The organism is uncultured Acetobacterium sp. (assembly GCF_927416815.1).
In the GTDB taxonomy this organism is placed as follows: Bacteria; Bacillota; Clostridia; order Eubacteriales; family Eubacteriaceae; genus Acetobacterium.
Genome location: NZ_CAKMJU010000043.1, coordinates 1 through 57671, shown reverse-complemented (window position 1 = coordinate 57671; position 57671 = coordinate 1). Strand labels below are relative to the sequence as shown.

Below are 57671 nucleotides of genomic sequence, written 5' to 3'. Positions count from 1 at the left end.
TCTGATTGACCACCGACATTGATTTTAACCACGGCTGAAGAACTTAGGGCATCCCTGGTATGGGGTTGTTCGCCAATGGTTTTAAAATCTTCTAGCGTAAAGAAGGGCTTGTGCAAGCCTAACTCCTTACGAATCAGCAGTTTGACACTGCTTTCGGCACCTTCAAACTGATAGCCCTGGTATTCCAACTCTTTAATCCGATCCATCACCCGGGTGGTTTCTTCGGATTTCTTGGTCAGGCTTGGGTCGACCTCATTCATCAGCTGAATAATGGTACTACGGCCGGAAACCTCGGACATTAAAATTCGTCGTTCATTTCCGACTGCCTCCGGTGAAACGTGTTCAAAGGAGGCCGGGTTTTTCATCACGGCATCAATGTGCATGCCCCCCTTATGGGCAAAGGCTGATTTTCCGACAAAGGGTTCCCGTCCAGTGAGGGCATAGTTGGAAATCTCGGCAATTCGAATTGCTGAGGATGTCAACTTGGCAAGCTCCTTATCAGCCAGACAGCGGAAGCCCATTTTTAACTGTAGATTGGGAATAATGGTCGCCAAATTGGCATTTCCACAGCGTTCGCCATAACCCAGGAAGGTGCCCTGAACCTGACGAGCCCCGGCGTGAACAGCCATCAGTGAATTGGCCACCGCCAGACCGCTGTCGTTATGGCAATGAATCCCCAGCGGAATTCGCAATTTCTTTTTCACATCGGTGACGATTTGGTCAATCTCATGGGTCAAAGTACCGCCGTTGGTATCGCAGAGAGCCAGACAATCAGCTCCCCCCTGCTGGGCTGCCAGCAGCGCCTCAATGGCATAGGCCGGATCATTCTTATAACCATCAAAGAAGTGCTCGGCATCAAAGGTCACATCTTTGCCCTGGGCTTTAAGGTAAGCCATCGTTTCTTCGATCATTTTCAGGTTTTCGGCCAGGGTTGTTTTGATAATATCGGTGATGTGGAAGGTCCAACTTTTACCAAAGATGGCTACTCCCGGGGTTTCTGTTTCCAAAATTGCTTTTAAGTTGGCATCATCCTCAACGGCAATCCCACCCCGCCGGGTGCTACCAAAGGCGACCAGCTTGGCATGTTTTAACTGAATGCCCTTAATCCGATTAAAAAACTCAATATCTTTGGGATTGGAGCCGGGGTTACCAGCTTCAATATAATCAATCCCGATTTTATCGAGGGTTTCGACCACCCGGATTTTGTCTTCAACTGAGAAGGAAATTCCCTCGGCCTGGGCGCCATCTCTCAGGGTTGAATCAAAGACTAATATTTTTTCTGACATTTTTCTTCCCCCTTATCACGAATTTTTATTGACTTGTTCCTGGATTTCTATGCTTTGACCATCCTTTATATAAAGCATCTGGTTCACAGCGTCCACGTAGGCTTTCAAACTGGCATCGATGATGTCGGTGCTCAGTCCTCGGCCATGGTAGACATTGGTGCCGTCAGATATTTTTACCTGGGCTTCACCTTGGGCATCCGTTCCGTCAGTAACCGCGGTAACCCCGTAATCGATCAGGGTCAGCTGGCAGTCGACCAATGCGCTAATCGCTTTAAAGCCGGCACTGATTGGTCCGTCAGCCAGTGATACCCCTTCAATCAGATCGCCATTTTTCTTAAGTCTGATGGTTGCAGCGGTGGAAATGGTATTCCCGGTACTGATCACAAAACGATCCAGGGTGTAAACCTCCGGAATTGCCAATTGTTTTTGTTCAACCAGCGCCAGAATATCTTTATCGGAAATGATTTTTTTCTTATCAGCCAAAAGCTTGAACTGATTAAATAAATCCAGTACCTCATCCTCGCTTAAGCTATAACCCAGCGATATCAGTTTATCGACAAAGGCATGCTTGCCAGAGTGTTTTCCCAGCACCATCTTGGTTTCTTTTAAACCGATCGATTCCGGAGTCATAATTTCGTAGGTTTCGCGGTTGGCCATCATCCCATGCTGGTGGATGCCCGATTCATGGGCGAAGGCATTTTCGCCAACAATGGCCTTATTGGGCTGTACCCGAACTCCAGTTAACTTGGATAATAAGCGGCTGGACCGATAAATTTGGGTGGTGTCAATATTAGTTTCCACCTGGTAAACATCGTATCGAGTTTTAAGTGCCATGACAATTTCTTCCAGCGCTGCATTTCCCGCCCGTTCACCGATCCCGTTAACGGTACATTCAACCTGACCAGCACCAGCCTGGATCGCAGCCAGTGAATTGGCCACACCCAAACCCAAATCATCGTGAACATGAACCGAAATGGTGGCCTTGTCAATATTGGGGACATTGTTGCGGATACCCTCAATAAACTTAAAATATTCGCCGGGAGTGGTATAACCGACCGTGTCCGGAACGTTAACAATGGTAACCCCTTGATTAATAACCCCTTCCAACACCCGGTATAAAAATTCTGGCCGGGTTCGAGAGGCGTCTTCCGCTGAAAATTCGACCTCGCCGCAAAGATTCCTGGCAAATTTTCCCATTGCAATGGCTTTTTCCAGCACCGCTTCTGGTGACATCCGCAGCTTGTACTCCATGTGAATATCCGAGGTTGCTAAAAAGTAATGAATGCGCGGGTTAACCGCGCCTTTTAAGGCTTCATAGGCGGTACTGATGTCCTTTTCGGTACTGCGGGCAAGGCTGGCGACGGTGGCATTTTTGATCTCATTGGCAACCAGTTGAACCGACTCAAAATCACCAGGAGATGCAATGGCAAATCCGGCTTCAATGACGTCAATTCTCAGGCGTTCGAGTTGTTTGGCCATCTCTAATTTTTCTTTCAGGTTCATACTACAACCCGGTGACTGTTCCCCATCTCGTAAGGTGGTATCAAATATTTTTACTATTCTGCTCATTGCATCTCCTCCTAATTATTTTGTTTTTTTTGTTTTAAAAAAAGGCAGAAGGTCTTCTGCCTTTTTTAGTGACCTACAGATAACCCAGTACCGACAATTGTTCGGTACGGTAGTTCATCAATCTCTAAATTATTTTTTAATCCAGGCCATCATGGTTCGTAATTCAGCGCCAACTTTTTCAACCTGAGTTTCAGTTTCAATCCGTCTGACCGCATTGAAGTATGGTCGGTTCGCCTGGTTTTCAAGGATCCAGTTGCGGGCAAAGGTACCATCTTGGATATCATTAAGAACACCCTTCATCGCTTTTTTGGTGTCTTCAGTGATGATTTTGCTACCCGTGATGTAGTCGCCATATTCAGCAGTGTCACTGATTGAATAACGCATGTAGCCCAGTCCACCCTGAACGACTAAATCGATGATCAGTTTCATTTCGTGGACACATTCAAAGTATGCGCTTTCTGGTTGGTATCCGGCTTCAACCAGGGTATCAAAACCAGCTTTCATCAGCGCTGTTACCCCGCCGCAAAGAACCGCTTGTTCTCCAAAAAGGTCAGTCTCGGTTTCTTCTTTGAAGGTCGTTTCAAGGATACCGGCACGGCCGCCGCCGATTCCGGAAGCATAGGCTAGACCCAGATCATGGGTATTGCCTGATGGATCCTGGTATACAGCAATCAGACAAGGAACCCCTCGGCCTTCCTGATATTGGCTTCTGACGGTGTGTCCTGGTCCCTTTGGTGCAATCATAAAGACATTGACATCAGCTGGGGGAATGATCTGACCGTAGTGAATGTTAAAACCATGAGCAAAAACAAGGCTGTTACCTGCTTCAAGGTTTGGTAAAATGCTTTCTTTGTAGATCGCTGCCTGTTTTTCATCGGGAAGCAGAATCATCACGATATCGGCTGCTTTTGTGGCATCGGCGGCGGTCATAACTTTGAGTCCCGCTGCTTCTGCGATAGGCCATGATTTGCTGCCTTCATAAAGACCAACAATAACATTGACACCTGATTCTTTCAGATTCAGGGCATGGGCATGCCCCTGACTACCATATCCAATAATTGCAACTGTTTTTCCATCGAGTAACCCCAGATTACAATCTGCGTCATAAAATAATTTTGCCATTTTTTAATTTCCTCCTTGAAATGTTTTAATAATTTAATTTTCTAATTATATAAATTCACTTGATGTGACCATTATATACGCTCTTTACCTTATATATACCTAAAAAAATCCGCCTCTGTATAAAAACAGAGGCGGATATCAGTATCCACGGTACCACTCTAAAATTTGAAATAATCTCACGATTATTTCCTCTTCTGGTCTGAACGCGAGGCGAACCTAACCATAGTCATTTAACGTTGACATCCCGGATGGGATCACGGCCTTCCCTACTAATTGGGTAAATTTTCAGGTTGGCAGCTCGCAAGTGAGTATTACATACCATCGTATTATTGGAATCACACCATCCTCCAACTCTCTTAAATACAATCTTTGGTATCTTTCTCTTGGTCATAGCAGTTGTTTTATTTGATTGTTCTTAATTATTATTCTTAATTATTTTTTTATTACTTGCTTTAGTATTTGAGTCATTATATCTATTTATTTCACCTTTGTCAATCACAAAATAGCAAAGAAATGATGATATCGGTTTCTAGTTTGAAGCCTTATAAAAACAGCCCTTAAACCTCGATAATGTCGTATTCCTTATTGCCCAAACCGAGCCTTACGGCGTGATCCACGCAGACCTTCCAGTTTGTATCGGGGTGAACCAGGGTGAACACATCGAGCTTTGACAAATCCTGAACTTCATTTTCGATGATCCGTTCCTCGGCACAGCTGCCCCGCAGAATCCGGGCATTGTTGCAGGCATCCGCGCAGGCCATATCCAGCGCCACCGGATCGATCGAGGCAAAAATTCCGACATCCTGAATAATCGGCAGATCGTTTTCGACGTGACAGTCACAGTTAGGTGACACATCGATCACAAAGCTGATATGGAAATGGGGACGGCCGTCGACCACAGCCTTGGTGTACTCGGCGATTTTTTTATTGAGGATATCATTGCTTTCATCATATTTAGGGGAGATGGCATCAAAGGGACAGACCCCAATACAGCGACCACAGCCCACGCAGATATCGGGGTTGATGCTGGCCTTACCATCCTCTTGCCGATATGCAATAGCCGTAACAGCACAAATCTTACCACACATTTCACAACTGCGGCACTTCTTTTCTTTAACAAAGGGTTTGCTATTGGAATGCATTTCCATTTTCCCGCGCCGCGAACCGCAGCCCATCCCGATGTTTTTCAGGACACCACCAAAGCCGGTATTTTCATGCCCTTTAAAATGGGTCATCGAAATAAAAACATCGGCATCCATAACAGCCCGGCCAATTTTTGCAGAAGTGATACATTCGCCGCCGGTAAGTGGCACTTCAATGTCATCGGTTCCTTTTAAGCCATCGCCAATAATCACATGACAACCGGTGACAAAGGGGTTGTAACCATTTTCGTAGGCTGCATCGAGGTGCTCCAGGGCATCTTTTCGTCGGCCCACATAAAGGGTATTGCAATCGGTGAGAAAGGGCTTGCCGCCTTTTTCCTTAACCATATCGACAATCACTTTGGAATAATTTGGTCTGAGATAGGCCAGATTCCCCGGTTCGCCGAGATGAATCTTAATGGCCGCAAATTTGTTTTCAAAATCGATGTCGGTCATGCCTGCGGCAGTGACCAGTTTTTCCAGCTTTTTTAGAATATTATTGGAACCGGTTGTCCGTAAGGTTGTAAAATACACCTTTGATTTGTTACTCATCTTCGTTTCTCCTTTTCTTAAAAAAATCTATTAGTAATTCTTCGCATGCTTGTTCGCAAATTCCAGCGTAAATTTCCATCTGTTTGGGGAGCATTGGATGTTGCCCCAGCCGGGCTGTCGATTCGACGCCGCCGAACTTTTTTTCGGTGGCACCGTAAACCAGCACCGGAATCCGCGCCTGGATTATCGCTCCCATACACATGACACAGGGTTCGGCGGTGACATACAATTGACAATCATTCAGCCGCCAGCGTCCTAGTTTTTTTGCGGCCGCTCGGATTACCAGGATTTCGGCATGAGCCGTGGGGTCTGCCAGGCTTTCTTTCTGATTATGGGCCCGGGCAATGATGTTACCATCGCAAACGATGATGGCACCAATTGGTACTTCTCCCTTTGATTCGCCCAGCCTGGCCATTTCGATGGCCAAAGCCATCATCTTCTGGCGGTTGTTATTTCTTTTGATAAGGTCATACCTCCTGTTGCTCCGTAATGGTGGTTGCTTGTAACCACTATCAATTGTTAAACAGCGATCTTTGCGGGCGGTTGATAACCGCCCGGACTAACTGTCGCAGGCATTGGTGTTTAACTTGTACAAAAACGTCATCCATGATCCTGTAGGGGCGGCTAGTAGCTGCCCGCAAGCGTTAATCTTATGCTAATAGTAGCTCATAAACCATAATTCACAAAATCAGAAGCAAAAGACTGGTCTAAAGATCAATTCCCAGCCCCATTGTCGATAACCAGTTCGAGGATTATTGGGCGACTGCTTTTGTCCCGGTTGAGGATTTGGCAGCGGTTGTGGTGCGGTTCCTGATCTCACATTAGGGGTATTGATGGCCGCCATAAAACGGTCATGGCCGGCATTCTCCAGATAAGAGATAAAGGCTTCATCACAGGCTGAATACTCATTGATGATCGCGGCGTCTTGTAAACTCGGGTAGTCGCTACTGGTGGCCAGATAGTTATTGCAGGCAATCGTGTAACTTCGCGTGGGATCCAGATCAACGCCAGCAACCTGAGCTAAAAAGACCCGCTCGCCTATCGGTTTGGCTAAATCATAGTGGGCGGTGATGCCGCTCCATTGCAGATAGCTACCACTATTATTGGGCCAGGAGTTGTCATTTTTTTCGTTAGCAATCTGGTTATTAACGCCGATTTCAATACTGGTTTCCAGCATTTTTTTAAGATCAGCACCAGAAACTGACTTGGTCACCAGATAATTACCAAAGGGCAGCACGTCAATAACCTGACCCTTGTTAATCTCCCCAGCGGGAATCAGCGCCCGGATGCCCCCGGCATTTTCAGCAGCAATATCAGCCCCGGTAACAAAGCGATAACTGTCAGACAGAGCTCTGCCCAGGTTCAGTTCACCAAGCCGGACATCCTGCCAGATATTATCAGTGCTGCCGCCCAGTTTTACTGGGGTGTTACCGACCACCTGTTTTTTAATCGGGTCTTGCCGGGCTTCGATTTCGGCCGTTAGAGCCGCCACGCTCGGATCGGCCGGAACGATCTCATCGGTCGCCTGAGCCACACTTGTCAGGCTGGCGTTTTTATCAAAAATGGTATAGCTGGCCTCTTCGGGATCAGGCTGTTCAGCTGCCTTATTTAGGGTGATTTCAACCTCACCGACCGCACTAAAATAAGCGCCGGTTTGAACAATCAGGGTGCCATTGACTTCCCGGTTTTCGACATCATGGGTGTGGCCATCGACGATCACATCAATTCCCGGTGCCCCCTCGGCAATGGCATCACTGCGCATTAAGATTCCGTTATCGGAATCCCCGATGTGGGTCAGGGCAACAATTATATCACAACCTTGGGCATTAAGTGTCGCCACCTTCTGCTTAGCACTGTTAATCACCGATTCATGGGTACCAAAGCTCAGGCCGGCCACATTGGCCGGGGCTGTATCCGAATAAATATCCGGGCTGATCAGTCCAAAGACACCAATTTTAATCACTTGACCAGCGACCGCTATTTCTTTGATTAAATAGTCGTCGCTAAAGAAGGGCTTCCCCGAGTCGCTGTAGGTCACGTTATTACCGAGAATTTTGGTATTAGCCATGCTAGCCAGTTCCAGCAGTCGGGCGCTGCCATAATTAAAATCGTGATTTCCCGGCGCCATCGCATCATAGCCCACTGCCGCCATCAACTGCGCAATCGAGCCACCGCTTTCAATGGTAGCAAAGGACTGTCCATGAAAAATATCGCCAGCATCGACAACAAGATCGGGACTTTTCTGATTGATGATGGTTTTTAGTTTGGCAAAGCCAAGGGTATTGTTTTGGCTACTATAGCTGTAACGGGAATGAATATCATTGGTGTGGATGATCCTCAGGGTAATGGTCTGATCATCATTGACGGTTGCTGCCAAGGCTGTTGTTACCCAACATCCAGATACCATCACTAATAGCAACACCAATGCCAGGACCTTATTAATTTTTTTCATCACAACTCCTTTTTTAAGCTTGTTGGGATTTTTGTCTTAATTATATATTCTTTTACCGGGATGTCAAAGTAATAAATTCAATTTGCAACAGTAATAATTTTAAAAAAAACTGCTTCAGGACTTACCCGAAGCAGTTAGATATTTGTTTGATTTGATCTTTGTTTTAATTTGATCTTTGTTTTGATTTGATATTTGTACTTATCAGTCTAAAAACGTGGTTTATTGCAGCGCCGGCTTACCGGCATATCGGAGTAGCGCCTTGCAGACAGCGGTGGTCAGAATCCCCGCGACAATCGCTTCTGGAATACCATTAATGGCAATCACGGAAAGAATCACTCCGTAGAGGGTCGAAACAGCCACATCTTTAACTTCAGCATAACTTTGTCCAAAAAACAGATAGATAAAATTCATGACCAACAGGGTGTTGGTCAATGATCCCGCAACGCCAGCAAAGCCCAGCGCCAAGACGTCATTATTTTTTACTTTTTTGATTCCCCGATAGACATAATGAGGTACCACACCGACTAGAATTCTAGGGACAAAACAGATCACCAGACTCCAGAAATTACCGGAATAGGTTCCCAGCGAATAAAACGGGGTGAAAACAAAGGATGTCACGGTGGGATTAAAGGTATTGTTGATTAAACTGGTCAGCCCAAAAACAAATCCCAAAAAGGCACCATAAAGTGGTCCTAAGATAATACTGCCAATAATGACGGGGATGTGAATAATCGTGGCTCGGGTGAATCCCAAGGGGATATAGCCGAGAAAGGGTGTAACTGCCAATAAGACGATAATCGCCACAAAAAAGGATAGTTTGACCAAATCGTTGGTCTTTGGATTTTTCATTTTTACCTCCCGCTATCGTTCCAGTCATGCCGGATACAATGCATCTATATTTTAACGCCTTTTTTATTTAATTTCAATAAAAATTTATTTTTTATGCTGCGTTTATAAAAAGATAAACTGAGTACCGACAATTGTTACATCATGTTGTTCGCATCGGGGCGAACATGGCGATAGCCTGTCCGAACCCGCAGCGAACAACAGATTAACAATTGATCGGTACGGTAGCAACCAACTATCTAAATACAATAAAAACTTATATTTACTCCTGGCCACCAGATTTGGTATAATGATTATGAAAATAAATGAAAACAGTTGGAAAAGGATAGCCGATGAAAAATCTACTTAAAAATAAAACCGTTGTTCTGGGGATTACCGGAAGCATCGCCGCTTATAAAATGGCCAATGTAGCCAGTAGTCTAACTAAAATGGGTTGTGATGTTCAGGTTATTATGACCAAAAACGCCCAGGAATTTATCGCCCCCCTGGTCTTTGAGAGTTTAACTGGCAACAAGTGTATTGTTGACACCTTTGACCGCAATATTTCTTACGATGTGGCCCATATCAGCCTGGCCAAACGAGCCGACCTTTTTTTTGTGGCACCGGCTTCAGCCAACGTGATCGGGAAAATCAATGCCGGGATTGCCGATGATATGCTCACCACCACGATTATGGCCTGTCATTGTCCCAAACTGATTGCCCCGGCCATGAATACCGCCATGTACGAAAACCCGATTGTCCAAAATAATTTAAAAAGCTTGAAAAAGCTGGGTTATAAGGTCATCGATCCGGCGGTCGGCGTGTTGGCCTGCAAGGACATCGGCGCCGGAAAGCTTCCGGATGAAGAACTGCTAATCAATCATATCCTTCGGGAAATTGCCTTTTTTCATGATCTCAAGGGAAAAAAGATCTTGATTACTGCCGGCCCCACCTGTGAGGCAATCGATCCAGTACGCTACATTACCAATCATTCCAGCGGCAAAATGGGTTATGCGCTAGCTCAAGCCGCAATGCTCCGGGGTGCTGATGTCACCCTGATCAGCGGCAAAACGGCGCTCACCCCACCGGCCTTTGTCAATTTTGTTCCGGTTGTGACTGCCAGTGAGATGTGCTCTCAGGTGATGGATCATTTTGAACCAACCGACATTGTCATTAAGGCCGCCGCCGTTGCCGATTTCAAGCCAGCAACGGTGGCTACCGAAAAAATTAAAAAACGCGATGGACGGCCTGTGATTAACCTGACACCGACAATTGATATTTTAAAAACAATTGGCGAAAAGAAGCGTTCTGATCAATTTGTTTGCGGCTTTTCGATGGAAACTGAAAATATGATCGACAATACCCGGGAAAAGCTTTATATTAAGAATGCAAATATGATGGTGGCCAATAATTTAAAGGAAAAAGGTGCCGGTTTTAACACCCCTACCAATCGGGTGACCATTATTACCCTTGAAAAAACCGAAGCGCTTCCCCTATTATCCAAGGATGCGGTGGCACACCGGGTTCTTGATGCCATCCTGGATGAACTGTAATGACTGTTACCCAACTCAGTCATGTGGCCATGGAAATGGGGGTGATCCTCCTTTCCAACGGCGCTGAAACCTACCGGGTGGAAGAATCGATGCACCGAATCTGTATTGCCCTTGGTGCCAAAGAGGCAGAAATTTTCGTTGTTCCAACCACCATCATCATCTCAGTCACCTTAGAAGGCGAGGTTCCGCTAACTCGAACCCGGCGGATTCACACGCGTCAAATCGATTTGACCAAGGTATCTGAAATTAATCATCTATCCCGGCATATCTGTTATGAACCGACTAACTATAAAGACCTGCTGTCAGAAATTAGCCGCATCGATACCATCCCCTCTTATCCTTACTATCTGCATGTATTGGCTTTCGCCTTTATTTCCCAGATGTTCACGCTTTTTTTTGGGGGTAGTTTTATCGACAGCTGTGTCGGATTTATCATTGGGGTGGGTATAAAATTACAAATGGATACCATGCGTCGATTTCAGGCTAATGTATTTTTCACTCATATTGTCGGCGGTCTGATTGCCTCGACCGTTTCTGTAATTGCCTTGAGACTGGGGCTGACCACCAATATGGATACCATTATTATCGGCTCCATTATGACCCTGGTGCCCGGCCTGGCGATCACCAATTCAATCCGCGACATCATCGCCGGAGACTATCTTTCCGGCTTGGCCAAGGGCGTTGAGGCACTGCTAATTGGTGCTGCCATTGCTGCTGGGGTAGCGGTGCCCTTAAGTCTATTGCGACCATTCTGGGGAGGTTGAAGCGATGAATTATATTACTCCCTGTATCTATGCCTTTGGTGCCTCGCTGGCCTTTGCGATTGTCTTTAACATTCCCCGTAACAAGCTGCTCCTTGCTGCCCTCGGCGGGATGCTGGGACAGCTGATTTACGTGATTTTTCAACTGCTGATTAGCAATGATGTCCTCCCGTATCTGATGGCCACCATCGCAATCTCCCTTTATGCCGAGGTGTTAGCACGCTTAACCAAGTCACCGACCACTATTTATCTGGCGGTAGCCCTGATTCCGCTGGTTCCGGGCGGCGGCATCTACTATACGATGCTTTATTTTATCAACGGCGAGATTGATCTTGGTATCTCTACCGGCATTCATACCCTGCTGATTTCTGGAGCACTGGCAGTGGGCATTATCATGGTCTCCTCGACCGTTAATCTGGTTCGTAAGGTGATGCTAAAAGGTCGATCAAAGATAGGAAAGAAATTAAAATATGGAAAGAAAACTTAAACTGTTTTTTATTTTTATTTTGCTGGCTGGTTTGATTGTCACGAGTTGGGGTTGTTCCCCAAAAAAAAACGAGGATAATTCCGAAATGGCTGCTTATCAAACACTGGCATCAGCCCCGCTGACACCGGTTGCCCCACTCTCCCGGCAAACCCTGGATTGTCAGGCCTTTATCGACAACCAGCTGACCTCTGCCTATGGTGGTATTTATACCAATTATCAGAACACTGCCCAAACCGGAGAGCTATCCACCGGACATGAAATACTTTCTGAATCGATGGGGCTGTTATTGGAGTATGCCCGCTTGACCGGAGATCAACACCTTTTTGATCAAACTGCTGACTATATTCATGATTATCTGCTCATTGATAATATTTTATTGTGGCGAATCCTAGAAAAAAGCGACCCGATTACCGATGTTTCGGCCACCATAGACGATCTGCGGATCTACCAGACCCTGACTCTGGCAAAAAAGCAATGGCCGCTAAATGATTCTGGCAACGAAATCTTTGAAATTCTAGAAAACCAATTGCCGACCAAGGGGTTTCACAATTCTTACCTGGTCAATTACTACAGCTCTGCCCGTCCCACCGAGGATAAAACCGTCGAGATAGCCTATATTAACCTAGCGGCAATTAAAAGCCTGGCGGCGGCCAAAACTGATCTCAGCGCGGCAGTCGAAACAAATAGACAGCTCCTGTTGGGCAGCTTTATTAGCGAAACATTGCCCCTCTACCATAAAAGCTATGATCCCCAAAAGGGTAGCTATAATAACGCTGACGGAAAGATCAACATCCTCGATAGCTTAATGGTCATGCAGAATCTCGCTGAAGCGGGAGTTTATTCGCCACAATCGATCGCTTGGCTGGAAGAGCAAACCCTCAGCGGCACCCTTTATTCCTATTATGATCCCGATACCGGAATTGCTCTGGATAATCAGGAATCTTCAGCCGCCTACGGTATTGCGGCTCAGATTGGTGCGGCGCTGGGAAACGAATTTTTAACCAGTAACGCCCTGACCCAGCTTAAAAAACACCAGGTCACGGATCAACACGATCCTTTCTATGGTGGTTTCGGCTACAACAATAACGCCTATTCCTACGATAATCTGCAGGCGCTGCTTGGTCTGGTTTATAACCAGTGATCATTGGTTTTATCTGACTAAACAGCAAGAAAGTGAGTACCGATGCGAAAAATCAAAGTCATGCTTCTTTTTGGAACCCGGCCGGAGGCCATCAAAATGGCACCACTGGTGATTGCGTTAAAAAAAGATCCCCGTTTCCAGACGATAGTAACCCTGACCGCCCAACACCGCGAAATGCTGGACCAGGTGCTGGAGCTTTTTTCCATCACTGCCGATTATGATTTAAACCTGATGCAGCCCGGTCAAACCCTCTCCTACCTGACCGCCAGTATTCTCAACGCGCTAAAACCAATCCTTACCGCCGAAAGCCCCGATATGATACTGGTTCATGGCGACACTACTACCGCTTTTTCGGCAGCCCTATCGGCTTTTTATGAACAGATTCCGATTGGTCATGTCGAAGCTGGCCTGCGCACCAAAAATAAGTACTCGCCCTACCCGGAGGAAATGAACCGGACTCTGATCGGCCAACTGGGTGACCTGCATTTTTCACCCACCCTCGGTAATCGTGATAATCTGATCCGCGAAGACATCCCTAAAAGCCGAATTGTCATCACCGGCAATACCGTCATTGATGCCTTACTGATGACCGTAACCGATGACTATCATTTTGAAAACCCGATCCTCAACACGATTGACTTTAAACGCAAGCGGGTGATTTTGTTAACCTGCCATCGCCGCGAAAACATCGGCAAACCGATGGAACATATCTTTTTTGCTATGCGTGAACTAGTTTTGGCTAATCCCGATATTGAGGTGATTTTCCCGATGCATCCCAATCCGCAAATAGCCGAAATAGCCATGCCGCTTCTTTTTGATCTTGATCGGGTTCACATTCTTGCTCCCCTGGATTATGGCGAAATGTCCAACCTGATCGGCCGTGCCTATCTGGTTCTTACCGATTCCGGTGGTCTCCAGGAGGAAGCCCCGGCACTGGGTAAACCGGTGGTGGTGCTGCGCCAGGAAACTGAACGACCCGAAGCCGTCGATGCCGGCACCGTCGTCATGGGCGGTGTTGATAGTGACAACATCATTAACATCACCCAGCAGCTATTGGACGACCCCAAAGCCTACCAGGCCATGGCGCATGCCATTAACCCCTACGGTGACGGCCAAGCATCTGCGCGGATCTGCTCGGCTATCGCTGATTATTTTAAACCCTAAACCGCCAAAAAACCGGGCAAGTTGTGACTTAACAACAGCTACCCGGTTTTTTTAATGTGTTAATTTCAGATTTTAACCAACATCGTATTCCATTTCTTTTCGCGCTCTTTCAATAAATTCCATCGGCGAAACCATTTCTCCTTTTTTACATTCATCACAATGGAAAACACCAATTTTTAAATCTATTTCGACCTCATATGGCGCCGTGATGGTATAAAACTCTTCGGTTTTCATATGATCCCTGATCCGGTTTTCAACAATTTTTGTTCCGACCGTATCAGTGATCAAAAACAGGCCAAAGGTGATGTCGTCTTTTTCAATCAGATAAAGGGTATCCTCCACCCTCAGGCTGCGATGCATCACCTCGGTCATCTGGCGGATAAATAGCGGCAGTCGCTCTTCTCCCAGAATGCGTTTGATTTCTTTATAATGCCGAAACTTGATCATCATCAGTGACAACTCAATTTGCCCCCGTCTTGACATGCCGATGAAAATTTTGGCATCGCTGATCAGGGTTCTAAAATTCCGCAGCCCGGTATCGGGATCGACTGTCGATAAACTGACATTTTCATCTTCTAACTCTTTGACCCGATCCTGCAGCGCTCGGTTTCTTCCAGTCATCAAGCTGACCACGTAGGTGTATAGCGGCAGCAGCACAATCCAGAAATAGGAGGAAGCCGTCAGCGGTTCACCATTCACTAGAACCAGAAAAATGGTATAGGAGATATAGAAAAAAATTACGATGCCATTGGTAACCAGACCCAGGGTTATGTTACTGAAGTAAGTGATCAAGATAACCAGAAAGCTGACATTGAGCATTACTAAATTCTGGACATAATGAGCCGAATCCTGGGCTGTAAAGGTTATCGTAACGAAGGTTAATACCAGAAAGAAAACAATTCCCAGATCGGATAAAACCTGATCTCTGTTTTTCATTTTCGCCAGCCTCCCTTCTTGAGTTCAATGCCATGCTTACGAACAACCATAATCAGCCCCACCGCCAGCAGAATCAGCACCATGATACTGACAACCAGAAAAATCTGCGCGTCCTGACTTACGGCAATTTGCTGAACCACTGCAATGGTAGGATTTTTGGGGGCTTTAAAGCGATAGGTCAGAACATTGCCATTGGTGTCAGTCAGAACTGCATCGCCTGACAGCCTGCCCAGGTTTTTTATTTCTCCGAGGTTATTGCCAATCGCCACTAGTCCCTTCTGGTTGGGTGCCACCACCATCAGGCTGGCTCGACCGGCTTTATTATATAATGAACTAAGCAACTGCGCTGAACCAAGGGTTTTTCCATAAGCTGGATCGATCACCAGCTTTTCATTGGATAATAAGCTATTGCCGTCTTCGCTAAAGGAGAAAAACAGCTTGTCATTATTACTCCTGATAAAGCTGTTATTGTCAGCGGTTCCGACCGCAATAATATTTGAAAATAGTGCTGCCTCATTCATTTCGCCAGGATAAAGCACGCTTAGTTGACCGGTATTCCCTTTGGTAAAGCGTCCCATCACCCGAAACATTTTCGCCAGCAACTTGGCCGTTTCCTGATCAAGCTGATTTGGCACCACCAGGCTGAGCGCATTGTAACTGTAATCTGTCACGAAGGGGGAGGGATAGTTTTCAAAAATCAGATCCTGACTGGCGACGGAGTTGATTTTTAACATCGTGTTGGGAGTAAGGTAAGCCCAGGGCATATCGCCTTGCCGCAAACTACACCAGAGATCTTTTATCTCCAGATCAAAGCTCACCTTTACCTGAAACGAGCCGCCAATATCAATATCAGTGGGAATCGCGATAGTTGCCTCATCCCCTCCGGCCTTATGCTGGGCAAGCTTTCTGCTGCCGACGGGAATGTCATTAATATAAACCGTCATCAATGACCGGTCAAAATCGAGGTTTTCTGAATAACGATAACTTAAATAGAATTCACTGGCATTGGTCAGCCTTCGATTTGACGGATAGTTGATGGCAAATTCTTTGACCTGACGAAAGGCGCCATTGTAATAGGTTCCTTCCGAACCGGCAAAACTGATATAGGTTTCGGCCGCATATACTTGGGTTTTAATATCTTCGGTTTTTCCCAGCTGCTTGACTGTCGACTGCAATTGCTTCATCAAGTCCGGATTCCCCAGCATCCGGCCAGCATTGATCAGGGCGATATCGTTTTTTGCAGTGATGATCAGCGTATTGATTCCTGAGCCTTCATTAACCAGTACCAGCAAAGCATCTTCGTCATTGATCCCGTTTTGGTCGGCCTGACTGCGGTATTTTTCTGGCAGCTGATCATAACTGGCAATGATGATTCTGTTCTTTTGCAAATTTTCGCTCAAATCACCTAAGGTCAGAATCGGAAAATAGTCGTCAGGGTAAATGGTCTGATTGGATATGCCGGAGATTCCTAACAAGGCAGCATTTAGTTCTGCCTGATTATTTGCATCTGGAATGATCAATGCCGATTCCCAATATCTCAGGGCATCCACTTCTAAAAAGCGATTGTAGAAGGATTCAATGCTGGTGGTAAAGGCATTTTTGTTAAACTTTACGGTAATGCTTGATTCTTTTAAAATGTCAAGCCAATTGGCCTCGCTGACATCATCGACACAGGGCTGAGCCTCCTGAGTCCGCATATAGCCATCGATTCTGATGTTATTGTAACCCTGTTGCAAAAACTCTAAGGGCACCGTAATATCTATGCCATGACGATTGCCAGTATTGTCAGCCGGCCGTAATGAATGAAAATAAGTCCCGTTAATGGCCACCGTCAGGCTCGACAATTGTGTATCGGCCAATTGAGTAGCCCGGTATTCCAGCTGCAGCTGCACCGTTTCGACGTCCCAGTCTTTGGCTATCCAGAAGGTTTGCTCGGTTGTTGAGAACAACCCCTTCATCGAATGATCCGAAAAATTGGTCACAAAGGTCTGGGTTTCGCTTCGCGCCTCCGACTGTGCTACGCCGCCATAATTGACAGCACTGACTGGCTGAATCAAGATCCCCAGCAGCGTACCCAACAGCATTATCGTGATCGTTATTTTTTTCATGTTCTCCTCCTTTTTTGTCTTAGCCCTGGAAGCGCTCGGTTTTATACCATTTGCTGTCCTGCTTTTTAATGCGGTCTTTGAAATACGAAAAAACGCCATAAACCGTTACGATAATCCACATCTGACAATAGCTGACATACATTAGGGCGATGATAAAAAAATTTGATACACTCATTTCCCCTTTTTCGGTGGTCAGCGCAATAAAGACGCCCAGAACAAACATCACGAAGGCGGTAAACCAGAGCAAATTGCTAAATCCCTGGATCGATGTTGACACCACCAAGGCCGTTAGCAGCAAAAAATAGGTGGATAAAAAGTAAAAAATATCAAAGCGGATTTTTTTGGCATCCTTATCGACCAGATAACCGATGTTTTTAATTAGTACATAAACATTGCCCTTGACCCAGCGGGTTCGCTGTCTGAACCAGACACTCCAGGTTTGCGGTTCCTGCTCCCAGGTCACGGCTTTGGGTTGAAATTTAATTTTATAACCCATTAAATAAATTCGAAAGCTAATTTCGGTATCTTCAGCTACCGCCTTTTCATCCCATCCGCCAATCGCCTCGATGATCGTTCGTCGCAGAATAAAATTGGTTCCGGGAATGGTGCACAGCTTCATCAGCTGCCACCGGCCGGCCTGAGCCATCCACTGAAACGACAGCGTTTCAATATTGATAAAGCGGGTCAGCAGATTGACTTCCTTATTGCGGGTTCTAAATTTACCGATCACCGCTCCCAGCGAATCATCGGCCTTTAGTTCGGCAGCCAGATAGATAAGTGCCTTATGTTCCGGGGTATTGTCGGCATCGTAAATGGCTATAAACTCGCCTTTAGCCTGTTGATAGCCAATATTCAGAGCATTTGATTTTCCCTTTCCACCAGTAATCTTATCGGTATTAATGACAATCAGATTACGATTGGGGTTACTATCCTGGATTTCCTTTAGCAGTTCGGCGCTGTTGTCTGAGGAGTTATCATTGATCACAATAATTTCGTAGCGGTCGCCGGGATAGTCTAAGGCCAGTAGGGCGGCGACGGTTTTGACAATAACCACTCCTTCATTATGGGCTGGCACCATAATCGAAACAAAGGGATATTCGCCAATAATTTCTGGTGGCTGCTCTTTTTCGACCTTCAGATAATAGACATATCCCGCCACAATCAGGACGATATTTACAAATAGGAGACTCCAGATTAAAAAGATGTTAATCAGCATTAAATAATCAAACACATTCATGTGATGTTTTCCTCCTGATCATGGGGGTTTTTTTCTGGTTCATTCTTTTTCTCATTACTGACCACTTTTCTAAATTTGTTTAGATATACCCGGCGGCTGAATATCACGATCATGCTAAAAACAACAATAATCAACCCTACTACCGACAGCAAGAAAGCATTACCGGCAGTGAAGATTTTTCCCAGACTGTATTCCGGCGGTTTTTGATAAAGATAATCATCTTCAATCGGTTCCTCATCAAAAATCAGCGAAATCGGAAGACCATTGACCCGAATTCCCGAAGCGCTACTTGTGACGGTATTTTGCCCGATTGTCCAATAATTATTCAGCGCCTTATAATCGGTCAATGAAAGCCACTTATTATTGATCATCTCCAGCTGCGCGGCCAGTGTCGCTTGATTTTCCGGTAATGGTATGACAAGCGTGGTATTAATCGGATAGTTGCCAAAATTTCGAGTCGAACTGCTGGTATTTCCAATCGTTTCAAGGCTGATTCCCAGGCTACCTGAATGAAGCACCCAAGTTTCTTTGCTACCCCCCTCGGTGATCCCATCATCCGGTAGAATAATCCCTGAAGAAAAAAGATTTAAGGGATTAAGCCTGCTGACATCATCAAAAAACAAGCTTTTACCAGTCGCCAAACCTAAGGGATAAACGCCATTTTCAACCATTTTGGTGATCACCGCGTACATTTTTTTAGATAAAACTGTGCCGCTGTCAGAGATCGTGTCGGGACTGGGACGGTGGACAATAATGGTGCCATTTCTTGACTGCACATAGCGCAGCACCTGATAAAACCGCGCCATGGCCGGAAAGTCGATATTATCATCGATCGGAACCACTCCCAGCGCAAAGGGAATACCGCTAGCGTAAAAAGCATCGCTGGTTTCGATGACCATATTCAAATCAGAAAAGGGATAAATATTAGGGATTAACAAGGTCATGTCGACCGATTTTTCCAGAACGAACCAGTCTTTAAGGATCCCCCCCAAAGCCAGAACAAACCCCGGGCTGTCAATAAAGGTCGGTACATAGGTCAGTTTTTCGAGGCTTTTTGCAAAAGGATAGGCTGCTGTCCCGACAAGGATAGTCGTTTTCGTTGATCCAGGCAGTTCATCAATTACTCGCAATTCATCAATCCAGATGCTATTGATTACCAACTGATTCATATTTACGGAGACTGTCCGACCCAACTGACGGCTGATCGGAAAGTTATCCAGAGCAGGGATCAACCCCGCCGTTGCAAACCCGATATAAACCATCGCACCAGCATAATTCTGGCAGTCATTAATAAAAGCCAGGTTGCTAACGCGGTTATCTGTGTTTTTTAAGAGGATTACTTTTTGATAGTCTGACATCCGTCCGCTACTGTATTCATCAATCGACGTTATTTCCGCCGTTCGGGACAAGGCGGTCAGCAAGTTTTCCACCGCATTTAGATTATTACGGTAAACCGTGTCAAGTGCCAACTGGTCATAGATCAGCAGTACATCTTTAACGCTTGAGGAACTATTTTGCTGGGTGGCAGCTTCCATACCATAAACCACTGGCATTGGTCTAACCATTAAAAACAGGGCGACAAAAATGATCATGTAGCGTTTCATAACCGGTATCCTCCCTGGGCTTTATTCTTATCTTTATCCTTATTCTGATTAAAAAACGCCTGTTTGCGAGCTTCCCAATCTACCTTTCGTAACTGTTTTTCGATCCAGTGGATAAATTTTCCCAATATAATAAATGAAATCAGATCAAAGGTTAGTGAAAAAATAAACAAGTGTCCCAGGGTATCGGTATCTCCTGAGGTAATAATGGCAACATACAATTCCCAGAACCCGATCAACATCCAGGTCATCAGACCGATAAAGCGGAGCGTGTTGCGTTCGTTTTTTTCAATGATGCCTTTTCTAAAAAACCGGATATAAACGCCAATAATCATCCCCATCCAGACGACCACGAAACCAAAATTTCCGGGCAGGTGATTGGCTTTTAGATAACTCCATCCGGTAAAAAAATAGCTTTTTGTTCCCGGTGGATATCCCTGGCTTATTTCGTAATTGCCTAACCAGGATGGCCGAATATTAAAACTGCTGTCCACCGAGCGATTGAGCATTTCATACAATTGACCGGGATTGGCCAAGTAATAAATCGCCACTCCGGTGGGGTTCACCCGCTTGAAAAAATCACGCTTCATCGCCTCGCTGTTCATCGTTTCCGGGGAAATTGCCTGATAATAAGAAGTTCCGGTTAAAACAGCATACTGCGGATTGATCGAAAATTCTTTTAAGGCTTGCTCTGGATTATCAGCTGTCATCAATACCCCGCGAGTCATACTATGATAGGCACTAAGATTTGTCAGTTGACTGGGCATGATAAAAAATGCCGCTAGCGATGATAAGATCAGCAAGCTTCCACATATTGTGCAAATTCGTTGATAATCTTTTCTTTTGTCCACATATTTAAGATTAATGCCGAGAATCCCTAAAAATATTCCTAGCAAGGCATACTGCTGGTTCAAGAGGCAGAGTAGTAATGCACTCAAAAAATAGCAGCTGATCAGGAGATAGTCATTCAACTTTTCCTGCCCCATCAATATCAGCGAAGTTCCCAGAATAATTACCAGGACATAACTGAGCGCCTGGGTGTAAAAGGAATTAATCCAGGCTGTATAAGCCGTGTCACCAAAGATGAATACCCCTAGACCAACAATAACATAGGACCATTTCGCCCGCTTACCATAGGTGACGGTTTCAAATAGAAAGTACATCGCAAGCAGATAAAACACCGAAATCACGGCGCCATAAAACCGCAGATCAAACAGCCAATCCCAGCTAAAAGCCTGATCGAGCCGCTTAGCCGCATTGATAAAAGGTGTCTGGGAGGTGATCAAACTGGTCTCGCTATCATTGTAATATTCCATAATGCCCCAGTTTTTTGAAAAAAAAGCGATCGCTTCTTTGGCATTGAGGGCGTCGAGAGAATAGAGATTACTGCCTGAAATAATGGCGGTAGTGCTTCCATCATCACCCATGCCGATGACTGGCGGTAAAAACAAGACAACCAACAGCAGCCCAAATAAAACAAGCACCCCCAGGCTTGAGGGTTTTAATAAGTAATTAAAAGTCCATGCCCAAATTTTCGGAATGCTTTGGCTTGTTTCTTTTTCAGCTTGTCGGCTGTTATTATTACTGTTTCTTTTGATCATGCGTTAACCTCTTAAATTCAAAGTCAATTGAGCTCGGGTAGTACTTTTGAATGCTTTAATTTATTTTCTCGATGTCACTTACGCTTTTCAAATGCCTCCGACAAAGCAGCGAAACCGGTCTAACCGCTTGATTTTAAGTTATTTTATAACTTACTACCCGTTTCTCTGGGATATATCCAAATTATTTGATTAACAACTGAGCTTAGACTAACTTGAATAATTGCATTCCAGATTAATTCCAGATACAGGCTTGCCGATATCATAAACGATCAGGTTTTACCCTTACAAAGGCTTTTCTTACTGCTATCGATACCAGGATTAGACAAAACTTCATTGCTTTTAAATTTTCGATTGATTATAATAGAGTTAACGGTATTTATAAATACCCGATTTTTCACTTGATTTTTATAATCTGATTCAAACAAAGGAGAATACCATGAAAATTATTGTCATAGGAGCAGTTGCCGGTGGTACGTCAGCAGCAGCCAAAGCTCGGCGAAATAATGATTCGGCAGAAATTACGATCTATGAAAAAGATCAGGACATTTCTTATTCCGGCTGTGGGTTACCTTATTTTATTGGTGGGAAGGTCAAATCGATTCAGGAATTGACTCCACGAAACCCTGATTTTTTCAAATCCAAATATAATATCGATATTCATATCCGCCATGAGGTCTTAAAAATTGACATTCCCACTAAAACCCTGGTAGTTAAAAATCTCGAAAACGGAAGCGTTTTTAATGACACCTATGATAAATTGATCATCAGCACCGGAGCCCAGGCTTTTATTCCGCCAATTAAGGGAATTGACCTGGATAATGTCTTTTTTCTCAGAAATGTTCAAAATGCCATAAGTATAAAAGCCTTTATGGACAATCATCAGCCTAAAACTGCCGTTGTTGTTGGCACCGGTTTTATTGGCTTTGAAGTGATGGAAAATCTAATTGCATCCGGAATCAAGGTCACCCTGGTTGAACGAGCCGGTAAGCTGACACCTAACCTTGATGAGGATATGTCTTTATATCTGGAAAAACTGCTCAGTAAAAAAGAAATACCGATTCTCAAAAATGCCAATGTGGTAGAAGCCACCAATCAGGGGGTAATCCTTGCAGACGGCACCCTGATTCCCGGTGAAATGATTATCGTGGCCACTGGCGTCAAACCAAATGTCGCCCTTGCCAAGGAGGCTGGTTTACTGCTGGGGGTGACCGGGGCGCTCCGGGTTGATGAGCGGATGATGACCATCGATACCGATATTTATGCCTGCGGCGACTGTATCGAAACCTGGTCAACGGTGACTAAAAAGCCGCACTACCGGCCCTTAGGTTCAACCGCCAATAAAACCGGCCGTATCTGCGGCGATAACATTACTGGCGGCAATGTGATCTACCCTGGTAACCTGAGCACTGGTATTTTTAAGGTCTTTGATATCAGCATTGGCAGTACCGGTTTGTCGGAAGCGGAAGCCCGCAATGCCGGATATGATATCGAAGTTTCTCATGATACCAAAACCAATCAACCAGATTATTATGGTGGCCGGGATATGCTGATCAAAGCCATTGCCGACCGGGCTACCCAAAAACTCCTGGGGGTTCAGATCATCGGCTATGAGGGCGTCGATAAGCGCCTCGATATCTTTGTCACCCTGATTACCTATGGCGCCACGGTGGACGAAATCTTTAATCTCGATTTGGGTTATGCGCCACCCTTTTCAATCACTAAGGATCCGGTTCACTATACTGGTATGATCCTCGATAATGCTCTCAATAAGGGGCGCAAGCTGATGACTGCCGAAGAGTTAAAAAAAAACTAAACCATCAGGAAAGGTATCAGCTAATTGATAGCCGGGTAAATGAGCAGTATGCTGCCGGCCATTTACCGGCAGCGCAAAACATCCCCCACGCTGACCTGCGCGACAAACTTGACCGGCTCGATCCGAGCCTTCCGGTTATTACCTATTGTAATAAGGGAGTCACCGGCAATGCAACCCAGAACATCTTACTTAATCACAACTTTAAAAACGTTTATAACCTTTCTGGGGGCTTTCAGTTTTATGATGCTACCACAGAAGATTAACAGAAAAGAGGCCCTCTATGAATGCTGATGATGTTTCAGTAAAAATTTTCAAGGCGTTGGGACATCCAGTTCGCTTACAAATCGTAAAATTTCTTTTAATTGAACCCCAGTGTGTATGCGTCCTTAATCAGTTATTTGACTACAGCCAGGCCAATCTCTCCCAACATCTAAAAATACTCAGGGAGGCAGGAATTCTGAATAATCAGAAAATCGGAGTCGAAATGCACTATTCTGTAAAATTAAAGGGCATTGAAACACTGCTGGCGGCGATGGATTTAACAGCCGCAGAGTTTTTTTCCACCCTGGAATTCTAACTAAATCTTATTCACGATAGCCCTGGGGATGGTTTAGATGCCATTTCCAGGCTGTTTTTATGATATTATCCAAATCTGAATGCTGTGGAATCCAACCCAATTCCATTTGGGCTTTTTGGGATGAGGCAATTAGTTCGGCCGGGTCTCCGGGTCTTCTATTGACTACTTCGACTGCGAACGCTTTTTCAGTCAGTGCTTTTGTTTTTGCAATCACCGCTTTGACCGAAAAACCTTTTCCATCACCCAAATTATAAACACTGCTTAGACCGCCGGTCAGCAGTTTTTCCATCCCTAAGATATGGGCCGAGGCAATATCCATTACGTGGATATAATCCCTGATACAAGAACCATCTGGAGTCGGATAGTCTTCACCGAAAATACTGATCTGTTCGCGCTGTCCCAGGGCGGTTTTTAAGATCAGTGGCACCAGATGAGTTTCGGGGTTGTGGTCTTCACCGATTTCTCCGCTGGAATGGGCGCCAGCCGCATTAAAATAGCGGAAAACCATCGATTTAAGTCCATAGGCTACATCCATCCATTTGAGCATTTTTTCGACTGCCAACTTTGTCTCTCCATAGGTATTGGTGGGGTTTTTGTTGCTGTCTTCCGTAATCGGACTTTCCTCCGGTTCGCCATAAACCGCTGCCGTCGATGAAAAGACAAAATTCTTGACCTCATGGGCTACCATTGTTTCGAGCAGACAAAGCGTACCATAGACATTATTATGATAGTATTTAAGCGGCTCATTCATCGACTCACCAACCAGTGAATTGGCACAAAAATGCATCACACAATCAATCGGATAGGTCGTAAACAACTGCTCAAGAAAGGCCTTATCGCGAATATCACCGCTCTCAATGAGAGCCGCTTTCGAGACGGCCTCCCGATGTCCGGTTGAGAAGTTATCCAGCACCACCACCTCATAGTCTTTTTCGACTAAGGCTCTGACCACATGAGATCCAATATATCCTGCCCCGCCACATACTAAAATTTTCATCATCGCCCTCTATTTCTTTTATTTTAATTTTCTAATTACGCTACCTTTATTATAAAACTTTTTATTAAAAAAAGAAACCCCGAAGGGTTTCTCTAAAACTAAATATACCGAGTAGCGACAATTGTTACTTGTCTGTAAATGTGGTTTTATTGTTGCTCAGCGCTGCCTGAGCTGCTGCCATTCGGGCGATTGGTACCCGGAATGGTGAACAGGAAACATAATTTAATCCAACACTGTGGAAGAAGTAAATCGATTTAGGATCGCCACCGTGTTCGCCACAAACCCCGACTTTAAGATCAGGCTTTGTTTTCCGGCCAAGGGTTACACCGATTTCAACCAATTTACCAACACCTTCGACGTCAATGCTCTGGAATGGATCATTTGGCAAGATCCCCTTATCCTTATAGTCGGTAATAAACTTACCGGCATCATCCCGCGAGAAGCCATAGGTCATTTGGGTCAAGTCATTGGTACCAAAGGAGAAGAATTCAGCGGTTTCGGCAATCTGATCAGCAATCAGGGTGGCTCTTGGAATCTCAATCATCGTTCCGACCTGATATTCAATGTCTGATTTCCGCTCTGCCTTGACCAGTTCGGCGGTTTTTCGAACAACCTTATCCAGATAGGTCAGCTCTTCATAAATACCAATTAATGGAATCATAATTTCTGGGATAACATTATAACCATCTTTTTCTTTAACTTCAATGGCTGCTTCGATAATCGCACGGGTTTGCATTTCAGCGATTTCAGGATAGGTAATTGCCAAACGGCAACCACGATGACCCAGCATCGGGTTAAACTCTTCCAATCCCTGAATAATTGTCAGCATATCTTCCACAGCAAAGCCCATGTCAGCAGCTAGTGCTTCAATGTCTTTGCTTTCTTTAGGTAAGAATTCATGGAGTGGCGGATCAAGTAGCCGGACGGTAACTGGACGTTCGCCCATCGCTTTATAGATACCGATAAAGTCCTCTTTTTGCATCGGCAGAATTTCAGCCAAGGCTTTTTCTCGCTGTTCCTTAGATTCCGATAAAATCATCCGGCGGACACTGGGCAGCCGTTGTTCATCAAAAAACATATGCTCTGTTCGACAAAGCCCGATCCCTTCCGCACCAAAGCGAACGGCAACTGCCGCATCATTTGGGGTATCGGCGTTAGTCCGTACTTTAAGGGTTCTGAATTCATCTGCCCATGCCATGATCTCACCGAAATGGCCTGATAGTTCTGGGGTTACCGTTTTAATACTGCCCTTATAAACACTGCCAGTACTACCGTTTAAAGAGATAAAGTCGCCTTCTTTAAAGACCTGATTTCCTACTGTAAACTGTTTCGCAGCTTCATCGACTTTGATTGCTTCGCATCCGGCTACACAACATTTGCCCATCCCTCTGGCAACAACTGCCGCATGAGAGGTCATCCCACCACGCGCTGTTAAAATGCCATTTGCGGCGTACATCCCTTCAATATCTTCAGGTGAAGTTTCTTTTCTGACCAGCAGGGTTTCTTCACCATTGGCGACGGCGGCACAAACTGCTTCAGCCGTAAAATAAATTTTCCCGGTAGCGGCTCCTGGGGAGGCTGGCAGCCCCGTTGCCAGAAGCTCTGCTGCTTTTAAGGCTTTTTCTTCAAAGGTTGGATGGAGCAACTGATCAAGTGAGATAGGATCGAGTCTCAGAATTGCTTCTTCCTTGGTAATTAAACCTTCCTGAACCATTTCTACAGCGGCACAGAGGGCTGCAGCGGCGGTTCTTTTGCCGGTTCGTGTCTGGAGGATAAAAAGCTTGCTTTTTTCAATGGTAAACTCAATATCCTGCATATCTTTATAATGCGTTTCTAGAAGATCTGCTGTTTCATGGAATTGTTTATAAACCGCTGGCATAATCTCTTTAAGATCCTCGATGTCTCTGGGGGTACGAATCCCGGCGACAACATCTTCGCCCTGAGCATTGATCAAAAACTCGCCAAAAAGCTTTTTCTGTCCGGTAGCTGGATTTCGCGTAAAGGCTACTCCGGTTCCACAATCATCGCCCATATTTCCATATACCATCGATTGTACATTGACAGCGGTGCCAATATCATGAGGAATATCATTCATATTTCGATAGCTGATAGCACGGTTATTATTCCATGATCTAAATACTGCTTCAATCGCCATCAACAATTGTTCTTTGGGATCAAGCGGAAAGTCTACGCCGGTTTCTTCTTTAACGATTTTTTTGTATGCAAGAACAATTTCTTTTAAATCATCTGTTGTCAGTTGTGTGTCATCTTTATAGCCATTTTTTTCCTTAGTAGAATCTAATATATGTTCAAATTTGGCCTTGCTAATTTCTTGAACAACATCACCAAACATTTGAATAAAACGTCGGTAGCTGTCAAAGGCAAAACGTTCATTATTTGTCGATTTCGCGATTCCTGCAACCGTTTCATCGTTTAATCCCAGGTTTAAAATAGTATCCATCATACCAGGCATAGAGAATTTTGCACCAGAACGAACCGATACCAATAAGGGGTTCTTAACATCGCCAAACGTCTTTTCACATTCTTTTTCAAGGATCTTCAGACTTTCATTAATCTGATCGATAATTTCATTTGAGAGCTTTTTGTCCTGGTTATAATATTCTGTACAAGCCTCGGTTGTAACGGTAAAGCCACCTGGAACCGGTAGCCCGATATTAGTCATCTCTGCTAAACCTGCACCCTTACCCCCTAGCAGTTCCTTCATGGTTGCGTTACCTTCTTTAAACAAATAAACCCATTTTTTTGACATTTCTTCTACCTCCTCGTTATATTTGCAAGTATAATCGCTGCAATTTCTTCAATTGCTTTTGATGTGACGTCAATGACAGTACATCCTAATTTATCGAAAAGCTGTTGTGCTTTTTCCAACTCTAGAATCACTCTTTCATAACTTCCATAGCTTGATGATCCAGTCAGCCCCATCGCCCGAATTCTTTCTGAACGAATATTGACCAGATGGTTCGGATCCAGAATGAGACCAAAAATCTTCTTGTTAGAAATCTCAAATAATTCCTTGGGTGGTTCAAGCTCTGGCATTAAAGGAATATTAGCCACCTTGTAATTATTGTTGGCCAAATAAATGCTGATCGGTGTTTTTGACGTTCGTGATACCCCGATCAAAATGATATCGGCCTGATTCAAGCCAGATGTATTTTTGCCATCATCATACTTTACGGCAAACTCGATGGCTTCAATTTTCTTGATATAATGGGCATCGAGTTCCAAACTGGACGACCGATCCCCGACGGGTTCTTCACCGGTTATGCTTCTCAGTGTCTCCATCAGAGATCCCATCACATCATAAATGGGAACCTCCTTGGCTTTGGATTCTGTTTCCATATGACGCTTTAATTCAATCGAAGAAAAGCGATAGACCACTAAACCGTTTTCTTGTTTTGCCAAATCTAAAAGATAGTCAATGCTAATTTTATCATCCACAAATGGATGAAACCGGACTTCGCGAATGGAGTTTTTAAATACGCTTGTTCCTGCCTTCACCAGCAGTTCCCCAATTTCAGTGGGTGTATCTGAAACGACAAAAATTACAATGCTTTTCAATTTTCAACCTCTTATTTTGCACTTCTCCCCATGTTAACCACATAGCGGGTGATATTTGTTCGTGATACCTTACCGATTAAAACTAAACGCTGAATACCCTTTTCATCAATTTCTTTTTTCACAATGGGAAGGGATTCTACCTCGTAATACATTGTTTTATAGGCTGCATCATAAACAGATTCATTTGGTTCAAGATAGATAATATTAGGCATTCTGGTCATAATCATCGGAATCGGCAGCGATTCTACCTCTTTTCTCCCAATCATGGCCTTAATAAAGTCCTTACGGGAGACAATCCCTGAAAGATACTTACCATCAACGACATATAAGGTTCCGGCATTTTTTGTAAACATCGTAATAATGCCGTCGTAGATCGAGGATGTTTCTTCAACAACAGTCGGCTCGGTTTGAATGTCCATCACATTAATGGTTTTAATATAGCTTCCTAATATATTTAGTAAAGAACGACCAGTGTAATAATAGCCAACCTTTCGCTTTGCTTCTAGAATCCCCATCATTGTTAGAATTTTAAGATCTGGACGAATCGTGGCTCGATTGATATTGAGTAATTCGGCAATTTCATTACTCTTCACGGGTTGTTTTTCTTTGACGATTTCGATTATTTCTTTTTGCCTGCTTGATAACTCCATGTTCAGCCCCTTTGTCTGTTTGATTTATTAAGTATAACACATATCATGCTATTGTAAACAAGTAAAATATATTTTTGAACACTACTGATAATATTTTATCATTTAATTTATATGTAACCTTTTTCATAGTGTTATTGAGTCAGAAAGACCCTCGTAAATTTTATCACCGATCCGGGTGACATTTTTTAATTCCTCCAATTGTTTAAAGCCGCCATTCTTTTCCCGGTAATCGATGATTGCTCCAGCGATGACATCGCCAATCCCAGGCAGGCTTTTTAGTTCTTCCTGGCTAGCTGTGTTAATATTGATTTTCAAATTTTCACTGCCCGCTTTTGATTCTAAAACTTCTCCCATCGCGGGAATATGAATTTTTTCTTCATCTTGCAGTTTTCTGGCCAAATTCAATGAATTGACATCGGCAGTGTCTGTTAACCCTCCCACCAATTCGATTGCTTCAACCAGTCGCGAACCTTGATTGAGTGCAACCACCCCTGGTTTTGTCACAGCACCGGTGATATGCACCATCATTACTGAGCTATTATCACCGCTTTGATCATTGACTGTTTCACTTAAAGCGCTTCCAGTAATTGACATTTCCACCTTTGTGGACGCTTTATATTGATACCAGCCCCAAAAAACGCCCAAAAAAACAAGCACAATGAGAATGTAAAGGATTTTGTTTCGATCTAGCTTATCCATGCTACACTCCCAAAGGCTGTGCGTCCCATCGGCCTTTTCTTAATACCCAATACTCATGATAGCCACATGCTGTTATATATGCTTCAGCTTCGTCATATTCAAAAACGATTCCCGCTGTTGAATGGCTATCGCTACCAATTGTGATCGGAATATTTCTCTTTTTCATTTCCGGCATCATCCAATCTGAGGGATAACGTCCTACCCCTGGAATCCGCAAATTAGTACCAGTGTTAATTTCAATACGGGTGTTTTTTGTGGCAATCTGATCCAGACAGTCCTTAACCGTTTCCTGATACCAGGTGTCTTGTTCATGAAAAAAGCGATTATCGTGATTGTATTTTTTAACTAAGTCAAGATGACCCAAGATATCGGGCTCAAACATGCTAACCATCTTTGCAATTCCCTGATAATAGTCCTTAATAAAGGCCTGATTATCTCCGGCATAATATTTTTTTATTCCCTGCTCAAAATTCTGTTGGGATTCATCAATATAAGAAACATCTGCCCCGGTCGTTATGCCGATGGTATGAACAGCCATAATGGTGTAATCCAGCCGGGGTATTACAGCTTTGGCCAGATCGCTGATATCTTGTCGATCGATAAAAAAGTCGATCTCCAGACCACAGTACAGTTCAATTTGCGATGAGTATTTATCTTTTAGAAGCTTGACATCGTTGAGGTAATTTTCTAAGTTTTCTTCTTTCATTGTCCAATCATTGGGGAATGGCAACGATAAATGGCTTGACAGTCCCATACTAGTGAGACCTGAAGCAATTCCTGCAGTAACCATTTCTTCGAGGGTATTTTTGCCATCACAGTAATCTGAATGAACGTGATAATTTGCCAGTAACATTTTGATCCCTCCAAAAATTTGCATAAAATAATTGTATCACGACACCGAATTTTTAGCAAATAAAAAAAATTGCCGATACGACAATTTTTTATAGGTTAATTATAAAATTTTATTGAGAAAGCTTTTTGTTCTTTCTTCCTTTGGATTTAACAGTACTTCCTCAGGGCTTCCTTCTTCACAGATCACGCCAGCGTCCATGAAGATGACCCGATCTGCCACTTCCCGGGCAAAGCCAATCTCGTGGGTCACTATCAGCATTGTCATCCCTTTTTCAGCCAACTGCCGCATCGTTGCCAATACTTCACCAACCAGTTCGGGATCCAGCGCCGAGGTCGGTTCATCAAACATCATAATTTTGGGATCCATGGCCAAGGCTCGGGCAATCGCCACCCGCTGCTGTTGTCCGCCAGATAGGCGTGATGGGTACTCATCTTTTTTTTCTGACAGGCCAACCATACTAAGCAGATCCAGGGCTCTGGTTTCCGCAATCTTCTTATCAATTTTTTTCACAATCAGCGGCGCAATCGTGACATTATCAATCACTGTCAGATGAGGAAACAGGTTAAAGCTCTGAAAAACCATTCCCAAATCAGCACACAGTGACTGTACGGTTACCGGATCAATCTTCATTAGATCTTTATTGTTGGCTCGTTTATCTGAAAGCACATCTTCGATATAAATTTCTCCATCGGATATCCGTTCCAATTGGTTAAGACAACGTAACAAGGTACTTTTTCCTGAGCCACTAGCACCGATTATACAGACTACTTCGCCTTGTGAAACCTCAAGATTGACACCCTTGAGCACTTCTAAATCTCCAAAAGATTTTCGGATATTGACTAATTTTACCATACTCATATTCATTTCCCTATCTTTCGTAAATCCCAAGTTTCTTTTCCATCTTATCAAATACAACCTGGATAATCGTTGTTAAGAATAAATAAATGGCCGCCGCATAAATATAGTAAATCCATGAGCCAGTTGCGCTTGCCATCGTTTTAGTGGTTCTTAGTAAATCAAATAACGCAATCGTTGATACCAACGAGGTATCCTTTAGTAACATAATCAGCTCGTTACCCATCGGGGCAACCAGTCGCTTGTAGGTTTGGGGAATAATAATTTTTGTCATCGCCTGGCGATAACTCATTCCCAAAGCTTTCGACGCTTCCATTTGTCCGCCATCAATTGACTCAATCGCGGCTCGAATGATCTCGGCCAGATAAGCGGTGGCATTTAAAGAAAACGCCACAAAGGCAGCAATCATCGGATTAACCGTGAATGTTGAACCCGTTGCATCTAGATAGATAATCGGAATGGCATAATAAATAATGAATAATTGCAGTAGCATCGGGGTTCCTCTAAAGAACCAGATATAAAACCAAGATAGCGTATTGGCTACCTTACTTTTCGAGAGTCTCCCAAGAGCAACTACTACGCCAAAAATCGCACCAAAAATGATTGCTACAATCGCAATCTCAAGGGTTACGATGGTTCCATTTACAATTGCCCATAGTTGGATTTCATTTAACACGTTGATCTTCCCTTCGTCTTAAAAATTTAAATACTGACCCATGTCAGACTGTAGACAAAACCTTTTTCAACCATGCAGAAACAAGACATCACTGAAAAAGACATTAACAACTTAATTACTTTGTCTACAACCCTCACGAACATTTGCTCATCATGTGCCTTTGAAACATACTGGTTTGTCTTCCCCTATTATGCAAATCACAAGCTGCGTAGAAGCTAGTATGACGATGTTCCTCGGCAAACATATGAACAGGACTTGTCACAGAAACTGTACCAAGTCCTATTCCAATATTATATTAAATTATTGAAAAACCTATTCAATGACAATCAATTCGGTGTCAATATCTTTTGTCATGTCTTGACCGAACCATTTCATCGAAATTTCTGTCATCTTGCCACTTTCCTGCAATGCTTTAATGGCTTTATTAAACTGTTCAGTCATTGTGGTGTCAGCTGAACGAGCGGTAATCCCAATCGGTTCATTGGTCAATACATCTGAGCTAACCACGTAGAGATCTGGATTTTGCGCAACATAATACATCGCTACACCAACATCTGTAATGACATTATCGATTTGTTTGCCTTGAAGTGCTGCAAATGCGTCCAACATACCATCAAATTTTTTGATCTCAACATTAACGCCTTCGTCAAGCTTTAATTTTTCGGCAGCAATATCTGCAGTAGTTTCAATTTGTGCCCCTAGTGTTTTGCCTTCCAGCTCTTTAAAAACCTTAACCGGAGTTGCATCTTTTCGGGATACAATGACAATCCCGTTGGCAACATAGGGTTCACTCATGCTAAAGCCTTCAAGACGTTCTGGGGTAATACTTGTACTTGAAATGATGACATCATATTGTTTAGCATTTAAGCCGTTAAAGATACCATCCCAGGCAACTGTCTGAAACTCAACCTCTACTCCTAATTCTTCTGCTAAAGCACTTGCAAAGTCAATGTCAAAACCAACTAATTCATTTTGATCATTTCTAAATTCCATCGGCAGGTAGGTATCATCAACACCAATACTTAACACCCCATCCGCTAAAGCATCTTCCGCATTTTTGGTGCCTCCGGAGGCACATCCTGTTAAAACAAGTGCCGATAGTAGTAACACAACCAGCGATAGACCTAATCGTTTTCTTTTCATAATCTTCTCCTTTCGCTATTCCTAATGGTGTTAATTATATATTATTTTGCAAACATTAACAAGTTTTTTTAAAACTCGCTGAATATTTATACGTTTTTGGGCCGTCTTTTTTGTATTTTACGAGAAGGTGTTAATAAAAATTCCAATAATATTGATGCCACCCAACCAGGTTCCAACACTGCTCCCCAGGTTGGCAAAAACTACCACCATCAACACCTTGGTTACCTTATTCCGCCAGAGGCCTTTGATGCTGCCGAGATCTTTGGGCAGGGATTCAAAATCTTCCACCTTTGGTTTCCGGAAATGGGCTTCGGTCATACCTGCAAACCATCCCGCAGCCAGCAAAGGATGGAGGGTAGTAATGGGAGCCGCCACAAAAGCCGTCAGCACCGAGAGAACATGTCCCCCTGCCAGCAGAGTTCCCAACGCTGCTAACAGGCCAGTCCAGAGGATCCAGGTTTTCGCCTGCTCCCAGCCGGAACTGGGGCTGACAATAAATGTCACAACGATTAGCACCAGCAGAATAATTGGAATCATCCAACCAATTACCTTTCCAGCATTTGATTTTGGCGGAACGACTTCCAGTTTCTTAAGATCCTGTTCTTTATATATCTCTTCTTTAATTCCTGGTACATGTGCTGCTCCAAGAACCGCAACGACCTTGTCACCTGGAGCATTCTTTATTTTATAAGCCAGATATTGATCCCGTTCATCAACCAGATACTTTTTTACACCTTTAAAAGCTGAGCCCATTTCTGAAAGCGCTGCTGTTAGCATATCGTCAGATTTCAGATTCTCCAGATCTTCTTCGGTAATCTCTTCATCATCGACCACGCTGAGAACAATCGAAAAGAGTACCTTGATCTTTTCCCATAAACTGCACCCCCGCCAGATTCGATTAAAGGTAATCTGGATGCTGCGATCAGCCAGCACCAGTTTTGCCCCGTACTCTTTGGCACAGGCGATCCCTTCCATCATTTCCTGGCCGGATTCAATGCCGAACTGTTCTGCTAGCTTACGCTGATAGTTGGACAATAAGATATTTACAAACATAAAGCCTGCCCGTTTGTTTTTAATAATCTGAATCAGGTCAGTATTCGACCATTTGTCTTTCTGATTGATTGCTTCATAACGCTGTTGATCGAGTTCGATACAGATTGAATCCGGTCTTTCCTTTTCGATCGTTTGCCGCACTTCTTCGACACTATTTTTTGAAACATGAGCCGTTCCAATTAAAATTATTTCTTTGCCGTTATAATCAAGCCGTGTAATATTTGCTTCCAATGAACTTCCTTTCTTCAGGTTTTGTCCAGAAAAAACTGGTCATTCCAGGTGATCAAAAAATCACACTGACCAGTTATCTTACTACCTATTGCTGCTATGAATAAAGTTTTAATCACGATATCATGAAAGTCCTTCTATTTGTCGATTTTTGCCACTGAACCGCGAATATGAACCTCATGGGGCACATATACATTTTTGACGGTGCGGTCGCCGTCTTTTTCACAGAGTTTAATCAGCATTCGCATCGCAATAGCTCCGATATCATACATGGGCTGGGCTACCGTGGTAATTTGAGGTCTGGTCCATTCAGCGATCCAGAAATTATTAAAGCCGCAGATACTAATATCTTCAGGAATTTTCTTACCCATCTCTTCGGCGCAACGAATCGCTCCCAATGCGGTCTGATCATTAAAACAGAAAACACAGGTGAAATCAACCCCTGCATTAATGGCTTCCTGCATCATTGTATAGCCACCGGAAAGGCTCAACTTTTCTCTGAGAATGCGGCTGTCATCAAATTCGATGTCGTTTTCATCAAAAGCTTTGATAAAACCCTTTTTTCTTTCCTGATAAATATAGCCTTCTTCCAATTCATCAAAAAACAACATGAATTTTTTATGACCTAATTTTATCAGCTCGGTCGCTAATTCATATGCTGCCGTTTCATTATTAATTAAAACCCCGCTGAGTACACCGCTATCATCGGGAATACAGCCTAACACCACCTCGCTGGGTGCATCAATGAGTTCGGCCTGCATTTCGTCACTGAGGTCTTTGCCGACATAGATAATCCCGTCACATTGTTTTTCAACTAGGACATTCAGCGATTTTTTTTCTTTTTCCGGATCAAAATCGGTATTACTCAAAATAATATTGTAATGGTAGATCCCACAAACATCTTCGGCTCCACGGACAATCTCGGTATAATAGGGGTTGGTAATATCAGGGATCATAATTCCCATGGTATTGGTTTTTTGAATTTTCAGACTTCTGGCAATGGCATTGGGTTTATAACCCGTTTTCTTTATGGCTTCCAATACCCGTTCCTTTGTTTCTTCGTTTACTAAGGGTATATTATTAACAACTCGGGATACTGTTGCAACAGAAACATTAGCTTCTTTGGCAACATCTACGATTTTTACTCTCATCTCTTAACCTTTCAAATTTCATAAACAATAGCACCAGCCGGCTATTAACAGCCTTCCACCGCTTTGATGGCATCCAGAATCAGTTGGGGTGAGCGACGGCATTTTTCTTCTGGCACTGCACAGGGAGCAAAACGCAAACCATTTCCCAAGGCCACAATAAATGTATTTTTTTCCATTAAATAACTACTAACTTCTTTTGGTTTATCACAAGGAATACTGATAAAGAATCCGTCGCAATAGGTAACCATTTTCAGGCCTATTTTTTGCGCTTCTTCGACAAAGGCCGCTGCTCGACGTCTTAAGATACTTTTGTAAAAGCTCTGTTCGGCCATCGTCTGATTATATAAGGCATCATTGGAAAAAATTTTGGTGATCGTTTCCATCGCTCCCCGGGTTCCATTTGACCAGTTGCCGCGGTTGGAATAGGTACAGGCATTGGCAAATTCACTGGCGATTTCTTCAGTCTGTGCGACACAAAGAATGGCTCCGTTTCTAAGTCCGTACATGGTGTAACCCTTTGAACAGCTAAATGCATAGAGGGTCAGCACATTAGTGGGCATCCCGGTCAGCATTTTCATAAATTGACGGGCTTCATCGCCTTCGCCGGCAAAATCGATGTAAGCCAGATCAACCAGCAGAATAATTTTTGATTGTGGCTGAGCCTCGGCTGTTTCAGTTACAAAGTTCTTAATCGCTTGCCATTCTTCTAGCGAAATCGTATAACCGGTGGGGTTATGTGCCGGGGTATTGAGAACAGTTAACACCCGTTGCTGTTTTTCCAGCAGTTCCAGAATGCTGTTTTTCCAGCCTTCTAAATTAAATCCGCCCTTTTCGTTATACAGCGGGAAGGTGGTGATCTTTCTATGATTTTCATCAGCAATGGTGGCGTAGGCTGCCCAATACCAGTCGGTCAGTAAAATCGCATCGCCCATTTGGGTATAATTACAAAATGCGTGGCGAATGGCTCCGGTTCCACCGGGGGTAGCTACAGCCTGGATATGACCTTCCGGTCGACAGTCTTTAAAACAAGCTTCGGTAATCTTTTCTAAAAAATCCGGCTGACCGGCTAGTCCCGAGTAATCTGCAATCAGATTGTTTGGCAGGCCTTTTAAAGTATCATAGACTGATTTGAATGCCACTAATTCTCCATTGTCATCCATCAGGGCTCCGATGGTTGAATTAATCACGGCTTCTGGTCCCAATTCTCTGGTCCGGCTGGCCGCCTCTCCGGCAATTCTGAAAATCGGGTCAGTACCACCCTCTCGCAAGGATGTTTCAATAACCATTTCTGCTTTTTTCATGTTTCCTCCCGCTAAATCCATAGCTTATTTATAAATTTTTTTCTTTCTGTTTCGTATAAATTGTTCCCCTGGGTATCAATCACCACAATGGCCGGAAAATCTTCAACTTCAATTTTTCGAATCGCTTCAGTTCCAAGATCCTCATAGGCGATGATCTCAACTGATTTGATACAATCCTGCAATAATGCCCCGGCGCCACCGACACAGGCAAAATAAACCGCATCATTGCTGATCATACTATTGATGACCCGCTCACTTCTATTGCCCTTGCCAATCATACCACCCAGTCCCTGGTCCAGCAGCTCTGGGGTATAGACATCCATTCGGCCACTCGTTGTCGGCCCGGCTGAGCCAATAATCTCTCCGGGTTTGGCCGGGCAGGGTCCGACATAATAAATGATTTCATCAGTGAAATCCATCGGTAAAGGCAGTCCCTTTTCCAGAGCTAGGCTCATCCGCTGATGCGCTGCATCCCGGGCTGTATAAATGATCCCGGAAATCCTGACATGGTCTCCGGCTTTTAACTTTTTTCGTTCCTTTTTTCGCAAAGGTGTTCTGATCTCAATAACAGCCATCTATAATTCCCTTTCCACATGTCGATTCACATAACAGGATATATTAACCGCCACCGGCAGTCCTGCTATATGGGTCGGAAAGACTTCCACATTAACACCCAGTACGGTGTTGATTCCGCCCAGACCCATTGGTCCGATTCCCAGTGCATTGGAGGCTTCTAATAAGTAGTCTTCCAGCGCTTCGATATGGTCGAGTCGATTATGTTCGCCCAAGGGTCGACCGAGCGCTTCCTTTGCCATTAATGCGGCTTTTTCCATGGTACCGCCAACCCCGACCCCCACCACAATCGGTGCGCAGGCATTGGGACTGCCAGTTTCGACGGTTTGGAGCACAAAGGCTTTAACCCCCGCCATGCCATCTGACGGTTTTAGCATTTTCAGGGCGCTGGTGTTTTCACTGCCAAATCCCTTGGGCAGGATTTTTATTTTTAACCGATCACCCGGAACAACCTGATAATGAATCACCGCCGGAGTATTGTTTCCAGTATTGGTGCGGATAAAGGGATCCGCAACAACCGATTTTCGCAGGTAGCCTTCCTGATATCCCTTGGCCACCCCAGCCTGGAGCGCCTCTTCAAGACTGCCCCCTTCAATGGTCAGATCCTGTCCAAAGGTGACAAACATCACAACCATGCCAGTGTCCTGGCAAATCGGGATATTTTTAGTTTTAGCAATTTCAAAGTTACAAAGCATCGTGTCTAGAATCTCTTTTCCATTGACAGATTCTTCCGATCCCCTTGCCCTTAGCAGTCCTTCCATCATATCCGCTGATAAATGGGTATTGGCTTCAATACACATCTCTGCGACATCATCGATAATCTGCTGAATTCCAATTTTTTTCACTGCCTTCTCCTTATTTTATGTTCTTTTATAGCTTATCAACTTGATCATCGCAGTCTTGTTCAATCTGCCTTGCGGTATCTTTTCCAATTCGGATCGAATGAACGGACAGATATATCCCACCAAAAAGAATGATGAAATAAAAGCTGATCAGACGCCAGATTATCATCGCTACCGCGGTATTGCCAAGCCCGTAAATTGGTCCAAACAAGAGCAAAAATCCTGCTTCAGCTCCCCCGGCAGCGCCAGGTGTGGGGACAAATGCCACGGCAACATAAAGGATTGCCTGAAGTGAAATAATCGTAACCACATTACTATCATGCAAGCCCAATGAACGATACACCCAGTAATTGACAGAGTAGAGTACCAGTATTTGCAAAATGGAAACTGCAAATAATTTCAAGGTTTGCAGTTTATGGCTTTTTAATTCTTCAATGGCGATCTGATATTCTCTGATAAAGTGTTTGACCTTCTCGCGATACTTTGCCGCATTTTTCAAAATACGAAACTTCAGTAAAAGCTCCAAACACCCCAACATTATCGTTTTTGCCGCATTGACGTTAAAAGCCAGAATAAAGATTAATACCACCCCGGCAATATTGACAATAAGCCCAACCGCAATCAACCATTTGGCGGCTTCCAAACTCTGGTGTAAGGTTGTGATACTGAGTATCGTGGCGATAATCGCCAGAAAGGTTACTGAGACCTGATACAGTGCATATTTTTGAACAAGTACCGCGGTACCCGAGCCAAATGTATAATTTTTCCTGGACATCTCATAGAGTTGCAGGGGCTGACCTCCGGTGGCACTGGGCGTGATTAAATTATAATACTGACCAATCATCGTCACTGTCCAGGCAAAATGAAAGGTCTCATCAGGATTATCCCGACGCATCAGTTTTAATAGCATCACGGCTTCTAATGACCAGTATATAAAAACACTGCCAATTCCCAGCAACAGAAAATAACCATTGGCCTGTTTAATTGTCCTCAAAAACGTTTCCGGATCAACTTGTGTTAAGATGATAACCGCGGTCGCGCTGATTAACAAAACAAAAAACAAATAGCTCGAGTATTTCTTCCAGAATTTTGATTTCCAAAACTTTTCTTTGCTTCTGGCTTGATCCATTGTCTACCATCCTATTTTTGATTGAATTAATTATAACACACTGTTATGGTAAAGTAATGTAATTTTCAGCTGTTTTCATGAAATTTTCATGAAATTGATACTAAATCAAACCTTCAAACTGATGCTGTCGCAGGGCTTCATATAAAACGATGTTAACAGCATTTGAAAGATTCAGTGAACGGGCCTTTTGATGATTTCTCATCGGTATGCGAAACCGATTCTCTGCATGGCTTTGATGAATTTCTGGGGGTATTCCGGCGGTTTCTTTTCCAAACATCAGAAAAGCATCCGCGTCATAGCTAATCTGATGATAAAACTTAGTCGCTTTGGTTGTTAAAATATAAAGCTTGGCTTCTGGATTTTTTTCTAGAAACTGCTCAAAAGAATCGTAGATACTCACCTTAACTAACTCCCAGTAATCCAGACCAGCCCGTTTTAATTGTTTTTCGTCGAGTGAAAAACCCAGCGGTTTGATCAGATGAAGATTTGTCTCGGTCAAGGCACAGGTTCTGGCGATATTTCCAGTATTTTGTGGTATTTCTGGTTGGTATAGTACAATATTCATGTTCATTCCTTTTCATTTTGTATTTGTTCACTGATATTATAATCGAAAAAAGTCCAATTTTTTGCTTTTTTAAGATAATCCTGATCTTCCAGGAACATTTAAAACCAACAAAGAAATTGAACTTTTATGACTGGTTGTTTATTGAATGGTATCCCCATTGATACTACTTTTCTTTGAATCCGGTTTTTGATTCGTTTTCGGCAAATAGATTGAAAAGGTGCTCCCCTTGTTTGGAATTGAGTCAATCTTTATTTTGCCATTATGTTTTTTGACGATGTAGTCGGCAATATTCAAGCCCAAACCGACTCCGCCGGTTTCTCGATTTCTGGCATCGTCGACCCGATAAAAGCGGCTAAAAACCTTTGCCTTATCTTCTTCGGTGAGGCCGATTCCGGTGTCCTTCACCTCGATAACCAGGTGTCGTTTTCCCTGAACCAGACACAATTGAACCTTACCGCCAATTGGTGTATATTTAATGGCATTATCCACTAAAATTCGGACCGCTTGCTTCAATCGTTCTTCATCACCCCGGTATTGAATTCCGGACGAAATATTTTCACTCAATTCGATTTCTTTTTCATTGGCTAATTCAGTCATCAGATCGACCATTTGTTGACACATCGAGGATAAATCAAAAACTTCCTTGTCAATCGCCAACCGCTGATTCTCGGCCTGAGCCAGTAGCAATAGCTCAGAAATGAGTTTGGCCATGGTTTCTCCCTCACTGGCGATGTTGTTGAGCCACTTCATATTATCTTTAATCTGTTCTTCTTCTTTGAGCTTCAACACCTCGACATTGGTTTGGATCACTGTCAGCGGGGTTCGTAGTTCATGGGAAGCATTGGCAATAAACTTTTTTTGATCTTCAAAGGTATCTCGAATCGGTTGCAGGGATTTTCCCGCCAAAAAATAAGAGATCGGCACCAGCACTGCAATCGAACCAATTCCGATTAAAAACAAAAAGGAAATGACATAGGCAATAATCGATCGCTCCGTCGAAATCTGCTGAAATACCTGAAGTACATAGTCGTTGGAGTTATTGGAATAAGGCAGGGTATAAACGCGATATTCAATATTTTCCGAGACCAGCAGATTAAATTGCGGGGTTTCATTCTTATTAATGGATAACTCGTATCCCATCATAATCAAATTGCGATCATCCACCTTCATCGATTTGACAATATTGCTGCTGTCCCACATGATAAACTGATAACCGAATTTATCATGCACAGAATCACCGGAATTGATCGGCTGGGAGCTTGTCTGGCCATTATTTTGGATTATTTCCTTGGCCACCGTGGTCAAATACATTTCACCGGAAAGACTGAGACTCCAGTTTACTAAAAACCCCAGCAGAAAAATGAACATAAACATGAAGATCACCAGGATCAGGGTATTGAACAGGGTGATCTTGCGCTTGATTTCTTTAAACATGGGCCTTAACTCTCCAACCTATTTTTTCCCAAGTGTATAGCCTACCCCTCGGATGGTATCAATTTTAACCTGGGTGTCGACAATTTTTTTGCGCAGATTGTGAACATAGATTTCAATATTGTTTTCATTGACTTCTTTATCAAATCCCCAGACGCGGTCGAGAATCTGTTCCCGCGTAAAAACCTGATTAGGTCTTTTTAAGAGCATTTCCAGAATCTTTGCTTCCTTGACTGATAATTTGAATTCCTTATTTTCAGTTTGCAGGATGTTCTTTTTGGTATTGAAACTGACGTCTTCAAAAACAATCGTCTCGCCCTTAATGCCGTGATCCGGACGGCGTCCTAGTGCCCGAATCCGGGCAAACAATTCTTTGGCTGAAAAAGGTTTGATTAAATAGTCATCGGCTCCCAAATCTAATCCTTTTACCTTATCATCAATGGTACCCTTGGCCGTCAGCATCAGCACCGGGGTGTTGATCCCCTGGTCGCGGATCTGCTGCAGAATTTCAATGCCACTTTTAATCGGCAGCATAATATCTAAAACAATGACATCATAAATGGGATTCAATGCAAATAACAGACCTTCCTCCCCATCGTTGGCAATGTCACAATCGATGTTTTGTATTTTACATAATTCCTGGAGTGCATCGGTTATTTTTTTTTCGTCTTCTACAAATAATATACGCATAAAGCGACTCCTTCCATATTTTGGATTTTGATTATAAGCTAACATCTAATTATAGAGCCAAAATCTTAAAGCTATATAAAACAAAGAAAATATGATATTATTCTAGGGTAATCGAAAATTACCTTACCGACCAATTGTTAATCTGTTGTGACCGAGGGGCAGACCCGCTGCTGCGGGATCGGACTAGTCGTCGCCGTGTTCACCGCGACACAAACAACATGATGCAACAAGGGTCTGACCCCTAGGTCATTGTCGACACTACTTTTTTCTTTTTTATTTATCAATTGGTTATGGAGGTTCCTCATGAAAGAAATACTGATTATCGAAGATGATAAAAAGATATCCCGGATCATTGAGCTGCAGCTTAAGCATGCGGGCTTTGCGACAGTTATGGCTTTTACCGGCCGTGAAGGAATTGAAGCCTATCATCAGAACCCAGAGTTTGATCTGATTTTACTGGATATTATGCTGCCGGAGGTTTCCGGTTATGATGTTCTAAAATATATTAAAGCGCAGAATCACCACCTGCCGATTATCCTCTTAACCGCCAGAGATGATACCAGTGATGTGGTCACCGGTTTTGAACTTGGTGCCGATGATTATGTCACCAAACCCTTTAACTTTGAAGAACTGCTGGCCCGGATCAAAGCTAACATCAGGAAAAGCACCTCAGAAACTGCACAAAACAGCCATCTGGTTTTTAAAGATGTCGTCATCGATCTGGACTCTTTCAGCGTTAAGCGCCAGTCCCAGAAAGTCAGCTTGTCGCGGACTGAATTCGATCTATTTTATTATCTGGTGCTCAACCACGATCTGGTTCAGTCCCGGGAACAGATCCTTGACAAAGTCTGGGGCTTTGATTATGACGGCGGCGATAATATTGTCGACGTCTATATTAAATATCTGCGCGACAAAATCGACCGGGATTTCGATCAAAAACTAATCCAAACCGTTCGGGGGCGGGGCTATGTGGTTCGATAAGCTAAATATCCCCGGTCGAAAAAAGCCGCTGAAAATCTATCACCGGATCGTTTTCTTTTTCATTTTGGCTCTCACCGCAGTGCTGACCCTGTCATTTTTAATGGTGTTCTTTTTTTCGCAACAGCTGATTTTAAACGAAAGCAAATCGACGATGATCCGCTTTAATCATTATGTCATCAATACCCTTGATGAAAACATGCCTGCCTTGCTCAGCTTACCAGCTGATGCCCGTCTGGAATTCATATCCAACAAACTCTACCCCTATGTCAAGGATAACCCCCTGATTGCCTATCAGCTTAAAGATAACCAGGGTAATATTTATCAATCTTCAGAAATCCTGAGTGACTTACTGATTGCCGAAAATCTGGAAAAGTACGATTTTCATTTATTTGAATTTAGCTTTGATGATGATAATGAACAGCTGGTCCTGGTCAACTCACTGCGACATAACCAGATTGAATACTATTATCTGGGGTCTTACTATGTTCTCGAAGATGGCAATGTTATCTATCTTCAGATTATCAAAAACCTCAATGACAGTTACGTGTTTATGACCACCTTGTTTGTCCTGATGATTGCCATCAGCATTCTAGGCTTAATCGCGATTATCTTAATCGGCATTTACGGTACCAAACAAACCCTCAAACCGCTGATTGAAATTTCGGAAACTGCTAAAAACATTACTGAAAACAACCTCAATGTGCGGATTGAAGAAACCGGCAACAAGGATGAGCTGGATCAGCTGATTATCTCTCTAAACCAGATGATTAAGAAACTGGAGTCGGCTTTTAATAACCAAAAGCGCTTTGTTTCTGATGCCTCCCATGAGCTGCGGATCCCGCTAACGGTTATTCAGGGTTATATTGATATTCTATCCGATTGGGGCAAGCATGATCCCCAGCTTCGGAATGAATCGATTGAAGCGATCCAGGATGAAATTCGGGGAATGAACAAGATCGTCGAAGACTTACTACTGATTACTCGGATTGAAAACAATTATTTTGATGAAGATTTTGTTGCTCTTGATATTTCGGTACTCCTGGAAAAAATATTTCATCAGTGTCAGATGATTGATCCGGATCATCAGTATATTCTGGAATCCTGCGACCAGGCCTTTATCCGTGGCAACGAAGGCCTGTTAATCCAGGCAATCCGGGGTCTTCTCGACAATAGCCGCAAATACACCCCGCTTGGCGGAACCATCACCCTGAGCTGTCGGATTAACCATAAAAAAATGAATGAAATTTCAGTCAGTGATACTGGCTGTGGCATTCCCTCCGCGGAACTTGAAAAAATCAAGGAACGATTTTACCGCATCAGCAGTGACCGTTCCCGATCAACCGGCGGTTCCGGCCTGGGTTTATCGATTATTGACAGCATCGTCAGTATTCATCGCGGCAAACTGATCATTAGCAGTCAACTCGGTCAGGGCACGAAAGCAGCTATTTTTCTTAAAAAGCACTAATCAAAAAAGGGGCGATCACATCGCCCCACTCAATAATTATAAACATTCTGCGAAAATCTGCACGGCCTGATCAATTTCTTTTTTGGAAACGACCAAGGGTGGTACAAAACGAATCGCATTACTTCCAGCAGTGATTAGCAACAAACCTTTTTCCATCGCTTTAGCAACGATGACAGCCAGATCGGCATCAATCTGGACGCCGACAATCAGTCCCATCCCGCGAACTTCCTTAATCGCCGGATGGTCTTTTCGTAACGCTTCCAGTTTGGTTTTCAGATAATCCCCTTTTTCCGTTACCGCTTCAAAAAATCCAGTTGTCGTCAGGGTTTCGATCACATATTTAGCTGCTGCACAAACAAATGGATTCCCCCCAAAGGTGGACGCATGAGTTCCCGGTGTAAAAACTTCGGCGATATGCTCTTTGGCGATGATACCGCCGATCGGAACCCCACCACCTAAGCCTTTGGCCATGGTCACCACATCCGGCACGACTCCATATTGCTGGTAAGCAAACAGTTTTCCGGAACGGCCGATCCCGGTTTGAACCTCATCAAAAATCAGGACAATGTTTTGCTCATCACAGATTTTTCGGACTTCTTTTAAATAGTCCGGATCGGCGGGATATATTCCGCCTTCGCCCTGAATCGGCTCTAAAATAATGCCACAGGTTTTAGGGCTGATCTGAGCCTTTAGTGCATCAATATCATTGTAAGCTACATGGTAGATTTCAGGCATCAGCGGCTCCAGATTTTCCTGGTATTTTTTTTGACCAGTGGCGGTAATGGCGGCATAGGTACGGCCATGGAAGGACTGGTTCATCGCAATGATTTCGACAGCGTCCTTGCTTTTTTTGAGCTTGCCGTAAACCCGGCACAGCTTTAAGGCCGCTTCGCAGGCTTCCGCGCCACTGTTGCAAAAGAACACCTTGTCCAGTCCGCTGGCTTTGGTCAGCATCTCGGCCAGCTCAATTCCCGGTTCGGACCAGTAAAGATTAGAAATATGTACCAGTTTTTCCATCTGTGCCTGCATCGCCGCCAACAGACCGGGATCGGAATGACCCAAGGCATCGACAGCGATTCCGGCGACAAAATCAAGATATTCTTTGCCTTCACTATCCGTTAGCACACAGCCTTGACCCTTATCAAAGACCAGTGGAAAACGCTTATAGGTTGCCATGATCACATTGTTTGCTCGTGTTATTAAATCCATTTTGTCCTCCTAAATAATCGAACGTCGAATCATCGTTCCTACCCCGGCGGCCGTGAATAGCTCTAGCAACATCGAATGCTGCACCTTGCCATCTAAAATATGCACCGAATTGACCCCCTGGTTCAGGGCATCGACGCTATTTTCAACCTTGGGGATCATCCCTCCTGAGATAATCCCTTCCTCAATCAGCTTAGGCACATTCTCGGCAAAGAGCCGCCGAATAATCGAATCCGGATTGTCCGGATCCATATAAACCCCATCGGTATCAGTCAGGTAGATCAATTTTTCAGCTTTTAAGGCTTTGGCAATGGCATAGGCCACATGGTCGGCATTAATATTGTAGCTCTGACCGGTCTTATCGGTGCCAATCGGGGCAATTACCGGCAGGTAATCATCTTTTAAGAGGGTATTCAGGAGCCGATTATCGACATGAATGATGTCCCCCACAAAACCGATGTCCAGATTATTGACAAACTTCTTTTTAACCTTTATCATCCCGCCGTCTTTGCCGGAAAGACCAACGGCATTCATTTCTCGGTTCTGAAGCAGCTGGACAATTTCCTTATTGATTTTTCCAGATAAGACCATCTCGGCAACTTCGACTACCTTTTCGTTGGTAATTCGCAACCCTTCGACAAACTCGGTGTGGATTTCCAGATCACTTAGCATTCCGGAGATATCTTTGCCACCGCCATGCACAATAACTACACGGATGCCGACGAGTCGCATCAGCGAAATATCGTCCATTACCGACTGTTTTCTGGCCTCATCATACATAAAACTACCACCATATTTGATGACCATGGTTTTCTTTTTGAATTGTTGGATATAGGGCAAGGCTTCAATTAGAATCTTGGCCTTTTCAATATATTTTTCCATTGCTTACTCTTTTCTTTATTTTAACTTCGATAATCGCCATTGATCTTAACATAGTCATAGGACAAATCACAACCCCAGGCGACCGCTTTTTCGTCGCCTTCTTCCATTTCAACCGCAATATGAATGTCTGTTTCGGATAAAACTTTTTTTGCTTCGTCTTCGTCAAAGGCAATCGGGGCACCATCGTTTAACAGGGTAATCATCCCAGCCTGACTCGAAAAAACCAGAGAAACTTTTAATGGATCAAAGTCAGCCCCGGAATAACCCAGGGCGCAGAGTACGCGTCCCCAGTTGGCATCTTCTCCAAATAATGCTGTTTTGACCAGACTCGACGTGATCACCGATTTTGCCAGCTTGCGGGCGTCATCCTTGGTTTTGGTACCACGAACTTCCACTTCAACAAACTTGGAAGCGCCTTCGCCATCGCGAATAATTTTTTTAGCCAGGGTTTTATGAACATAGATAAAGGCTTCTTTAAAAATTTCATAATCTGGGGTATTTTCCTGCAAGGGCAGATTGTCGGCCATCCCATTGGCAATCACCGTGACCATATCATTGGTACTGGTATCGCCATCGACCGAGATCATATTGTAGCTATCGACCGTGGTTTCTTTCAAGAGTTTATCAAGCAAAGCCGGTTCAATCTTTACGTCAGTCGTCACAAAGGACAGCATCGTGGCCATATTGGGGTGAATCATCCCCGAGCCCTTGGCCATCCCCCCAATCTTCACCAACTTCCCGCCAATTTCGACTGCGACGGCGATGGTCTTTTGAATCGTATCGGTGGTCAGAATCGCATTGGCGGCAATATCGCCGTCTTCCTGACTATTTCCCAATTTTGGTGCCAGGGTCTCAATGCCGGATAGGATTTTTTCCACCGGTAAGAGTAGCCCAATCACCCCGGTGGAAGCGATCAGTACCTCCTCGGGCTGAATACCCAAAACCACTGCCGCTTTGTTGGCGGTGGCCATCACTGCTTCCTCGCCTTTTGGTCCGGTACAGGCATTGGCGTTGCCACTATTGACCACCACCGCCTGCTTATAAGGATTATTCATGACTTTATTGCACCAGAGAATCGGCGCCGCCTTGACAACATTGGTTGTGGTCATAATACTGGTTACGGCTGGCACTTCTGAAACAATCATCGCCAGATCACTTTTTCCGCTCGTTTTGATACCGCAATTGATCCCCCCGGTTTTAAAACCGATGGGGGTTGTTACTCCACCTGTCTTTATTACTTTCATGTCTTTACTCCTCGTATTATAATATCTTATCCGAAATTTTTTAAATTGGGAAATCGGCAATAAAGTCGATGCCGGTTTTTTCAGCCAGATCAAAGCAGATATTCATATTCTGCACTGCCTGCCCGGCGGCGCCTTTGATCAGGTTGTCGATGGCACCGACCACAATGACGTGGTTGGTCCGGGGATCAATGGTCAGCCCAATATCACAATAATTGGTCCCTTTTACCCAACGGGTTTCCGGCATCCGGTTTTCCAGGATTCTGACAAAATATTCATCCTGATAGAATTCCCGATAAATTGCCTTGACCTCTTCCAGGCTCAGGTCGACGGTTAGCTTGGCATAGGATAAGGCCAGAATGCCCCGGTTCATCGGCACCAGATGAGGAGTGAACAGGATGTTAAAGTCCTGCCCATTTAACAGTCGCAATTCCTGCTCAATTTCCGGGGTATGGCGATGAGACCCGATTTTATAGGCCTTGATGGTTTCATTGCATTCGCAGTACATCAACTCGGTTATCATTCCCCGGCCAGCTCCGGTTACCCCGGATTTGGCATCGACGATAATACTGCTGGTATCAACCAAATTATTTTTTAAAAGTGGCGCCAGGCTTAAGATGCTGCAGGTGGTATAACAACCGGGATTCGAAATGAGCTGGGCTTTTTTTATCTCCTCCCGATGCAATTCACACAATCCGTAAACGGCTTTATTAAGTAACGGATGATTAAAATGTTCGGTTTGGTACCAGTCTTCATAAACATCAATATCTTTTAGGCGGAAATCCGCCCCCAGGTCAATGACCTTGGTTTTCTCAAGTACATCCGCCGTAACGGTTTTTGATGCAATGCCATGAGGCAAGGCCAGAAAAACCACATCCGACTTTTCGGCCAGTTCCTTGATGTCCGTTGCCTCGCAGACAAGATCAGTAATACTTTCAAAATTTCCGTAGACATCACTGAATTTTTGTCCGGAAAAGCTTCTGGTTCCAATCGTTACTACTTCAACCTCCGGGTGCCGCATTAAAATTCGGATCAGTTCCTGTCCGGCATAACCCGTTCCTCCGATAACAGATGCTTTAATCATTTTAATTTTCCTTTCCTTTCTTAAATGTCTTTGTTTAAAAATAGTAAGAGTTTAGGCAAACAGAATCGCACAATCGATTTAAAAAATCACTACGGGGTTTATCTACAATCTTAATATTCTATTTTTGTTTTCACATAAATAATCCGCCCACACAAGTACTTTAAACATATATTCTACCAAAATAAAGCAGGTCTGTCTGTCTTTTATAAAATTAATTAATATCTTTCTTTTGTATTATACCCGACTCATTATGCATAATCAAGCGTTTTTATGAATAATTATTAATTTTTCATAAGTTTATTCTTTTTATACTTGCATTTTCCATAGAATAATTGTATAATCATTCATGTAATTGAATTGATTATACAAAAGAGATAATTTTCAGGAGGATATAAAATTGAAGAAAAAAGTAATTCTTGCCTATTCCGGCGGATTGGATACCACAACCATTATCCCATGGCTTAAAAATACCTACGACTATGATGTTATTGCTGTCTGTGTAGATGTCGGACAGGGCACCGAACTGGACGGTCTTGAAGAACGGGCCCTTGCTTCCGGCGCCAGCAAGTTATATATCGAAGATGTTACCGATGAGTTTGTCGAAGACTTTGTCTGGCCGGCCCTTAAAGCCGACGCGATTTATGAAAAAAAATACTTGTTGGGCACTTCCTTGGCCCGTCCTTTAATTGCTAAGGTACTGGTAAAATATGCAGAACTGGAAGGTGCTGAAGCGATCTGTCACGGTGCCACCGGTAAAGGTAATGATCAGGTCCGTTTTGAATTGACGATTGGCGCGTTGGCACCACAGTTAAAAATCATTGCCCCCTGGCGAATTTGGGATATTAAATCCCGTGAAGATGCCATGGACTATTGTGTCATGCATGATATCAAGGTGCCAATGTCGATCAGCAACAGTTACAGCCGCGATAAGAACATTTTACATATGAGTCATGAAGGTCTGGAGTTGGAAGATCCCTCTTTAGAACCACAATATAAAAAATTACTGCAAATGACAACACCTCTTGAGGAAGCCCCCGACGAAGCGGAAATTGTCAGCCTTGACTTTGAAGAAGGTATTCCAGTCCGATTAAACGGTGTTGAAATGACTGGTCGGGAATTACTTGAACAACTCAACATTATCGGCGGCCGTCACAGTATTGGTGTCGTGGATCTGATCGAAAACCGGGTGGTTGGGATGAAATCCCGCGGGATTTATGAAACCCCCGGCGGATCAATCCTTTATAACGCCCATGAAGAATTAGAACACATGTGTCTGGATCGTCAAACCTTCGGCTTTAAACAACAGGCGGCCGTTAAGTTTGCTGAATTAGCCTATAATGGTGAATGGTACACGCCCCTTCGCGAAGCTTTAACTGCTTTTGTCGATGAAACCCAAAAAACGGTTACCGGGAATGTTCGTTTAAAACTATACAAAGGCAATATTATCCTGATCGGCGTGACCTCACCTTACTCACTTTATAATGCCGAAATTGCCAGCTTTACCACTGGCGATTTATACGATCATAAAGACGCTGAAGGATTTATCCATTTATTTGGCTTACCACTTAAGGTTCGTGCTTTAATGCGACTCAGCCGAGAAGAAAAAGGGGAATAAAAAATTATGAAAAAAATGTGGGGAGGTCGGTTTTCAAAAAAAACCGACCTTTTAACTGATGATTTTAACTCGTCGATATCCTTTGATCAACGCCTGTATCAACAGGACATCACCGGAAGTATTGCCCATGCCCGCATGCTGGGGAAACAGAATATTATTGAACCAGCTGAAGCGGATATTATTATCGAAACCCTTGAAGCGATTCTTATCGACATCGAAGCAGGCAATATCGAATTTTCGGTATCGATGGAAGATATTCATATGAATGTCGAAGCTATTCTGACCGAACGAATTGGCGATGTCGGCAAAAAACTCCATACTGGCCGCAGTCGAAACGATCAGGTTGCCACCGATATGCGCCTCTATGTTAAAGAAATTGCTGATGACAGCAAGTCACTGATCCAGAATCTAATCCTCACCCTGCTGGACCTGGCCGAAGATCATACCAATACCATCATGCCGGGCTATACCCACCTGCAACGGGCTCAACCAATCACCTTCAGCCATCACCTGATGGCTTATGTGGAAATGTTTAAGCGGGACATGATCCGGATGACCCAGGTCAAAGCCATGGCCGATACCTTACCGCTGGGTTCGGGCGCCTTAGCCACCACCACCTATCCGCTGGATCGGGAAGCAGTGGCAGCCGAGCTGAACTTTGCCGCCGTTTCACTGAATAGTCTGGATGGGGTTTCGGACCGGGATTTCTGTCTTGATTTCCTGGAAGCTGCGTCCGTGTTGATGATGCACCTCAGCCGTTTTTCAGAAGAGATCATCCTCTGGTGCAGCAGCGAGTTTAATTTTATCACCCTCGATGACGCCTTTAGTACCGGCAGCAGTATTATGCCTCAGAAAAAAAATCCTGATATTGCTGAACTGGTTCGCGGTAAAACCGGCCGGGTTTATGGCAATCTGATGGGTCTGCTCACCACCATGAAGGGCATTCCACTGGCTTACAATAAAGATATGCAGGAAGACAAAGAACCGGTATTCGACACCTATGATACCATTAAAATCTGTCTGATCACCTTTGCCAAAATGATCAAAACTCTGACCGTTAATAAAGGCACGATGAAAAAGGCCGCTGCCGGGGGGTTCTCCAATGCCACTGATGCTGCTGATTGGCTGGTTAAACATGGTGTTGCCTTCCGAGATGCCCATGAAATCATTGGCAAACTGGTATTCTTTGCGCTGGAAGAAAAGAAAAGCCTGGATGAATTGACCCTGGAAGAATACCAACGGGTTTCTCCGGTTTTTGATGCGTCCATCTTTGAAGCCATTGATTTAAGTATCTGTGTCAACCAACGAAATATTATCGGCGGACCGGCTGAAGAGCAGGTACGCAAAGCGATTGCCCTTAATCATCAATGGCTGGCTCAAAATTAGCTTTTTAGCTTAACTTTTTTACCCTGCTGATTTGAAGCAAGTTATTTTTTCCACTTACTTTGTCTTGTTTTTCACAAAGATCTATGATATTATTTAGAATAAATAAATTTGCTATTAAACTAAACTTATGAAATAGAGAGTAAGATATGGGTAAATACAAGGTAGGAAAAGAAACGAAGGAAAAAATTTATGAGTCTTCCAAGGCTTTGTTTTATGAGCATGGCTATACCAGTACGACTTGTCTTAAGATTGCCAAAGAATCGGGGGCAAATGTCGGTCTGATCAATTATTATTATGGTTCAAAAGGCGGACTGGGGATTGAAGTTTATAACGAAGTCATGTCGACAATTAAAGCAAAGGTCAAAGAAAATCTCGAAAAATTGGGCATTGAAGCGACACTATTATTGCAGACTGCCATCGAATGGCGGGTTTTGAACAATAATATGCGTTTCAATAAAAATTTCAGCCGTTTTTATTATGATTTATTGAGTGAAAATGTCCTCTATAGAGAACAGAGCGTAGTCACCGATTTTTACCGTAAACTGGCCGAAAGCTGTGATCTTCATTACAGTGGTTTTGAAATAGCCTTTATTTCCTATGCCAGTGCCGGTGCTACCCAAGGTATCAATCTTGCCTATGATGCCGGGCTGATTGATTGTTCTTCCCAGGATTTCATTAATTCCAGCATCCATCTGTTACTCAATAATATGGGACTTGATGCCAAACTCAATGACCATGTGATTAATGAATCCTATGAAATTGAAAATAAATTTACCGTACGAGTCGAAAAAAATTTCAGTATCGTCTAATCGATCTTTTTATTTTTCATCCTGATCCGATCATAACAGTGTCGTTTTAATACGACGCTGTTTTTTTATCTTCATTTTTCTTCACTTATCATTTTTTTCATTTAAATGCGAATAATTTAATGCTCTAAAAGACGGTTATCACACTTCCTTTTCTACACTAAAGTCACTGTAAATATATTATTATTTTTGTTTTAAACGTTTATCATTCAATCTTTTTACGATTATTTTCGTAATTTATTATTTTTTCATATTTATGCTGGACAAATCAGTTTGAACGTGCTATTATCAAAACACACTTAAATATAACTAATATTATACTTAAATAATTTATTAATCACTGGATTTTTTCAGACCATGATAATGCTATTTATCATTCAGTGGTTGCAAATAGACATCAACCAGTGACCTTTATATTAATTCGAAAGGAGGCCGGCCACTGCGAGACGCTAGTCATTTGATTGATGTGTTTTTCCAGCTGTTTGTACGAAACAGTAAACGCTTAACAAAGCGATCGCATTTATTGAGAAAATAAATTAGCAAAATCAGTACAATCGTTTTTGATGCTGATGCATCCGGCACCACCCGTTTTTTAATCCGGGTTGGTGCAAAAACCATAGTCTCCCCGCTCGCTTTTGGGGAGATAACTTGAAGAAGAGGTGAATTATGAAAAATAACATGTTTTTAAAAATTGCTGTGCTGTCTGTATTCTTTGTCCAGATGGGCGTCGGAACCATCACGCCAGCAATCGCCAACATTGCTGCGGCATTCCCGGATGTTCCCTTTACCACCCTGTTACTTGTTTCGACTTTGGCTGTCTTGATGTCAGTTCCGGCAACCCTGATTTCTGGCCGTCTTGCCGGTAGTGTTGTAAAATACAAAACGCTGTTAATCCTTGGTATGGTTCTCTTTATCGGCGGTGGTATCGCTCCTTATTTCATGACTGCTTCCAGCTTTACGGCAATCCTGGCTGTTCGGGCCATCTTTGGGATTGGTCTTGGGATCGTCACACCACTGGGGGCCGCCTTGATCATCGCTTTCTTTGATGGCGAGGTTCGTGCTCAGATGATGGGTTTAAGTGGTGTTATCGGTAATATCGGCGGAATCCTTTTCCAATTACTGGGTGGATTTGCCGCGACGATTTCCTGGGAATATGCCTTCCTTGTTCACGGATTAGGCATTTTAACCCTCGTTATCATTTTATTCCTTCCGGAACCAGCTAAAGCTCCAGTTCAAGCCGCTGGTGAAGCTAAACCAAAATTACCGGGAGCAGTGTTTGCCTTTGCCGGTCTAATCTTTTTTATGATGGTTCTGGTATACCCGATGCTGGTAAACATGTCATCCATCATTGCGGCCAGTGGCATGGGAACGGCCGGTGATGCCGCTCTTGTCTTAACGATGTTTACTGTTGGCGGGATGCTCGGTGGTTTGATTTTCGCCAAGGTCTTTGGTATCTTCAAAAGCAATACAATGCCTGTTGGTGTTGCCCTTATGGCTGTTGCCATGGTCAGCATCGGTCTGGGCAATTCGATCGCCTTTATGTATATCGGAACGACCATCGCCGGTATCGGTTTCAGTTTTGTTATGCCCAGTATCTTCATGAATTTAGGCGCTGCCGTTCATCCCAGCCAGATGCCAACTGCATCCGGAATTGTTATGGCATCGATGAATGTCGGCGGCTTCTGCTCAGCCTATTTCTTTGCATTTTTAGCTGGAATCATGGGTGTTGATATGACGGTCACCATAAAATTTCCTTTTTATATTTCAATGATTGCCTTCGCTGCTATCGCGATAGCACTGCTGTTTGTAAAACCAAAACAACAAGTTGCTCCGCAACCTGAATAACCTTTGCAAATTTGCAATAAAAAAACCACAACGCATTGCTGCTGTGGTTTTTTTATATTTTATTCTGGTCTACTCATTAATTTCTTTCAGCTTTTTGGGGCGAACCATCGTCAGGCCAATTCCCATCAGGATGATGGCAAATCCGGTTAACGAAAGAAACGACGGGGTTTCGCCAACAAAAAAGAACACAAAAATTGGATTAAGGATGGGTTCTGCCAATGCGAGCATCGACGCTTTTAAAGGCGAAATCAGGCGAACGCCGCCTGAAAAAAAGAGATAGGCAATCCCAATCTGAAAGATCCCCAGATAAATCAAACCCAGCCAGCCATAAACTGATATACCAGAAAAATCTAACTGATTGGACATGGTTAATAGAATCACCAGGCCCAGCCACAGATTATTAAGACCAACGATTGAAGCATCCGATATCGGATAGTCTTTATCCAATAAATACTGAACCACCGCATAGGCAATCCCATTGGTTAATGCCAGCAGATCGCCCCAGGCGTTTCCGTCGTCTGAAGCACTTAATATAACAATGATGCCCAGTAAAATAAACAAGCGCGGAATCAAATCGCGTTTTGTTATTTTTTTTCCTTTTACTACATAAAATAAGTAAAGCCATAAAGGCGCTGTGCACTGCAGAATGATGGCATTGGCGGCCGTTGTCATCTTTGTTGTCAGCACAAATATCACGCAAAGATAACAATAGGCGACGATTAGACCGACATAATATTTTGAAAACTTTATTTTTTTCCATTGAATCATGGGCAAAAAAATAAGGCCGGCGATGAGCGCCCGTCCAAATGTAATGGTAAAAGCATTGGCGTCAATCAGCTTGATGAACAAACCACCCGTACTGAATAATACCATCGCCATGAGCACATATAAGGTGCCCTGTGTATTTTTTCCCATGGGTACCTCCTTTTGTTGATTTTTTTTATCATATCATAACCCTCAAATTTTTTCCCTATCTTTTTGTATTTATTTGCTATCTTTTTCGGTATAATATCATTAATAAATCGGAGGTAAACTTTATATGTTATCACAGATAAAAAGTAGCGGATTGCTTGGCGTTAATGGCGTAATTGTCACTGTTGAAATTGATATTTCCCGGGGCCTGCCCTCCTATTCTCTGGTCGGTCTCCCGGATGCCGGCATTAAAGAATCCAAAGATCGGGTTTTTTCTGCCATCAAAAATAATGGTTTTAAATATCCCATGGAACGGATCACCATCAATTTAGCCCCGGCCGATCTCAAAAAAGAAGGCCCGGCTTTTGATCTGGCGATAGCTTTAGGGATTTTAAATGCCTCCGAGCAACTTACCTGGGATCATCCCGAAGATTATCTGATTATCGGTGAACTATCGCTAAGCGGTGAAATAAGAAGTGTTAACGGGGTGCTGCCAATGGTACTGGCAGCCAGGGAAGCCGGGATCACCAATATCCTGGTTCCTTATGAAAACCGGCATGAAGCCGCCGTGGTTCAGAACGTAAAGGTTTATCCCCTGAACGATTTTCATGAAGCGGTTTCTTTTCTGAAAAAAGAACTGATTATTGACCCCTTTAAAGTCGAGCTCTATTCTTTGCTGACCACCGAAAACAGCAGTCACAGCATTGATTTTTCCGATATCCGTGGCCAGGACCAGGCCAAGCGGGCACTGGAAATTGCCGCTGCCGGAGCTCATAACGTGCTGATGAGCGGAACGCCAGGATCGGGCAAGACGATGTTGGCCAAAGGCTTTCCCTCGATTCTGCCCGATCTGACCATCGATGAAGCCCTGGAAATCACCAAGATCCACAGCATTTCCGGGCTGCTTAAGAACAATGCCATTATCAGTCAGCGCCCTTTTCGTTCGCCCCATCATACCATTTCCAAGGTTTCATTGGTTGGCGGCGGGCGGATTCCCAAACCCGGGGAAGTTTCGCTGGCTCATTTAGGGGTGCTCTTTCTTGATGAACTGCCGGAGTTTCAGAAATCGGCGCTGGAAGTTTTGCGCCAGCCCATTGAAGACCAGGAGGTTACCATTTCCCGGGTCAATGCCTCCCTGACTTTTCCGGCCAGCTTTACTCTGATCACCTCGATGAACCCCTGTCCCTGCGGTTACCTCACTGACCCGGCCCATGAGTGTATTTGTACTCCGCAGCAGATTAAAAACTACCAGGGCAAAATATCCGGCCCGCTAATGGATCGCCTGGATATTTTTGTGGAAATCCCCAGCACCACCTATGACGAACTTCAAACCAAACCCAAGGGGGAAAGCTCTTCTGCCATCAAAATACGAGTGGATGCAGCCCGAGTCATCCAAAACAAACGCTATCAGGATCTGGATATTTTTTATAATGCCCAGCTGACACCCAAATTGATGGAGACCTATTGCCAGCTTGGTCCGTCCGAAGAAAAGCTGATGGAAAAAGTCTATACCAAAATGAAGCTCAGCGCGCGGGGCTATCACCGGATTTTAAAACTGGCCCGAACCATTGCCGATCTGGATGATGCCCCAAACATTGCGGTGCCGCACTTGTCCGAAGCGATTCAATATCGGGGGATGACAAAGCTTTCATAATCCCTGGCAAATGTGCCTTTTTTATTCAGAAATGCTATTTCTCCGGTCGATCTCTGGATGGTTACATCCAGGGAAACGGTGGAGAGAATGATCATATCCTCTTTCTCTTCCATACTGAATTCTCCGTAGAAAGGTTAAGTAAAGAGCTTGGAGTAAGCAGGGTGCATCTCTATAAGAAACTGATCTCTATAACAGGGAAAAGCCCGATTGAGTTTATTCGTATAATCCGTCTTAAAACGGCAGCCCAATTAT

51 protein-coding genes and 1 other annotated feature (1 of these 52 running past the window's edge) are annotated in these 57671 nt (G+C 43.8%); of the genes, 15 read left to right on the top strand and 36 right to left on the bottom strand.

Going from position 1 to position 57671, the window contains the following annotated elements; genetic code table 11:
- From cimA to QZ998_RS07800, 7 genes are all read right to left on the bottom strand, one after another.
- Positions 1-1286, bottom strand: the 5' portion of a protein-coding gene (cimA, locus tag QZ998_RS07830; RefSeq protein ID WP_296559483.1) for a citramalate synthase. The gene continues 295 nt to the left of window position 1, outside the view; the window shows 1286 of its 1581 coding nt (coding positions 1-1286); its start codon is at positions 1284-1286; its stop codon lies off the left edge, out of view.
- Between the two features lie 15 nt (positions 1287-1301).
- The gene (locus QZ998_RS07825; protein ID WP_296559482.1) at positions 1302-2855 is read right to left on the bottom strand and encodes a 2-isopropylmalate synthase; all 1554 of its coding nucleotides are present in this window, start codon (positions 2853-2855) and stop codon (positions 1302-1304) included.
- A gap of 129 nt (positions 2856-2984) precedes the next feature.
- Positions 2985-3977, bottom strand: coding sequence for a ketol-acid reductoisomerase (gene ilvC, locus QZ998_RS07820; RefSeq protein ID WP_296559481.1), 993 nt, complete (start codon positions 3975-3977; stop codon positions 2985-2987).
- 124 nt (positions 3978-4101) lie between these two features.
- Positions 4102-4377: a binding site (T-box leader), on the bottom strand.
- A 157-nt stretch (positions 4378-4534) separates the two neighbouring features.
- Positions 4535-5671 carry a DUF362 domain-containing protein gene (locus QZ998_RS07815; RefSeq protein ID WP_296559480.1) on the bottom strand — a complete coding sequence of 379 codons (1137 nt, stop codon included), beginning with the start codon at positions 5669-5671 and terminating at the stop codon, positions 4535-4537.
- Positions 5664-6107, bottom strand: a complete 444-nt coding sequence (locus tag QZ998_RS07810; protein ID WP_296559478.1) for a nucleoside deaminase — start codon at positions 6105-6107, stop codon at positions 5664-5666. Before QZ998_RS07810 ends, QZ998_RS07815 begins: the two co-directional genes overlap by 8 nt.
- Positions 6108-6359: 252 nt before the next feature.
- Entirely contained in the window at positions 6360-8123 is a 1764-nt protein-coding gene (locus QZ998_RS07805) for a bifunctional UDP-sugar hydrolase/5'-nucleotidase (protein WP_296559477.1), read from the bottom strand.
- Between the two features lie 219 nt (positions 8124-8342).
- Complete coding sequence (locus QZ998_RS07800; protein ID WP_296559476.1) at positions 8343-8972, bottom strand: ECF transporter S component; 630 nt, start codon at positions 8970-8972, stop codon at positions 8343-8345.
- Positions 8973-9301: 329 nt separating this feature from the next.
- On the opposite strand from QZ998_RS07800, the gene coaBC reads away from it, so the two are divergent.
- From coaBC to wecB, 5 genes are read left to right on the top strand one after another with little or no spacing between them, the layout of a single operon-like run.
- Positions 9302-10501, top strand: coding sequence for a bifunctional phosphopantothenoylcysteine decarboxylase/phosphopantothenate--cysteine ligase CoaBC (coaBC, locus tag QZ998_RS07795; RefSeq protein ID WP_296559475.1), 1200 nt, complete (start codon positions 9302-9304; stop codon positions 10499-10501).
- Entirely contained in the window at positions 10501-11265 is a 765-nt protein-coding gene (locus QZ998_RS07790; RefSeq protein WP_296559474.1) for a threonine/serine exporter family protein, read from the top strand. The genes coaBC and QZ998_RS07790 overlap by 1 nt, the downstream gene beginning before the upstream one ends.
- A gap of 4 nt (positions 11266-11269) precedes the next feature.
- Positions 11270-11749: a threonine/serine exporter family protein gene (locus tag QZ998_RS07785; RefSeq protein WP_296559472.1), complete on the top strand. Its 480-nt coding sequence runs from the start codon at positions 11270-11272 to the stop codon at positions 11747-11749.
- Positions 11733-12890: a hypothetical protein gene (locus tag QZ998_RS07780; RefSeq protein ID WP_296559471.1), complete on the top strand. Its 1158-nt coding sequence runs from the start codon at positions 11733-11735 to the stop codon at positions 12888-12890. The genes QZ998_RS07785 and QZ998_RS07780 overlap by 17 nt, the downstream gene beginning before the upstream one ends.
- A gap of 42 nt (positions 12891-12932) precedes the next feature.
- The gene (gene wecB / locus QZ998_RS07775) at positions 12933-14054 is read left to right on the top strand and encodes a UDP-N-acetylglucosamine 2-epimerase (non-hydrolyzing) (protein ID WP_296559470.1); all 1122 of its coding nucleotides are present in this window, start codon (positions 12933-12935) and stop codon (positions 14052-14054) included.
- A 72-nt stretch (positions 14055-14126) separates the two neighbouring features.
- Here the strand turns inward: wecB and QZ998_RS07770 are convergent, their stop codons facing one another.
- From QZ998_RS07770 to QZ998_RS07750, 5 genes are read right to left on the bottom strand one after another with little or no spacing between them, the layout of a single operon-like run.
- Complete coding sequence (locus QZ998_RS07770; protein ID WP_296559469.1) at positions 14127-14990, bottom strand: GGDEF domain-containing protein; 864 nt, start codon at positions 14988-14990, stop codon at positions 14127-14129.
- Positions 14987-17098 (bottom strand): cellulose biosynthesis cyclic di-GMP-binding regulatory protein BcsB, encoded by a 2112-nt coding sequence (locus QZ998_RS07765; RefSeq protein ID WP_296559468.1) that lies wholly within the window; start codon positions 17096-17098, stop codon positions 14987-14989. The genes QZ998_RS07770 and QZ998_RS07765 overlap by 4 nt, the downstream gene beginning before the upstream one ends.
- A gap of 19 nt (positions 17099-17117) precedes the next feature.
- Positions 17118-18335 (bottom strand): glycosyltransferase, encoded by a 1218-nt coding sequence (locus QZ998_RS07760; protein WP_296559467.1) that lies wholly within the window; start codon positions 18333-18335, stop codon positions 17118-17120.
- Positions 18332-19939 (bottom strand): hypothetical protein, encoded by a 1608-nt coding sequence (locus QZ998_RS07755; protein ID WP_296559466.1) that lies wholly within the window; start codon positions 19937-19939, stop codon positions 18332-18334. Before QZ998_RS07755 ends, QZ998_RS07760 begins: the two co-directional genes overlap by 4 nt.
- Entirely contained in the window at positions 19936-21537 is a 1602-nt protein-coding gene (locus tag QZ998_RS07750; RefSeq protein WP_296559465.1) for a hypothetical protein, read from the bottom strand. The genes QZ998_RS07755 and QZ998_RS07750 overlap by 4 nt, the downstream gene beginning before the upstream one ends.
- 436 nt (positions 21538-21973) lie before the next feature.
- On the opposite strand from QZ998_RS07750, the gene QZ998_RS07745 reads away from it, so the two are divergent.
- From QZ998_RS07745 to QZ998_RS07735, 3 genes are read left to right on the top strand one after another with little or no spacing between them, the layout of a single operon-like run.
- On the top strand, positions 21974-23350 hold the full coding sequence (locus QZ998_RS07745; protein ID WP_296559463.1) for an FAD-dependent oxidoreductase: 1377 nt from the start codon (positions 21974-21976) through the stop codon (positions 23348-23350).
- Between the two features lie 23 nt (positions 23351-23373).
- Positions 23374-23613, top strand: a complete 240-nt coding sequence (locus tag QZ998_RS07740) for a rhodanese-like domain-containing protein (RefSeq protein WP_296559527.1) — start codon at positions 23374-23376, stop codon at positions 23611-23613.
- A gap of 17 nt (positions 23614-23630) precedes the next feature.
- A complete protein-coding gene (locus tag QZ998_RS07735) occupies positions 23631-23927 on the top strand; it encodes a metalloregulator ArsR/SmtB family transcription factor (protein ID WP_296559461.1) in 297 nt (98 codons plus the stop codon).
- Positions 23928-23934: 7 nt separating this feature from the next.
- Here QZ998_RS07735 and galE read toward each other — a convergent pair whose 3' ends face one another.
- The 18 genes from galE to QZ998_RS07645 form a co-directional block, all read right to left on the bottom strand.
- Entirely contained in the window at positions 23935-24924 is a 990-nt protein-coding gene (galE, locus tag QZ998_RS07730) for a UDP-glucose 4-epimerase GalE (protein ID WP_296559460.1), read from the bottom strand.
- A 124-nt stretch (positions 24925-25048) separates the two neighbouring features.
- Positions 25049-27694: a pyruvate, phosphate dikinase gene (gene ppdK, locus QZ998_RS07725; protein WP_296559457.1), complete on the bottom strand. Its 2646-nt coding sequence runs from the start codon at positions 27692-27694 to the stop codon at positions 25049-25051.
- 5 nt (positions 27695-27699) lie between these two features.
- Positions 27700-28503, bottom strand: coding sequence for a pyruvate, water dikinase regulatory protein (locus QZ998_RS07720; protein ID WP_296559455.1), 804 nt, complete (start codon positions 28501-28503; stop codon positions 27700-27702).
- A gap of 11 nt (positions 28504-28514) precedes the next feature.
- A complete protein-coding gene (locus QZ998_RS07715) occupies positions 28515-29153 on the bottom strand; it encodes a helix-turn-helix transcriptional regulator (protein ID WP_296559453.1) in 639 nt (212 codons plus the stop codon).
- 123 nt (positions 29154-29276) lie between these two features.
- Entirely contained in the window at positions 29277-29852 is a 576-nt protein-coding gene (locus QZ998_RS07710; RefSeq protein ID WP_296559451.1) for a helix-hairpin-helix domain-containing protein, read from the bottom strand.
- Between the two features lies 1 nt (position 29853).
- A complete protein-coding gene (gene hisJ / locus QZ998_RS07705) occupies positions 29854-30705 on the bottom strand; it encodes a histidinol-phosphatase HisJ (protein ID WP_296559449.1) in 852 nt (283 codons plus the stop codon).
- 99 nt (positions 30706-30804) lie between these two features.
- On the bottom strand, positions 30805-31563 hold the full coding sequence (locus QZ998_RS07700; protein WP_296559447.1) for an amino acid ABC transporter ATP-binding protein: 759 nt from the start codon (positions 31561-31563) through the stop codon (positions 30805-30807).
- A gap of 10 nt (positions 31564-31573) precedes the next feature.
- On the bottom strand, positions 31574-32236 hold the full coding sequence (locus QZ998_RS07695) for an amino acid ABC transporter permease (protein WP_296559446.1): 663 nt from the start codon (positions 32234-32236) through the stop codon (positions 31574-31576).
- Between the two features lie 312 nt (positions 32237-32548).
- Entirely contained in the window at positions 32549-33379 is an 831-nt protein-coding gene (locus tag QZ998_RS07690) for a transporter substrate-binding domain-containing protein (protein WP_296559444.1), read from the bottom strand.
- Between the two features lie 117 nt (positions 33380-33496).
- Complete coding sequence (locus QZ998_RS07685; RefSeq protein ID WP_296559442.1) at positions 33497-34663, bottom strand: TraB/GumN family protein; 1167 nt, start codon at positions 34661-34663, stop codon at positions 33497-33499.
- Between the two features lie 134 nt (positions 34664-34797).
- Positions 34798-35811, bottom strand: a complete 1014-nt coding sequence (locus QZ998_RS07680; RefSeq protein ID WP_296559440.1) for a LacI family DNA-binding transcriptional regulator — start codon at positions 35809-35811, stop codon at positions 34798-34800.
- 44 nt (positions 35812-35855) lie between these two features.
- Complete coding sequence (locus tag QZ998_RS07675; protein WP_296559438.1) at positions 35856-37112, bottom strand: aminotransferase class I/II-fold pyridoxal phosphate-dependent enzyme; 1257 nt, start codon at positions 37110-37112, stop codon at positions 35856-35858.
- 11 nt (positions 37113-37123) lie between these two features.
- Positions 37124-37687, bottom strand: coding sequence for a Fe-S-containing hydro-lyase (locus QZ998_RS07670; RefSeq protein WP_296559436.1), 564 nt, complete (start codon positions 37685-37687; stop codon positions 37124-37126).
- Positions 37688-38530: a fumarate hydratase gene (locus QZ998_RS07665; RefSeq protein ID WP_296559429.1), complete on the bottom strand. Its 843-nt coding sequence runs from the start codon at positions 38528-38530 to the stop codon at positions 37688-37690. It abuts the gene before it with no gap.
- A gap of 25 nt (positions 38531-38555) precedes the next feature.
- On the bottom strand, positions 38556-39656 hold the full coding sequence (locus QZ998_RS07660) for a lysylphosphatidylglycerol synthase transmembrane domain-containing protein (protein WP_296559427.1): 1101 nt from the start codon (positions 39654-39656) through the stop codon (positions 38556-38558).
- Positions 39657-39756: 100 nt separating this feature from the next.
- A complete protein-coding gene (gene trmL, locus QZ998_RS07655) occupies positions 39757-40221 on the bottom strand; it encodes a tRNA (uridine(34)/cytosine(34)/5-carboxymethylaminomethyluridine(34)-2'-O)-methyltransferase TrmL (RefSeq protein WP_296559425.1) in 465 nt (154 codons plus the stop codon).
- 138 nt (positions 40222-40359) lie between these two features.
- Positions 40360-41655 (bottom strand): ATP-binding protein, encoded by a 1296-nt coding sequence (locus tag QZ998_RS07650; protein ID WP_296559424.1) that lies wholly within the window; start codon positions 41653-41655, stop codon positions 40360-40362.
- 18 nt (positions 41656-41673) lie between these two features.
- Positions 41674-42342 carry a response regulator transcription factor gene (locus QZ998_RS07645; RefSeq protein ID WP_026394376.1) on the bottom strand — a complete coding sequence of 223 codons (669 nt, stop codon included), beginning with the start codon at positions 42340-42342 and terminating at the stop codon, positions 41674-41676.
- Between the two features lie 303 nt (positions 42343-42645).
- Between QZ998_RS07645 and QZ998_RS07640 the strand changes: the two genes are divergently transcribed.
- Positions 42646-43323, top strand: coding sequence for a response regulator transcription factor (locus QZ998_RS07640; protein ID WP_296559420.1), 678 nt, complete (start codon positions 42646-42648; stop codon positions 43321-43323).
- The gene (locus QZ998_RS07635) at positions 43310-44788 is read left to right on the top strand and encodes an ATP-binding protein (protein ID WP_296559418.1); all 1479 of its coding nucleotides are present in this window, start codon (positions 43310-43312) and stop codon (positions 44786-44788) included. The genes QZ998_RS07640 and QZ998_RS07635 overlap by 14 nt, the downstream gene beginning before the upstream one ends.
- A gap of 36 nt (positions 44789-44824) precedes the next feature.
- On the opposite strand, the gene QZ998_RS07630 is transcribed toward QZ998_RS07635, so the two are convergent.
- The 4 genes from QZ998_RS07630 to argC are packed head-to-tail and all read right to left on the bottom strand — an operon-like array spanning position 44825 to position 49201.
- The gene (locus QZ998_RS07630; RefSeq protein WP_296559417.1) at positions 44825-45997 is read right to left on the bottom strand and encodes an acetylornithine transaminase; all 1173 of its coding nucleotides are present in this window, start codon (positions 45995-45997) and stop codon (positions 44825-44827) included.
- Between the two features lie 9 nt (positions 45998-46006).
- Positions 46007-46876 (bottom strand): acetylglutamate kinase, encoded by an 870-nt coding sequence (gene argB, locus QZ998_RS07625; RefSeq protein WP_296559415.1) that lies wholly within the window; start codon positions 46874-46876, stop codon positions 46007-46009.
- 20 nt (positions 46877-46896) lie between these two features.
- On the bottom strand, positions 46897-48120 hold the full coding sequence (gene argJ, locus QZ998_RS07620; RefSeq protein WP_296559413.1) for a bifunctional glutamate N-acetyltransferase/amino-acid acetyltransferase ArgJ: 1224 nt from the start codon (positions 48118-48120) through the stop codon (positions 46897-46899).
- 40 nt (positions 48121-48160) lie between these two features.
- Positions 48161-49201, bottom strand: coding sequence for an N-acetyl-gamma-glutamyl-phosphate reductase (gene argC / locus QZ998_RS07615; RefSeq protein WP_296559411.1), 1041 nt, complete (start codon positions 49199-49201; stop codon positions 48161-48163).
- A 391-nt stretch (positions 49202-49592) separates the two neighbouring features.
- Here argC and QZ998_RS07610 point away from each other — a divergent pair, with 391 nt between their 5' ends.
- The 4 genes from QZ998_RS07610 (at position 49593) to QZ998_RS07595 (ending at position 54853) form a co-directional block, all read left to right on the top strand.
- Positions 49593-50816, top strand: a complete 1224-nt coding sequence (locus QZ998_RS07610; protein ID WP_366512412.1) for an argininosuccinate synthase — start codon at positions 49593-49595, stop codon at positions 50814-50816.
- A gap of 6 nt (positions 50817-50822) precedes the next feature.
- Complete coding sequence (gene argH, locus QZ998_RS07605; protein ID WP_296559407.1) at positions 50823-52202, top strand: argininosuccinate lyase; 1380 nt, start codon at positions 50823-50825, stop codon at positions 52200-52202.
- Positions 52203-52348: 146 nt separating this feature from the next.
- Positions 52349-53011 carry a TetR/AcrR family transcriptional regulator gene (locus QZ998_RS07600; RefSeq protein ID WP_296559406.1) on the top strand — a complete coding sequence of 221 codons (663 nt, stop codon included), beginning with the start codon at positions 52349-52351 and terminating at the stop codon, positions 53009-53011.
- A gap of 663 nt (positions 53012-53674) precedes the next feature.
- Complete coding sequence (locus tag QZ998_RS07595) at positions 53675-54853, top strand: MFS transporter (RefSeq protein ID WP_296559405.1); 1179 nt, start codon at positions 53675-53677, stop codon at positions 54851-54853.
- Between the two features lie 69 nt (positions 54854-54922).
- Here the strand turns inward: QZ998_RS07595 and QZ998_RS07590 are convergent, their stop codons facing one another.
- A complete protein-coding gene (locus QZ998_RS07590) occupies positions 54923-55768 on the bottom strand; it encodes a DMT family transporter (protein ID WP_296559404.1) in 846 nt (281 codons plus the stop codon).
- A gap of 124 nt (positions 55769-55892) precedes the next feature.
- On the opposite strand from QZ998_RS07590, the gene QZ998_RS07585 reads away from it, so the two are divergent.
- A complete protein-coding gene (locus QZ998_RS07585) occupies positions 55893-57419 on the top strand; it encodes a YifB family Mg chelatase-like AAA ATPase (protein WP_296559402.1) in 1527 nt (508 codons plus the stop codon).
- Here QZ998_RS07585 and QZ998_RS07580 read toward each other — a convergent pair.
- Complete coding sequence (locus tag QZ998_RS07580) at positions 57389-57532, bottom strand: hypothetical protein (protein ID WP_296559400.1); 144 nt, start codon at positions 57530-57532, stop codon at positions 57389-57391. The genes QZ998_RS07585 and QZ998_RS07580 overlap by 31 nt on opposite strands.
- Positions 57533-57671 lie beyond the last annotated feature (139 nt).

Bases quoted from the DNA above. Each gene is read 5' to 3' on its own strand.
- QZ998_RS07810 (WP_296559478.1), bottom strand. From the start codon at position 6,107: ATGATGGCTTTGGCCATCGAAATGGCCAGGCTGGGCGAATCAAAGGGA.
- argH (WP_296559407.1), top strand. From the start codon at position 50,823: ATGAAAAAAATGTGGGGAGGTCGGTTTTCAAAAAAAACCGACCTTTTA.
- QZ998_RS07780 (WP_296559471.1), top strand. From the start codon at position 11,733: ATGGAAAGAAAACTTAAACTGTTTTTTATTTTTATTTTGCTGGCTGGT.
- galE (WP_296559460.1), bottom strand. From the start codon at position 24,924: ATGAAAATTTTAGTATGTGGCGGGGCAGGATATATTGGATCTCATGTG.
- QZ998_RS07750 (WP_296559465.1), bottom strand. From the start codon at position 21,537: ATGATCAAAAGAAACAGTAATAATAACAGCCGACAAGCTGAAAAAGAA.
- QZ998_RS07715 (WP_296559453.1), bottom strand. From the start codon at position 29,153: ATGGAGTTATCAAGCAGGCAAAAAGAAATAATCGAAATCGTCAAAGAA.
- QZ998_RS07585 (WP_296559402.1), top strand. From the start codon at position 55,893: ATGTTATCACAGATAAAAAGTAGCGGATTGCTTGGCGTTAATGGCGTA.
- QZ998_RS07815 (WP_296559480.1), bottom strand. From the start codon at position 5,671: ATGAGTAACAAATCAAAGGTGTATTTTACAACCTTACGGACAACCGGT.
- QZ998_RS07660 (WP_296559427.1), bottom strand. From the start codon at position 39,656: ATGGATCAAGCCAGAAGCAAAGAAAAGTTTTGGAAATCAAAATTCTGG.
- QZ998_RS07635 (WP_296559418.1), top strand. From the start codon at position 43,310: ATGTGGTTCGATAAGCTAAATATCCCCGGTCGAAAAAAGCCGCTGAAA.
- QZ998_RS07580 (WP_296559400.1), bottom strand. From the start codon at position 57,532: ATGGAAGAGAAAGAGGATATGATCATTCTCTCCACCGTTTCCCTGGAT.
- QZ998_RS07825 (WP_296559482.1), bottom strand. From the start codon at position 2,855: ATGAGCAGAATAGTAAAAATATTTGATACCACCTTACGAGATGGGGAA.
- QZ998_RS07785 (WP_296559472.1), top strand. From the start codon at position 11,270: ATGAATTATATTACTCCCTGTATCTATGCCTTTGGTGCCTCGCTGGCC.
- ppdK (WP_296559457.1), bottom strand. From the start codon at position 27,694: ATGTCAAAAAAATGGGTTTATTTGTTTAAAGAAGGTAACGCAACCATG.
- argB (WP_296559415.1), bottom strand. From the start codon at position 46,876: ATGGAAAAATATATTGAAAAGGCCAAGATTCTAATTGAAGCCTTGCCC.
- QZ998_RS07650 (WP_296559424.1), bottom strand. From the start codon at position 41,655: ATGTTTAAAGAAATCAAGCGCAAGATCACCCTGTTCAATACCCTGATC.
- coaBC (WP_296559475.1), top strand. From the start codon at position 9,302: ATGAAAAATCTACTTAAAAATAAAACCGTTGTTCTGGGGATTACCGGA.
- QZ998_RS07745 (WP_296559463.1), top strand. From the start codon at position 21,974: ATGAAAATTATTGTCATAGGAGCAGTTGCCGGTGGTACGTCAGCAGCA.
- ilvC (WP_296559481.1), bottom strand. From the start codon at position 3,977: ATGGCAAAATTATTTTATGACGCAGATTGTAATCTGGGGTTACTCGAT.
- QZ998_RS07805 (WP_296559477.1), bottom strand. From the start codon at position 8,123: ATGAAAAAAATTAATAAGGTCCTGGCATTGGTGTTGCTATTAGTGATG.
- QZ998_RS07755 (WP_296559466.1), bottom strand. From the start codon at position 19,939: ATGAAACGCTACATGATCATTTTTGTCGCCCTGTTTTTAATGGTTAGA.
- QZ998_RS07690 (WP_296559444.1), bottom strand. From the start codon at position 33,379: ATGAAAAGAAAACGATTAGGTCTATCGCTGGTTGTGTTACTACTATCG.
- QZ998_RS07770 (WP_296559469.1), bottom strand. From the start codon at position 14,990: ATGAAAAACAGAGATCAGGTTTTATCCGATCTGGGAATTGTTTTCTTT.
- QZ998_RS07630 (WP_296559417.1), bottom strand. From the start codon at position 45,997: ATGGATTTAATAACACGAGCAAACAATGTGATCATGGCAACCTATAAG.
- QZ998_RS07790 (WP_296559474.1), top strand. From the start codon at position 10,501: ATGACTGTTACCCAACTCAGTCATGTGGCCATGGAAATGGGGGTGATC.
- QZ998_RS07675 (WP_296559438.1), bottom strand. From the start codon at position 37,112: ATGAAAAAAGCAGAAATGGTTATTGAAACATCCTTGCGAGAGGGTGGT.
- trmL (WP_296559425.1), bottom strand. From the start codon at position 40,221: ATGAATATTGTACTATACCAACCAGAAATACCACAAAATACTGGAAAT.
- QZ998_RS07760 (WP_296559467.1), bottom strand. From the start codon at position 18,335: ATGAATGTGTTTGATTATTTAATGCTGATTAACATCTTTTTAATCTGG.
- QZ998_RS07590 (WP_296559404.1), bottom strand. From the start codon at position 55,768: ATGGGAAAAAATACACAGGGCACCTTATATGTGCTCATGGCGATGGTA.
- QZ998_RS07735 (WP_296559461.1), top strand. From the start codon at position 23,631: ATGAATGCTGATGATGTTTCAGTAAAAATTTTCAAGGCGTTGGGACAT.
- QZ998_RS07640 (WP_296559420.1), top strand. From the start codon at position 42,646: ATGAAAGAAATACTGATTATCGAAGATGATAAAAAGATATCCCGGATC.
- QZ998_RS07645 (WP_026394376.1), bottom strand. From the start codon at position 42,342: ATGCGTATATTATTTGTAGAAGACGAAAAAAAAATAACCGATGCACTC.
- hisJ (WP_296559449.1), bottom strand. From the start codon at position 30,705: ATGTTACTGGCAAATTATCACGTTCATTCAGATTACTGTGATGGCAAA.
- QZ998_RS07680 (WP_296559440.1), bottom strand. From the start codon at position 35,811: ATGAGAGTAAAAATCGTAGATGTTGCCAAAGAAGCTAATGTTTCTGTT.
- QZ998_RS07800 (WP_296559476.1), bottom strand. From the start codon at position 8,972: ATGAAAAATCCAAAGACCAACGATTTGGTCAAACTATCCTTTTTTGTG.
- QZ998_RS07595 (WP_296559405.1), top strand. From the start codon at position 53,675: ATGAAAAATAACATGTTTTTAAAAATTGCTGTGCTGTCTGTATTCTTT.
- argJ (WP_296559413.1), bottom strand. From the start codon at position 48,120: ATGAAAGTAATAAAGACAGGTGGAGTAACAACCCCCATCGGTTTTAAA.
- argC (WP_296559411.1), bottom strand. From the start codon at position 49,201: ATGATTAAAGCATCTGTTATCGGAGGAACGGGTTATGCCGGACAGGAA.
- wecB (WP_296559470.1), top strand. From the start codon at position 12,933: ATGCGAAAAATCAAAGTCATGCTTCTTTTTGGAACCCGGCCGGAGGCC.
- QZ998_RS07670 (WP_296559436.1), bottom strand. From the start codon at position 37,687: ATGGCTGTTATTGAGATCAGAACACCTTTGCGAAAAAAGGAACGAAAA.
- QZ998_RS07710 (WP_296559451.1), bottom strand. From the start codon at position 29,852: ATGGATAAGCTAGATCGAAACAAAATCCTTTACATTCTCATTGTGCTT.
- QZ998_RS07600 (WP_296559406.1), top strand. From the start codon at position 52,349: ATGGGTAAATACAAGGTAGGAAAAGAAACGAAGGAAAAAATTTATGAG.
- QZ998_RS07765 (WP_296559468.1), bottom strand. From the start codon at position 17,098: ATGAAAAAAATAACGATCACGATAATGCTGTTGGGTACGCTGCTGGGG.
- QZ998_RS07700 (WP_296559447.1), bottom strand. From the start codon at position 31,563: ATGAGTATGGTAAAATTAGTCAATATCCGAAAATCTTTTGGAGATTTA.